General features: G+C 71.9%; 48 protein-coding genes. 18 read left to right on the top strand and 30 right to left on the bottom strand.

Annotated elements, in window-relative coordinates; genetic code table 11:
• Positions 1-136: 136 nt before the first annotated feature.
• Positions 137-577, bottom strand: a complete 441-nt coding sequence (locus AC07CM_RS00730) for a phage holin family protein (RefSeq protein WP_478874128.1) — start codon at positions 575-577, stop codon at positions 137-139.
• Between the two features lie 93 nt (positions 578-670).
• On the opposite strand from AC07CM_RS00730, the gene AC07CM_RS00735 reads away from it, so the two are divergent.
• A complete protein-coding gene (locus AC07CM_RS00735; protein WP_478874129.1) occupies positions 671-1,018 on the top strand; it encodes a VOC family protein in 348 nt (115 codons plus the stop codon).
• Positions 1,019-1,030: 12 nt separating this feature from the next.
• Here AC07CM_RS00735 and AC07CM_RS00740 read toward each other — a convergent pair whose 3' ends face one another.
• The 14 genes from AC07CM_RS00740 to AC07CM_RS00805 form a co-directional block, all read right to left on the bottom strand.
• On the bottom strand, positions 1,031-2,992 hold the full coding sequence (locus tag AC07CM_RS00740; protein ID WP_478874130.1) for a DUF5107 domain-containing protein: 1,962 nt from the start codon (positions 2,990-2,992) through the stop codon (positions 1,031-1,033).
• Positions 2,993-3,038: 46 nt separating this feature from the next.
• Entirely contained in the window at positions 3,039-3,932 is an 894-nt protein-coding gene (locus AC07CM_RS00745) for an arginase family protein (protein ID WP_478874131.1), read from the bottom strand.
• Between the two features lie 26 nt (positions 3,933-3,958).
• Positions 3,959-4,510: a GNAT family N-acetyltransferase gene (locus AC07CM_RS00750; protein WP_478874132.1), complete on the bottom strand. Its 552-nt coding sequence runs from the start codon at positions 4,508-4,510 to the stop codon at positions 3,959-3,961.
• Between the two features lie 22 nt (positions 4,511-4,532).
• Positions 4,533-5,456, bottom strand: coding sequence for a S66 peptidase family protein (locus AC07CM_RS00755; RefSeq protein WP_478874133.1), 924 nt, complete (start codon positions 5,454-5,456; stop codon positions 4,533-4,535).
• Complete coding sequence (locus AC07CM_RS00760) at positions 5,453-7,417, bottom strand: dipeptidyl-peptidase 5 (protein WP_478874134.1); 1,965 nt, start codon at positions 7,415-7,417, stop codon at positions 5,453-5,455. Before AC07CM_RS00760 ends, AC07CM_RS00755 begins: the two co-directional genes overlap by 4 nt.
• Before the next feature lie 3 nt (positions 7,418-7,420).
• Positions 7,421-8,725, bottom strand: coding sequence for a M20/M25/M40 family metallo-hydrolase (locus AC07CM_RS00765; protein ID WP_478874135.1), 1,305 nt, complete (start codon positions 8,723-8,725; stop codon positions 7,421-7,423).
• Entirely contained in the window at positions 8,718-9,551 is an 834-nt protein-coding gene (locus AC07CM_RS00770) for a M55 family metallopeptidase (protein WP_478874136.1), read from the bottom strand. Before AC07CM_RS00770 ends, AC07CM_RS00765 begins: the two co-directional genes overlap by 8 nt.
• Positions 9,552-9,612: 61 nt before the next feature.
• Positions 9,613-11,289 (bottom strand): ArnT family glycosyltransferase, encoded by a 1,677-nt coding sequence (locus AC07CM_RS00775; RefSeq protein WP_478874137.1) that lies wholly within the window; start codon positions 11,287-11,289, stop codon positions 9,613-9,615.
• Between the two features lie 18 nt (positions 11,290-11,307).
• Positions 11,308-12,345 (bottom strand): glycoside hydrolase family 26 protein, encoded by a 1,038-nt coding sequence (locus AC07CM_RS00780; protein ID WP_478874138.1) that lies wholly within the window; start codon positions 12,343-12,345, stop codon positions 11,308-11,310.
• Complete coding sequence (locus AC07CM_RS00785; protein WP_478874445.1) at positions 12,342-13,757, bottom strand: glycosyltransferase family 2 protein; 1,416 nt, start codon at positions 13,755-13,757, stop codon at positions 12,342-12,344. The genes AC07CM_RS00780 and AC07CM_RS00785 overlap by 4 nt, the downstream gene beginning before the upstream one ends.
• 395 nt (positions 13,758-14,152) lie before the next feature.
• Complete coding sequence (locus tag AC07CM_RS00790) at positions 14,153-14,872, bottom strand: class I SAM-dependent methyltransferase (protein WP_478874139.1); 720 nt, start codon at positions 14,870-14,872, stop codon at positions 14,153-14,155.
• Positions 14,873-15,016: 144 nt separating this feature from the next.
• Positions 15,017-17,494, bottom strand: a complete 2,478-nt coding sequence (locus tag AC07CM_RS00795; RefSeq protein WP_478874140.1) for an ATP-binding SpoIIE family protein phosphatase — start codon at positions 17,492-17,494, stop codon at positions 15,017-15,019.
• A 155-nt stretch (positions 17,495-17,649) separates the two neighbouring features.
• A complete protein-coding gene (locus tag AC07CM_RS00800; protein WP_478874141.1) occupies positions 17,650-20,034 on the bottom strand; it encodes an MFS transporter in 2,385 nt (794 codons plus the stop codon).
• A 151-nt stretch (positions 20,035-20,185) separates the two neighbouring features.
• On the bottom strand, positions 20,186-20,629 hold the full coding sequence (locus AC07CM_RS00805) for an SRPBCC family protein (protein ID WP_478874142.1): 444 nt from the start codon (positions 20,627-20,629) through the stop codon (positions 20,186-20,188).
• Positions 20,630-20,762: 133 nt separating this feature from the next.
• Here AC07CM_RS00805 and AC07CM_RS00810 point away from each other — a divergent pair, with 133 nt between their 5' ends.
• From AC07CM_RS00810 to AC07CM_RS00825, 4 genes are all read left to right on the top strand, one after another.
• On the top strand, positions 20,763-21,827 hold the full coding sequence (locus tag AC07CM_RS00810) for an Rv2578c family radical SAM protein (RefSeq protein ID WP_478874143.1): 1,065 nt from the start codon (positions 20,763-20,765) through the stop codon (positions 21,825-21,827).
• Between the two features lie 136 nt (positions 21,828-21,963).
• Positions 21,964-23,526 (top strand): alpha/beta hydrolase, encoded by a 1,563-nt coding sequence (locus AC07CM_RS00815; protein ID WP_478874144.1) that lies wholly within the window; start codon positions 21,964-21,966, stop codon positions 23,524-23,526.
• Between the two features lie 56 nt (positions 23,527-23,582).
• On the top strand, positions 23,583-23,981 hold the full coding sequence (locus AC07CM_RS00820) for a RidA family protein (protein WP_478874145.1): 399 nt from the start codon (positions 23,583-23,585) through the stop codon (positions 23,979-23,981).
• Positions 23,982-24,021: 40 nt separating this feature from the next.
• Positions 24,022-24,546 carry an N-acetyltransferase family protein gene (locus tag AC07CM_RS00825; protein ID WP_478874146.1) on the top strand — a complete coding sequence of 175 codons (525 nt, stop codon included), beginning with the start codon at positions 24,022-24,024 and terminating at the stop codon, positions 24,544-24,546.
• A gap of 7 nt (positions 24,547-24,553) precedes the next feature.
• On the opposite strand, the gene AC07CM_RS00830 is transcribed toward AC07CM_RS00825, so the two are convergent.
• On the bottom strand, positions 24,554-25,135 hold the full coding sequence (locus tag AC07CM_RS00830) for an adenylosuccinate lyase (RefSeq protein WP_478874147.1): 582 nt from the start codon (positions 25,133-25,135) through the stop codon (positions 24,554-24,556).
• 375 nt (positions 25,136-25,510) lie between these two features.
• Here AC07CM_RS00830 and AC07CM_RS00835 point away from each other — a divergent pair, with 375 nt between their 5' ends.
• The 10 genes from AC07CM_RS00835 (at position 25,511) to pssA (ending at position 38,295) form a co-directional block, all read left to right on the top strand.
• A complete protein-coding gene (locus AC07CM_RS00835; RefSeq protein ID WP_478874148.1) occupies positions 25,511-27,316 on the top strand; it encodes a 3-hydroxyacyl-CoA dehydrogenase family protein in 1,806 nt (601 codons plus the stop codon).
• Between the two features lie 184 nt (positions 27,317-27,500).
• Positions 27,501-28,325, top strand: coding sequence for a TetR family transcriptional regulator (locus tag AC07CM_RS00840; RefSeq protein WP_478874149.1), 825 nt, complete (start codon positions 27,501-27,503; stop codon positions 28,323-28,325).
• Between the two features lie 421 nt (positions 28,326-28,746).
• Entirely contained in the window at positions 28,747-30,165 is a 1,419-nt protein-coding gene (locus AC07CM_RS00845; protein ID WP_478874150.1) for a glycosyltransferase family 2 protein, read from the top strand.
• Positions 30,166-30,558: 393 nt separating this feature from the next.
• Positions 30,559-31,896, top strand: coding sequence for a crotonyl-CoA carboxylase/reductase (gene ccrA, locus AC07CM_RS00850; RefSeq protein ID WP_478874446.1), 1,338 nt, complete (start codon positions 30,559-30,561; stop codon positions 31,894-31,896).
• A 9-nt stretch (positions 31,897-31,905) separates the two neighbouring features.
• Complete coding sequence (locus tag AC07CM_RS00855; protein WP_478874151.1) at positions 31,906-33,933, top strand: protein meaA; 2,028 nt, start codon at positions 31,906-31,908, stop codon at positions 33,931-33,933.
• Entirely contained in the window at positions 33,930-34,889 is a 960-nt protein-coding gene (locus AC07CM_RS00860; RefSeq protein ID WP_478874152.1) for an HpcH/HpaI aldolase/citrate lyase family protein, read from the top strand. Before AC07CM_RS00855 ends, AC07CM_RS00860 begins: the two co-directional genes overlap by 4 nt.
• A gap of 5 nt (positions 34,890-34,894) precedes the next feature.
• Positions 34,895-35,422: a MaoC family dehydratase gene (locus AC07CM_RS00865; RefSeq protein WP_478874153.1), complete on the top strand. Its 528-nt coding sequence runs from the start codon at positions 34,895-34,897 to the stop codon at positions 35,420-35,422.
• A complete protein-coding gene (locus AC07CM_RS00870; RefSeq protein WP_123764036.1) occupies positions 35,422-36,627 on the top strand; it encodes an acyl-CoA dehydrogenase family protein in 1,206 nt (401 codons plus the stop codon). Before AC07CM_RS00865 ends, AC07CM_RS00870 begins: the two co-directional genes overlap by 1 nt.
• Before the next feature lie 170 nt (positions 36,628-36,797).
• Complete coding sequence (locus tag AC07CM_RS00875; protein WP_383026303.1) at positions 36,798-37,454, top strand: phosphatidylserine decarboxylase; 657 nt, start codon at positions 36,798-36,800, stop codon at positions 37,452-37,454.
• A 22-nt stretch (positions 37,455-37,476) separates the two neighbouring features.
• Complete coding sequence (gene pssA / locus AC07CM_RS00880) at positions 37,477-38,295, top strand: CDP-diacylglycerol--serine O-phosphatidyltransferase (RefSeq protein WP_478874447.1); 819 nt, start codon at positions 37,477-37,479, stop codon at positions 38,293-38,295.
• Between the two features lie 232 nt (positions 38,296-38,527).
• Here the strand turns inward: pssA and AC07CM_RS00885 are convergent, their stop codons facing one another.
• Positions 38,528-39,664, bottom strand: a complete 1,137-nt coding sequence (locus tag AC07CM_RS00885; protein WP_478874154.1) for a glycerate kinase — start codon at positions 39,662-39,664, stop codon at positions 38,528-38,530.
• A gap of 165 nt (positions 39,665-39,829) precedes the next feature.
• Here AC07CM_RS00885 and AC07CM_RS00890 point away from each other — a divergent pair, with 165 nt between their 5' ends.
• Together AC07CM_RS00890 and AC07CM_RS00895 are read left to right on the top strand one after the other, a co-directional pair.
• The gene (locus AC07CM_RS00890; RefSeq protein WP_478874155.1) at positions 39,830-40,903 is read left to right on the top strand and encodes an ADP-ribosylglycohydrolase family protein; all 1,074 of its coding nucleotides are present in this window, start codon (positions 39,830-39,832) and stop codon (positions 40,901-40,903) included.
• 28 nt (positions 40,904-40,931) lie between these two features.
• A complete protein-coding gene (locus AC07CM_RS00895) occupies positions 40,932-41,426 on the top strand; it encodes an NUDIX domain-containing protein (protein ID WP_478874156.1) in 495 nt (164 codons plus the stop codon).
• A gap of 46 nt (positions 41,427-41,472) precedes the next feature.
• Here AC07CM_RS00895 and fdxA read toward each other — a convergent pair whose 3' ends face one another.
• From fdxA to gap, 13 genes are all read right to left on the bottom strand, one after another.
• Entirely contained in the window at positions 41,473-41,775 is a 303-nt protein-coding gene (gene fdxA, locus AC07CM_RS00900) for a ferredoxin (protein ID WP_478874157.1), read from the bottom strand.
• A complete protein-coding gene (gene ispG / locus AC07CM_RS00905; protein WP_478874158.1) occupies positions 41,772-42,899 on the bottom strand; it encodes a flavodoxin-dependent (E)-4-hydroxy-3-methylbut-2-enyl-diphosphate synthase in 1,128 nt (375 codons plus the stop codon). Before ispG ends, fdxA begins: the two co-directional genes overlap by 4 nt.
• 12 nt (positions 42,900-42,911) lie before the next feature.
• On the bottom strand, positions 42,912-44,765 hold the full coding sequence (locus AC07CM_RS00910; RefSeq protein ID WP_478874159.1) for a 1-deoxy-D-xylulose-5-phosphate synthase: 1,854 nt from the start codon (positions 44,763-44,765) through the stop codon (positions 42,912-42,914).
• Entirely contained in the window at positions 44,762-45,751 is a 990-nt protein-coding gene (gene ispH, locus AC07CM_RS00915; protein ID WP_478874160.1) for a 4-hydroxy-3-methylbut-2-enyl diphosphate reductase, read from the bottom strand. The genes AC07CM_RS00910 and ispH overlap by 4 nt, the downstream gene beginning before the upstream one ends.
• Complete coding sequence (gene ptlI / locus AC07CM_RS00920) at positions 45,748-47,145, bottom strand: pentalenene oxygenase (RefSeq protein ID WP_478874161.1); 1,398 nt, start codon at positions 47,143-47,145, stop codon at positions 45,748-45,750. Before ptlI ends, ispH begins: the two co-directional genes overlap by 4 nt.
• Before the next feature lie 55 nt (positions 47,146-47,200).
• Positions 47,201-48,211 carry a pentalenene synthase gene (gene ptlA, locus AC07CM_RS00925; RefSeq protein ID WP_478874162.1) on the bottom strand — a complete coding sequence of 337 codons (1,011 nt, stop codon included), beginning with the start codon at positions 48,209-48,211 and terminating at the stop codon, positions 47,201-47,203.
• 294 nt (positions 48,212-48,505) lie between these two features.
• The gene (locus AC07CM_RS00930) at positions 48,506-49,519 is read right to left on the bottom strand and encodes a polyprenyl synthetase family protein (RefSeq protein WP_478874163.1); all 1,014 of its coding nucleotides are present in this window, start codon (positions 49,517-49,519) and stop codon (positions 48,506-48,508) included.
• The gene (gene ptlD / locus AC07CM_RS00935; protein ID WP_478874164.1) at positions 49,516-50,433 is read right to left on the bottom strand and encodes a neopentalenolactone/pentalenolactone F synthase; all 918 of its coding nucleotides are present in this window, start codon (positions 50,431-50,433) and stop codon (positions 49,516-49,518) included. Before ptlD ends, AC07CM_RS00930 begins: the two co-directional genes overlap by 4 nt.
• A 61-nt stretch (positions 50,434-50,494) precedes the next feature.
• Positions 50,495-52,318: a neopentalenolactone/pentalenolactone D synthase gene (gene ptlE / locus AC07CM_RS00940; protein ID WP_478874165.1), complete on the bottom strand. Its 1,824-nt coding sequence runs from the start codon at positions 52,316-52,318 to the stop codon at positions 50,495-50,497.
• On the bottom strand, positions 52,252-53,103 hold the full coding sequence (ptlF, locus tag AC07CM_RS00945; protein ID WP_478874166.1) for a 1-deoxy-11-beta-hydroxypentalenate dehydrogenase: 852 nt from the start codon (positions 53,101-53,103) through the stop codon (positions 52,252-52,254). The genes ptlE and ptlF overlap by 67 nt, the downstream gene beginning before the upstream one ends.
• A gap of 133 nt (positions 53,104-53,236) precedes the next feature.
• Positions 53,237-54,682 carry an MFS transporter gene (locus AC07CM_RS00950; protein ID WP_478874167.1) on the bottom strand — a complete coding sequence of 482 codons (1,446 nt, stop codon included), beginning with the start codon at positions 54,680-54,682 and terminating at the stop codon, positions 53,237-53,239.
• On the bottom strand, positions 54,683-55,537 hold the full coding sequence (ptlH, locus tag AC07CM_RS00955) for a 1-deoxypentalenic acid 11-beta-hydroxylase (protein WP_478874168.1): 855 nt from the start codon (positions 55,535-55,537) through the stop codon (positions 54,683-54,685).
• Positions 55,538-55,756: 219 nt separating this feature from the next.
• Complete coding sequence (gene gap, locus AC07CM_RS00960; protein ID WP_478874169.1) at positions 55,757-56,761, bottom strand: type I glyceraldehyde-3-phosphate dehydrogenase; 1,005 nt, start codon at positions 56,759-56,761, stop codon at positions 55,757-55,759.
• 136 nt (positions 56,762-56,897) lie between these two features.
• On the opposite strand from gap, the gene AC07CM_RS00965 reads away from it, so the two are divergent.
• Entirely contained in the window at positions 56,898-57,359 is a 462-nt protein-coding gene (locus AC07CM_RS00965; RefSeq protein WP_478874170.1) for a MarR family winged helix-turn-helix transcriptional regulator, read from the top strand.
• The last annotated feature ends 312 nt before the right edge of the window (positions 57,360-57,671 follow it).

The raw sequence follows: 57,671 nt of genomic DNA on the forward strand, positions 1-57,671 counted from the left end.
CCAAGGCGGGGGAAGGGGGTTCTCCGCCTCCCCCCATCGAAGGTGCCGCCCGTGTTGCGGGGGGTAGAGCGCCTCGTCGGGTGTCCGGGGGGCGCGGCCCCCCCCCCCCCCGCCCCTCGGGCGTCACGTCGGGCCGTCAGGCCCGGTGGTGGGGGCCCTCCGGGTCCATGTCCGGGCGGGGCGGGGTGTTGGTCGGCATCGGCGGGTACGGCATGCCCAGGCCGCCGGGCGGGGCGACCGGTGGGGTTCCGCCCATGGTGCCGCTCGCGGCCGCGCCGTGGGGGTGTTTCGGGCGGGCGGCGCCGCGCAGCAGGTAGGCGAGCACGCCCAGGATCGCCGCGGTGATCAGCGCGGCCGCCCAGCCGGGCAGGCCCGCCGCGAGGCCCAGGCCGAGGGCGAGCGCGACCGCGCCGCCCGCGTACAGGGCGACGGCGCCCGAGGCGGCGTAGAGCATGGCCGTGCGGCGCTGCTTGCGGCTCTGCTCGCGCAGTTCCTCGCGTACCGTCTCGCGCGCCACCTGTGCCAGCTCTTCGACGAGGTGCTTGTCCAGATGTTCCAGGTGATCAGAACGGTCCATGAACTGCGGGTACCCGCTGGGCACGGTGGGTAACAGAGTCGGCCGGGGGCCGTGGCCTGTGCGCGTCGGATCGCCCCAACTAGGCTCGTGCGCATGGAGATTCTGGGCGCCTCACTGCGCATCTGCGTCGACGACCTCGAAGCCGCGGTCCCCTTCTACGAGCGTCTCGCGGGCGGCAGAGCGCTCCGGTTCGAACGCGGTGGTGTCCAGGTCGCCGCGATCGGCTCCTTCCTGCTGATGAGCGGTCCCGAGTCCGAACTGGAGGTGCTGCGCAAGGTGGCGGCCACGATCGCCGTGAAGGACGTGGACGAGGCCCACCGGCTGCTGACCGACCTGGGCGCCCGGATCATCGCGGGACCCGTGCCGACGCCGGTGGGCCGGAACCTGCTCGCGATGCACCCGGACGGCGCGATCTTCGAGTACGTCGACCACGGGGGCTGACCGGCCCACGGCTCATGGCGTGTCCGGGCGCATCCGGAAGTCGTGGCGGGCGGGCAGCGGCTCGTCGGTGAGCCGGGCCCACAGCCGGCCGATCACGTCGTCGCCCTCCCGCAGGTCCGCCACCTCGATGTCCGTGTCGAAGACGGCCCGGGCCTCGGCGCGACGCCCCTCGGCGAGCAGCAGTTCCGCCTCCAGCAGCCGGAACCGGCCACGTCGGCGGACTGCGGGCAGCAGCCGTTCCCACACGGCGCGGGCGTCGGCCGTCCGCCGGACCCGCAGCAGCGCCTGCAGGGTCTCGCGGCCGAGGGCGGCCACGGCGGCCGTCCAGGTCTCGCCGTCGTCCCGCCGTTCGCGGCACAGGTCCTCGAAGGCCTCCGCGTACCGGTCGGCGGCTCGCTCGTGGTGGCCCGACTCCTGGTCGGCGACGCCCAGGCAGCGCAGCAGCGGCCACAGTGACGGGGCGAGCGGGAGGGCCCGTTCCCAGCTGCGGACGGCCTGGGCGCGGTCGCCGGCGTGCCACTGGGCGATGCCGAGGTGGTACTCGGTGTGCGGGGTGGCGGGCGCGGTCTCCAGCATGTCCCGCCAGTGCGGCGCTACGAGCGTCTCGTGGGGCGGGCGGACCCGGCGCGGCTCGGGCAGGGTGCCGGTGCGCAGCAGCTCGCGCCAGGGCGCCTGCGCATCCCCGAGGGTGGACTCGGGAAACGGCGTGCCGGCCAGCTTCCAGTCGGCGCGCAGCACTTCGAGCGCGCCCCAGCCGGAGCCGGTGGCGAGGATCTCGCCGGGTTCGGTGTCGGCGTGCGGCTTCCAGGCCGCGTGGGCCTCGTCGACGCGGGCGCGGGGCAGCGCCTCCGCGAGCCGCTCCTCGGCCTCCCGGACGACCGCCGTCCACTCCCCCTCGCGGGGTGCGTCGAGCGGGCCGTACGCCTCCAGCCAGGACACCTCGCTCTCCGGCTCCAGCCGGACGTGTTCCAGCTGGGTGCGGGCGAGTCCGGCCTGGATCTCGCAGTAGCCGCCGGTGCCGGGCCCGGTCAGCCACTCCTGCCAGCGCCGGCCGCCGGGCCCGCTGCCCCACACGAAGAGCTTGCGGCCGCGCAGCACGTCGGTGGAGGTCTGCGCCAGACCGTGCCCGGCCGCGTCCAGCGCTGCGATCCAACGGCGCCTGCCGTCCGGCACCTCGTAGAAGTAGTCGGCGGCGTAGGGGCTGTTGCGGGGGTGGGTGCGGTCGACGCCGTCGTACGACGGGACGGGCACCCGGCGCAGGCGGCGTTCGTAGCCGAAGTGCCAGGCATCCTCGGCGGGGGCGAGTACCCGTACGTCCTCGGGCACGGCGATGTTGGACCACCAGTACGTGGGCACCGGGCGCTCGTGCGGATTGCGGACGCGGACGCCGGCGAGGAGGAAGTCGGAGCCCTCGGGGAGCCACAGGTCGACCTGGAAGGGCAGGTCGCGCAGCCGTTCCCACTCCCACAGGCGCAGCATCTCGCCGCCGTCCGGGGCGGGGACACGGGCCGCGTGCAGGGGTGCGCAGGAGAGGGTGGTGTGGCCGGTGGCGCCGATGTTCCATTCGATGCCGCCGGAGTACCAGGCGCCGTTGAGGGCGAAGTCGGCCGGCTGGAACACCGGGTTGCGGTAGAGGAGTTCGCGCTCGGTGGGCAGGTGGACGAGGGAGGCGACGCGACCGCCGAGGCCGGGCAGGACGGTGGCGCGCAGCCGGTCGTTCTCGATCACGAGCGCGTCGACGGCCCGGGGTTCGCGGGTTCTGCCGTACCCGTCACGGACGCGGACCGGCAGCAGGCTGTGCAGCGGCTCCAGGCCGAGCTGCCGGGCCATGTCGCGGGGGAAGTCGTCGCGGTCCCGGTCGTCGAGGCGGTGGAGTTCGTCGAGCGGGCGGAGCGGGGGCAGGGGGTTGTCGGGGCCCAACCGCGCGGCGGGCAGGGTCAGTACCTCACGTCGGATCCTCGTCACGACGACCATGGAACCCGGCGCTCGTCCGGTCGGCCAGGGTGGCTGCCGGTCAGGATTACGCAAAGGCGTCCACGACCACGTCCGCGAGCAGCGCGCCCGCCGTGCCGTCCGGGTCGAGGTCGGGGTCGTAGATGGTGACGTTGAGGCCGGCGCACCGCGGGGAGGCGAGCAGGGGCCGCAGCAGCGCGACCAGTTCCCCGGGCTGAAGGCCGTCCGGGTCGGGGCTGTCGACGGCGGGCATGACGGACGGGTCGAGGACGTCCGCGTCCAGGTGCACCCAGAAGCCGTCGAGCTGTGGCACCTCGAAGGCCTGCGCGGTGGCCCGGGCGAGGGCGTCGGCGCCCCACTCGCGGATGTCCCCGACGGTGACCACGGGGATCTTCAGCGCGGCGAGTTCGGCCCGGTCCTCCTCGAAGCAGTCCCGGATGCCGAAGAACCGCACGTCCTCGTCGCGGAGGTAGGGCCTGCGCCCTTCCAGGTCCGTCAGGTCCCGCTGCCCGCGGCCGGTGGCCAGCGCGGCCTCCTCCCCGCCGGCCGCACCGACCCGCTCGGAGTTGCCGGGGTGCCGGAAGTCGGGAGAGGCGTCGACCGCGGCCAGCCCGTAGCGGCCGAGGCGGCGCAGCGCGAGGGAGGCGCCGAGCTGGATGGAGCAGTCGCCGCCGAGGACGACGGGGAAGTCACCGGCGCGGACGTGGCGTTCGAGGCGGTCGGCGAGCTTGACGGTGTACGCGGCGAGCGCGGCCGCGTTGAAGACGCCGTCGCCCTCGCGCCAGTCGCCCCGGTCGTAGCGCGGGGGTACCACCACTCCGCCCTCCCGCGCGCCCAGCCGCTCGACGACGCGCTGTTCCCGCAGCGCCCCGGCGAGCTTGTAGCAGCCGGGCACGGTGCCGGGGACGGGTGGGCGCAGGCCGAGGTTGGAGGGGGCGTCGATCACCACGAGAGTCCGCATGCGGTCCATCCTCGCCGAGCGCACGATCAGCCGGTAGCCCTCATCTCGGCGGTCAGCGCCCAGCGTTCGTGGTCCCGCCAGGCCCCGTCGATGTAGATCATGTCCGGCGAGAAGCCCTCCAGCCGGAAGCCGGCGCCACGCGCCAGCGCGACGGAGGCCGCGTTGTCCGGCTGCGCGTTGATCTCCAGCCGGTGCAGTCCGAACGGCCCGAAGGCGTATCCGATCACCAGGTCGAGGCCCTCGCGCATCAGCCCCCGGCCGGCCGCGTGCGCGAAGACGCCGTAGCCGAGGGCGCCGCACTGGAAGCCGCCCCGGACGATGTTGTTGATGTTGATGAATCCGGCGATCTCCCCCGTGTCCCTCTCGCACACCAGGAACCCGGCCTTGGTCGGGTCCTCGATGAGAGATCCGGCGTAGGCGGCGTAACCCTCGTCGGTGTCCGGCGGGAACAGCCAGGGCCGGTGCAGGTCCTTGCTCTCCCGGGCCCGGGCGGTGAACTCGGGGCCGTCCTCGAGGGTGAAGGAGCGGATGGCCACGCGCGGGCCTTCGGCGAGGTAGCGGGGTGAGGTGTTCGGCATCCGGCCAGCCTACGCGCCGGACTCAGCGCAGCGCGGGCTCCTCCATCGTCAAGGTGGCCGCGTCCGCGTCGAGTTCGGCGGCGACTCCGAAGGGAACGGTCAACGCCCCCGCGCAGTGCCCGAATCCGAAGTCCTCGACGACGGGGACGCCGAGCGGGCCGAGCCGGTCGGTGAGCAGGGCCCGCACCCGTTCGTAGGGGTCGCACTGCTCCCAGGAGCCGAGCAGCACCCCGCTCACCCCGTCGAGCCAGCCCGCGCGCAGCAGTTGGGTGAGGTAGCGGTCCAGCCGGTAGGTCTCCTCGCCGACGTCCTCCAGGCACAGCAGCCCGCCGCGCGCCGAGGGACGGGCGTGCGGGGTGCCCAGTTCCGCGGCGAGCAGGGACAGGCAGCCGCCGAGGGTGACGCCGCGGGCCCGGCCGGGGACCAGGGCGGTGCCGCCGGAGGCGATGGTGCGGACGGTCTCCGGAGCGAACAGAGTGGCCCTCAGGTGCTCCTTGGCCCGCTCGTTCTTGACGAAGTCGATGCCCGCCGCCATCGGCCCGTGCAGGGTGACGAGCCCGAGGCGGGTGGCGAAGGCCTCGTGCAGGGCGGTGACGTCGCTGAAGCCGACGAACACCTTGGGACCGGCCGCGCGCATGGTCTCCCAGTCGAGCAGATCGATCATCCGCTGCGCGCCGTAACCGCCGCGGGCGCACAGGACCGCGTCCACGGCAGGGTCGCACCAGGCGTTCTGGAGGTCGGCGGCGCGGTCCGCGTCAGTGCCCGCCAGGTAGGCGAACTCGTCGTGCCGGTCGAGCACATGGGGGGCGACCACCGGGTCGAGGTCCCACCCGCGCAGCACGTCCAGGCCCGCCTGCAGCCGTTCCTCGGGCACCGGCCCGCTGGTGGCCACCACGGCCACGCGTGCGCCGGGGGCCAGCCGGGCGGGGCGCAGCAGTTCTCTCACGTGTTCAGCTCCAGCTTCGGGACACCGGGGACGTCCAGTGCGAACACCTGGGTGTACAGGGACAGTTCGGCCTCCAGGGCGCGCACCATCGTGTCGGCCCGCCGGAACCCGTGTCCCTCCCCCTCGAAGGTGAGGTAGGCGTGCGGCACGCCCCGGCCCTCGACCTCGGCGAGGAAGCGCTCGCACTGGGCGGGCGGGCAGATCACGTCGTCCAGGCCCTGCAGCACCAGGAAGGGCACGGTGAGCCGGTCGGCGTGCGCGGTGGGCGAGCGTTCGGCGTACCGGGCGGGCACCTCGGCGCGCGGGCCGATCAGCGACTCCAGGTACCGCGACTCGAAGTCGTGGGTCTCCCCCGGGCCCCAGGTGCCGAGGTCGAGGACGGGATAGCTGATGGTGCCGCAGGCGTAGACGTCCGTGGTGGTCAGGGAGGCCGCGGTGGTCCAGCCGCCCGCGCTGCCGCCCCGGATGGCGAGCCGGTCGGGGTCGGCGGTGCCCTCCTCGGCCAGGGCGAGGGCGACGGCCGCGCAGTCCTCGACGTCGACCACGCCCCACTGCTCGCGCAGTCGCTCGCGGTAGGCGCGGCCGTACCCGGTGGAGCCGCCGTAGTTGACCTCGGCGACCCCGATGCCGCGCGAGGTGAAGTAGGCGATCTCCAGGTCGAGGACGAGCGGAACCCGGCTGGTGGGTCCGCCGTGCGCCCAGATGACGTACGGCGGCAGCTCGCCGTCGGGGGCGGTGCGGCCGGGGTGGTGCGGCGGGTAGACGTACGCGTGCACCTCGCGTCCGTCGGGTCCGGTGAAGGTGCGGATCTGCGGCTCGGGGTAGTACGCCGGGTCGACGGGGTCCCGGTGCCGGGCGCCGACGGCCCGGGCGCGCCCGCCGCGGGTGTCCAGCTCGACCACTTCGGGGGCGGTGCGCGGGCTGGCGCCGACCGCGACGACCCGTTCGCCGTGGGCCGCGAGGGTGGACCCGAACTCGGTCCAGGGTCCGGCGGCGTCGACGACCTCACCGGATTCCGGGTCCAGGATCCCGAGCACGGTCGAGCCGCGGCCGTGCACGACCGCGACGAGCCCGTTGGCCAGCGGCGCGAACCAGCGCAGGCCGAGCTTCCACAGCGGCCCGGCGAACTCCTCCTCGCGCGGGCACAGCGGCGTGCCGTCCCGGTACAGGTTCCACCAGCCGCTGCGGTCGCTCGCGTACAGCAGACGGCCGTCGGCGGACCACTCCGCCTGGGCGACGGCCTCCTCCGGCCCGCCGGCGACCGTGCGGACCGCGTGCAGTGTGCCGTCGTCACCGACCTCGCCGACCAGCAGTTCGGTGCCGTCCCACGGCATCCGGGGGTGGTCCCAGGCGAGCCAGGCGGCCCGTCGCCCGTCGGGCGAGAGCCGGGGACCGGTGACGAACCGGTGCCCGTCGTCGGAGAGTTCGCGTACGGCGGCCCGGTCCTCGGCGGCCGAACCGTCCAGCGGAACGGCGGCGAGGACACGCCGTACGTCGCCCGGGTCCTCGCCGGTGAACTCCTCCAGGACGCACCACACCTCGCCGCGGGCGAGATCCACCTGGGGCTCCGCCCAGCGCAGGCCGTCGCCCACCGGGGAGACGGGCGTCAGCGGGCGCGGCTCGCCGCCGGGCTCGTACCGGTAGAGCCGCTGGTCGGCGAAGTGCGTGAACACGACCAGCGGCGTGCCGTCCCGGACCACCCCGGTCCAGGGCCGGCCGCCGTACTCGATGACCCGGCTGCGCACGTTCCACGGCGCGGGCAGCACCGACTCCTCCGTGCCGTCGGCCAGGCGGCGCACCAGCGCGCGGCGGCCGCCCTCGGCGGGCCGGGGCTCGGTCCACCAGATCTCGTCGCCGACGAAACCCACCCACTCCGGCTGTCCGTCGTGCGCGGCGGCCAGCGCCGCGTCGATGGGCGAGGGCCAGGAACCGTAGGCCGCCTTCAGCATCTCGTCCCCCATCGCCTAGGCCGTCCGCAGGAAGCGGTCCAGCACCCGGACGCCGAAGTGCAGGGCCTCGACGGGCACCCGCTCGTCGACGCCGTGGAACAGCGCCTGGTAGTCCAGGTCCTCGGGCAGCTTCAGCGGCGCGAAGCCGTAGCCCGTGATGCCGAGCCGGGAGAACTGCTTGGCGTCGGTGCCGCCGGACATGCAGTACGGCACCACGTGGCCCTCGGGGGCGAACTCCTCGACGGCCGCCCGCATCCTCGCGTAGGTCGGCGAGTCCAGGGGAGCCTGCAGGGCCACCTCCCGGTGGGCGAACTCCCAGTCCACGTCCGGCCCGGTGAGCCGGTCCAGGGTGGTGCGGAACTCCTCCTCGCCGCCCGGCAGATAGCGCCCGTCGACGAAGGCGACCGCCTCACCGGGGATGACGTTCAGCTTGTAGCCGGCGTCCAGCATGGTCGGGTTGCTGCTGTTGCGGATGGTCGCCTCCACCAGCTTGGCGGCCGGGCCGAGCTTGTCCAGCAGCCGGTCCACATCGGTGAAGTCCGGGTCGATGCCGTAGAGGGCGGAGATTTCGGTGAGGGCGGCCCGTACGGTCGGGGTGAGCCTGAGCGGCCACTCGTGCTCGCCGATGCGGGTGACGGCGGCGGCCAGCCGGGTCACCGCGTTCTCCTTGTTGACCTTGGAGCCGTGTCCGGCCCGGCCGCGGGCGGTGAGCTTCAGCCAGCCGGTGCCGCGCTCTCCCGCGGCGATCGGGTAGAACTGCCGTCCGGCGCCGTCGTGGAAGGTGAAGGCACCGGACTCGCTGATGCCCTCCGTACAGCCCTCGAACAGCTCCGGATGCCGGTCGGCGAGGAACCCGGAGCCGTCCTCGGCGCTGGCCTCCTCGTCGGCGGTGAACGCGATGACGAGATCGCGGCGGGGCCGTACGCCCTGCCGGGCCCAGGAGCGGACGACGGCGAGGATCATCGCGTCCATGTTCTTCATGTCGACGGCGCCGCGTCCCCACACCACGCCGTCGCGGATCTCGCCCGAGAACGGGTGCACGCTCCAGTCGGCGGTCTCGGCCGGCACCACGTCCAGGTGGCCGTGGACGAGCAGGGCGTCGGCGGACGGGTCGGTGCCCTCGATCCGGGCGACCACGTTGGTCCGCCCCGGTGTCCGCTCCAGCAGCAGGGGTTCCAGGCCCGCGGCGGCCAGCCGCTCGGCCGCGTACTCGGCGGCGGGCCGCTCCCGGCAGTCGCCGCCGCCCCGGTTGGTGGTGTCGATCCGGATCAGCCCGGAGGTGAACTCGACGACCTCGTCCAGTGCCTGCTCGTCAGCCATACTGCTCCTCCACCGCGGCCGAGACGATCGTGGTGACCGCCTTGAAGGTCCGGATTCCCTCGTACATGGTGTCGCTGGTGTACGCCACCTTGCGCTCGCCGACGCGGGCGACGCCCGGGACGACGGTCGCCGCCATCGCCAGGTGCTCGGCGTCGAACTCGACGGCGACGGTGAACGGCCCGCCCTGCACGGGCTCGTGACGGACCGCGAGCGAAACGGCCTCCTTGGCAGCCGCGCGGATGTCGGCGGCGGTCCGGGCCGGGGTACGGCAGACCGCCGCATACCGGGACACATGGTCCTTGACCGCGACCTTCAGCGCCTCGGGCGCGTATCCCAGCGCGTCCTCGCAGGCCAGGTCGTCACCGGTGACGAGCACGACCGGTACGCCGTACTCGGCGACGACGTGCGCGTTCAGCAGACCCTCGCTCGCCCGGACGTCGTTCACCCACACCCCGGTGATCTGGTTCGCGAGGTAGGTGTGGGCGAGGACCCCCTCCATGCCGGCGCCCGCGTGGTAGCCGATGAACGCGATGCCGTCCACGTCACCGTGCTGCACACCCTCCACCATCGACAGCGCCTTGTGCCGCCCGGTGAGCATCTCGACCCGCTCGTCGAGCTGCTCCAGCAGCAGGTTGCGCATGGTCCAGTGGGCCTCGTTGACGAGCACCTGGTCGGCGCCGCCGTCGAGGAAGCCGAGCACGGCCGCGTTCACGTCCGAGGTGAACATCGAGCGGCACCGCTCCCACTGCGGCGTCCCGGGGAGCACGTCGGCCGGCCAGGTGACGCCGGTGGCCCCCTCCATGTCGGCGCTGATCAGGATCTTCATGATGCGTCACGTTACGCGCCGCGGCGCGGACAGGCTACGACGGGGCGGCCCTCTCGCGTCCTCAGTGCCTGCCGGCGCCCTGCCTGACCCAGATCTCGAAGTGCCCGGCGCCGGTGGACGTCCGGTACGGCAGCGAGCTGGTCAGCCGGTAGCGGCCGGAGGCGCGCATCTCCTGGCGCACGGCCTCCTCGGCCGGGGGCAGGCCGCCGGAGTAGTCCAGCACCACCCCGTCGAACCATCCCTCGCGGACGGCCGCGCGGTAGCCCGGGATGCCCGACAGGTGACGGCCGTCGTGCGTCTTGTAGTCGATGAAGAAGAACGACAGCCAGTCCTGGTAGGAGGTGCGGCGCTCGCGGCTGAGGTAGTACACCGGGCCCTCCTTCGGATCGCCCAGCCAGTGCTGCCCCGGACGCACCGTGTAGGCCAGCTGCGGCACCAGATAGCGGGTGTCCGGCCAGCTGCCGAAGTAGGCGGCGGACTGGCTCAGGCCGAGGGTGAGGGCGACGGCACCGATGGCGATGGCCCACTGCGGGAACTTGAAGTGGGCGCCCATCAGCCGGGTCACCCCGACGCCTGCCATCGGCGCGGCGAAGAACAGCCCGAAGCCGATGTGCTTCTGCAGGGACGTCTCGGTCTGCAGATGGATCTGGTACGCGGGTGCGAGCAGGGCCGTTCCGGTGAGCAGCACGCCCAGGCAGGTGCGCCAGCGTCGCCCCGGGACGGCGCGCCGCCAGCCGGGGATCTCGCTCAGCCGGGCGGTGCGGGCGTAGGTGACCGTGCCGAGCACGGCGACGGCGACCAGCAGGCCCGCCCAGCGGCCGGTGTCGTGGAGGATCTGCCAGGCGGGCGTGTCCCCGTGGGCGCGGGCCGTGGTGGTGCTCTGGATCGCCGTCAGGTAACCGCTGGCCACCAGCCCGCCGCCGAACGCGCCGATGGTGGCCACGCCGAACAGTGCGCCGCGCAGCAGTGCGCGGCGCACATGGTGGTGGCGGTAGGCGGCCAGCACGTAGAGCAGCACCAGCGTCGGCAGGAACAGCGCGGAGGCGTACTTCACGGCGACCGCGAGCGCGGCGACCAGCCCGACGGGCACGGCCAGGGCCCAGTGCCGAGGTGCGATCACCACCAGGAGCCATGCGGTGAGGGCCAGCAGGCAGACGGCCATCGCGTCGTAGGTCGCGAAGTGGCCGAGGAAGAGCGTCGGCATGGAGACGGCGAACAGCGCGCCGGCGCACAGCCCGGCGCGCTCGTTGAACAACCGCCGGGTCAGCCCGTACAGGCAGGCGGTGGCCGTCAGCATGAACAGCAGGCTGAGCGCGCGGACCCCGGCGAGGCCGAACACGGAGTCCACGGCGGCCGCCAGCACGGGGTACAGGACGGGCGCGCCGGAGAAGTAGGAGTCGAAACCGCCGTAGTCGGGCGCCCCGAAGAAGAGATGGCCGATCTCCACGTGCCCGGCGTAGACGTACAGCGCCTCGTCCTCGAAGGCGGAGTTGCTCAGCCGCAGCGACAGCGCGGCCTGGACGAGCAGGACCACGGCGAGCAGCGCGAGGCCGACCATGCGGCGCCGGCGACCGGTGTCGGCGGCCCAGCCCATGTGAACGGGCGGCGGCAGCGTCCAGCCGGGCAGCGGCTGCTCGACGAAGGAGAAGCCGGGGTCGGCCTCCGCCGGTGGCGGCGGCAGGACCCTCAGTTGCAGGGTCTCCTCGTGCACCGGCAGGCCGGGCTCCGTATAGGTCATCGTGGTTTTCTGTCTCGTCTACTTCAGGGCGGCGAAGTCGAGGTCGTACCGGTGGTTTCGGGCCGCCGCACGGAAGGCCGCCAGCGTCTCGGGACTGCTCTCGACCCGCCAGTCCGTCTCCTTGTCCAGGTCGAACCAGATGAAGCCCACGACGTCACTGCGGGTGGCGACGGTCTTGAGCAGTTCCGTGATCTGCGCGCTCTTGCGCAGGGTGGGCTGGGCACCCGTCTCGGCGAGCAGGAAGGGCCGCTGTGTGAAGGTCCGGATCTGCCGGAAGGTCGGTCCGAAGAGGGCCGGGAAGTCCTGGGCGCCGGTGCGGGCGTAGTAGCCGACCACGCCGACCCAGTCGACGTACCCGTCGCCGGGGTAGTACGGCTTCAGGGCCACCTGGGGCACCGGGTTGACGACGTTCGGGCTCCAGACCCAGATGACCGTGGACACGCCCTCGTCCTGGAAGACGTCGTGCACATGGCGCCAGGCCTTGACGAACTGCGCCGGGGTCGCGTTCTTGGTGCCCCAGGGGTACCAGGCACCGTTCATCTCGTGGGCCAGGCTGATCGCCACGGGGACGTTCACGGCGCGCAGCGTACGGGCGGTGCTGACGATGTAGGCGTCCTGGCTGCCGTCGGCGATCTGCGCGAGCGTGGCCTTGTGCGGCTCCCAGGCGATGTACGGCAGCTGGCCGTTCTCCCAGACGGTGCGGGTCTGGTCCGCCTGCAGTTCGTCGCCCCAGCCGAGGTAGTACTCCAGCATCGTGGGCGTCCGCCCGACCTTGGAGGCGTAGCGGCCCACGGGGCTCAGGTCCTTGGGCACGCCGTCGAAGGTGGCACCGAAGTACTTGGCCTTCGGGTGCAGCAGCGGGGTGACGTCGTAGGGCTGTGCGGGCGCGTACGTCGCGCCGCCGCCGGCCAGGGACGCGGCCGGCTGGGCTCCGTCGCCGCCGGCGCCGATGGGGGCGGGGCCGGAGCTCACGCAGCCCGTCAGGCAGACGATCCCGGTCAGCAGGGCAGCCAGTGCGCGGGCGAGGGCCGTGACCCGTGTGCGGCCGGTCTTCACGCGGCCACCTCCTTCGGCTGGATCAGCACCCGGCCGACGGCCACCGCGTAGAACAGGCCGGAGGCCAGCATCAGCGCGAAGTTCTCCGGGTGGGCGCCGGTCATGCGCCACACGGCGAAGACGGGCCACAGCACGGCCGTGGGGGCGCTCCACAGCCACATTCCGCCCCAGAAGCGGCGGGTCTTGTTCTTCTTGGCGCCGCTGGATCCGGTGGGCTGCCAGCCCATCGGGCGGCGCCGCACGACGTCCCAGATGGCGAAGACGTGCGCCCATCCGTACATCACCCGGGTCGCCCAGGCCTCCAGCCGGTAGGGGTTTCGGTGCCACAGGGGGTAGACCACGGTCAGGTAGAGCACGCTGGGCAGCACCATCCAGTAGTTGGTGGCCTGCAGCTGGTCCGGGTAGTGGATCAGCAGGGTCAGCGCGATGAGCGGGGTGGTGAAGGTGAGCAGGGCCGTCTCGATGTAGTAGACGAAGCCGGAGATGTAGCACAGGCGACTGGCGAAGCGCATGCGCACCTGCCAGAAGTCGCGCAGGCTGCCGAGCATGCTCATCGAGGCCATGCACCAGCGGTACTGCTGGTTGTAGTAGGCGCCGATGGTGTCCGGGCACATCCCGGTGGACAGCGCGAGCGGCACGTAGTGCAGGTCCCAGCCGCGGGCCCGCAGGTCGAAGCCGGTGTGCATGTCCTCGGAGTGCTCGATGAGGCTGGTGCCGCCGATCTCGTCCAGGGCGGCGCGCCGGTAGACGGCGCAGGAGCCGACACAGATCGAGCCGTCGCTGCGCTGCCGGGAGACCTGCACCGAGCGGTAGAACAGCTCCTGTACGGCGCCGGCGCCGCGCTCGATCCAGTTCTGCTGGTCCAGCACCCGGAAGTACTGCGGGGACTGGACGATGGCGCAGCGCGGGTCGGCGTCCAGGTACGGCAACAGCTCGTGCAGGAGGTCGGCGCGCGGGACGAAGTCGGCGTCGAGGATGAGGATGGCCTCGCCGGAGGAGTTCTCGAAGCCGTGGCGGAGGTTGCCCGCCTTCTTCATCCAGCCCCGGTTGGGGCGCACCAGGTGGCGGAAGCCGAAGTCGGCTGCCATGGCGGCGGCTTCCGCGCTGTCGCCGTCGTCGAGCACGAGGACGTCGACGTGGCCGGGGTAGGTGTCGGCGAGGATCTGCACATACCGCCAGGTGTTGTGCAGCACCTCGAGCGGCTCGCCGCACACCGGCAGGAACACGTCGACGCTCGGGTAGTGCCGCGGCTGCCAGCGGCGGACGAGGCGCCGGTGGGCCTTGAGGCCGAAGCCGGGCGCGAACGCCTCCAGGCGCATGGATATCAGGAAGCCGACGACGGCCAGCAGCAGGGTGGGCGCGAACACCCAGATCCACGCGCTGTGCCGGGCGGTGTCGGCCTGGCTGAGCATCACGCACACGAAGCCGAGGAAGGAGCTGGAGGTCAGCACCCAGGTGTGGCGCTTGACGTAGCTGTACTTCTCCCGTTCGTCGGGGGGCGTGGGCAGCAACCCTTCGGGGGCCGGCGGGCGCCCGGAGCGCGGAGCACGCCGCCGCCCTCGGCTGCGTACTTCGGCCGTACGAACGGTCACGGCTGAGGGCCCCCCTCTACACCTTCGGGTGATTTCGCGAGGAGAATGCTATAGGACGGATCTTCACTGAAGGGACACGGCTTCGTCACGGCCGGACCGTTTCGCTCCGGCCTCCCTCCCCGGGTCCGGTCCGGGGCGGCGCGGGCCACGCGGGACGGCGGCCGCGCCGGCTGTCCGTCCCGCGCTCCACGGGTCAGTCCGGGGTCCGGGGGCCCTCACTTTCCGGCCAGTACGAACCAGCGCGCCGGCAGGTCGATACGGGTGCCGTCGGCGAGGTTCTCGGTCTGCGGCAGGGTCGTATCGCCCTCGGCGAGCACCTTCAGGCCGGCCTCGGCGAGCAGGCGCGGGATCTCCTCGTCGTCCGCGTCGGCGGGCTTGAGGTTGTGGTGGAAGACCCGGCGCAGCTTGGGACCCGGTCCGTCCGGTCCGGCGGCGGCGTGCTTGAGGACGTCCCGCGAGCCCGAGGTGAGTTCGACCACGAAGGCGCGTCCCTCGCTGCCGATGATCGCGGCGACGGCGGCGGCCACCGCGGCGCGGGCGGCCGGCTCGCTCTGGTGGATGACGGCCCGCATGTACACGTTGCTGTCGCCGAGCCGGTCGTGCAGGGCCTGAACGGCGCCGGCGTCGGTCAGGTCGAGCTGCTGGAACTCGGCGGGGGCGCCGTCGGCGGCGCGGCGGGCGTGCTCGACGGCGGCGTGCGAGAGGTCGACGCCGACGGCCCGTGCGAACCGGGTGGCCAGGTAGCGGGTCTGGGTGCCGTTGCCACAGCCGAGGTCCACGATGGTCCGCGCGGTGTCCGCGTACGGCAGGAGCAGTTCGCTGTGCGGCTCGGCGGTGAGGGAGGGATCGGAGTCCCAGATCGCCTCACCCGTGGCGTCGGAGGTCTCGCGCCAGTAACTCTCCCAGTTCTCGCGATAGTTGTCCGAGACGTTCATTGCGATCTCCCCACGGTCGGTTCCGTGATCGGGATATCGCGGCGACCGCGGGTTGGGCAAGAGGCCGGAGGCCACCTTCATCGTATGTACGGGCCCCGGCCACTCCCCGGGGGGCGCACGCGGGCAGGCCGCACGCCCTCTGGTTCACGGCCGCGCGGTGACGGCCTGTTCGAACCAGACGGTCTTGCGGTGCCCGGTCGCGGTGGCGCCCCACTCGCGGGCCAGCCGGGTCACCACGCGCAGACCGCGCCCCGACTCGTCGTACGGTCCGGGGCCGAGCATCTCGGGCAGGCCCGGTTCGTCGTCCGTGACCTCGAACAGCAGCGCGTCGGTGCGGACCACGCGCAGTCCGACCCGGCCGCCTCCGCCGAACCGCACGGCGTTGGTGACGACCTCGCTGACCAGCAGCCGCGCCGTCTCCACCGCCTGCGGCAGGCCCCACTGCAGCAGCCGGTCCCCGACCAGGCGCCGGGCCCGGGACACCTCGCGCGGGTCGGCGTCGAAGTGCCACTCGGCGACATGGTCGTCGGGGATGCCGTTGAGCCGGGCCATGAGCAGGGCGACGTCGTCCTTGCGGCCGCCGCGGGTGTTGAAGGCGCGGATGATGGTGTCGCAGGCGTCGTCCATCGAGGCCGCGGGGTGGGCGGCGGACTCGCAGAGCGCGGCGAGCCCCTCACCGATGTCGGAGCCGCGCACCTCGACCAGCCCGTCGGTGCACAGCACCAGCCGGTCACCGGGCGCGACGCGGACGACGGTGGACTCGAACGGGACACCGCCGACGCCTATGGGCGCGCCCGTCGGCAGGTCGAGCAGTTCGCTGCGGCCGTCCTCGGCCCGCACCAGGACCGGCGGGATGTGGCCGGCGTTGGCGAGGTGCAGTTCGCCACGGATCGGGTCGTAGACCGCGTACAGACAGGTGGCGAGGTAGTTCTCGCCGAGCCGCCGGGCCAGGTCGTCCAGATTGCGCAGCAGTTGGGCCGGCGGGGTCTCCAGGGCGGCCATGGTCTGCACGGCCGTACGCAACTGGCCCATCATGGCGGCCGAGTTCAGGCCGTGGCCCATGACGTCGCCGACCACGAGAGCGGTGCGCGAGCCGGGCAGTTTGATGGTGTCGAACCAGTCGCCGCCGATCCGGCCGAGCCGGGTGCCGGGCAGATAGCGGGTCGCCACGTCACAGCCCGCCATCCGCGGGGTGACCTGCGGGAGCATGCTGTCCTGGAGAGTGTCGGCGACGTTCTCCTGGTAGGTGTACATGCGGGCGTTGTCGAGCACGAGCCCGGCGCGGGCGGCGAGTTCGGCGCCGGTGGTGCGGTCCATGTCGTCGAACGCCGGCCGGTCGGGGCGGCGCATCAGCACCATGAAGCCGAGGACGACGTTGCGGGCCTTGAGCGGGACGATGAGCAGGGAGCGCCCGCCGATCAGCGGCCTGAGGTCGCGCTTCTCGAACTCGCCCGAGATGCGGTTGGACAGCTCCTCGGTGACCCTCGGGATGAGGACCGGTTCGCCGGTGACCATGCACTTGTAGAACGGGGTGTGCTCGGGGAAGGCGAACGTCTCGCCGACCGGCACGGTGTCGTCCCAGCGGCCGGGTTCGTCGTTGTGCTCGACCCAGACGCGGTGCATCACGGTGGTCGCGTCGGGCGGGCCGTCCGGGAAGCCCTCGCCCGCCAGGACCGCCGAGCGCAGATGGGTACCGGCGAAGTCGGCGAAGCGGGGCACGGCGGCGCTGGTGACCTCGCGGATGGTCTCACCGAGGTCGAGCGAGGTGCCGATGCCGGAGCTGACCTCGTTGAGGAACTCCAGGCGCTCGCGCACGGCGGCGTACTCGAGGTCCTGCTCGGCGCCGACGGGGACCACGGGCCCGGTGCGCTGCTGCGGTACGACGGCTTCGGTACGGCGGCGGCCCGGGCGGCGCGGCACGCCCCAGTACGGGGTGACGGGCACCCGGTCGAACTGGCTGAACTCCAGTACGGGATAGCCGAGTTCGAGGATCTGGGAGACGATGCGGCCGCTGAGTCCGGGGCCCATGTTGGGCAGGATCTCGGGGAGCCTGCGCTCCAGTTCCTCCGAGGCGGGCAGCTCGGTGTGGCGGGCGAAGCCGGGCGAGATGCGCTCGGCGGTCTCGTCGTCGTAGCCCCGCTCCTCGCGCAGCCGGGTGGCGTCGGCGGCGAGCACCAGCAGCCGCGAGGGGCCCGGGCCGACCAGCGGGTAGGCCCACCACAGCGCGTCGATCCGGGTCTCGTCGGCCGGTTCGGCCCCGGCCCGCTCGGCCTTGGGCGGGAAGAGACGGGCACGGCCCGCCGTCGGGTAAGCGGTACGGCCGCCCAGGGAGGCCTCCAGGTCGGGGCCGAGCCCGTCCTCGGACTCGTAGGGGCCGTAGGCGTCCGGCATCGCCTCGCCGTGCAGGTCGTCGGAGAGCGCGCCGGAGACCGGCAGCAGGTCCGCGGCGGGATGTCCGACCGCGTCCTCCCGGTCCACGCCGAACAGACGGCGGGCGCCGCTGCTCCAGTGGGACACCAGTCCGTCGCGGTCGACGACCACCACGGCCAGCGGGATCCGGCCCGCCGCGGCGTCCCCGGCGCCGCGGCCGGGAGGTGTGTCCCGCTCGCTGCCATGGTCCATGGCCCAGGCCCTCTCTCCCCACAGGCTGTTCGCAAACGATCTGTGCCGCCCCGCCACTACCGTACGGCGGTGACCGGTCGCGATGTGTGGCAATCCTGGAATTGGTTTCACCGCGTCGCACCGGCGCGCAGCTCAGCGCCCTGCGGGCGCCCTCCTCAATCCTCGTGGCCGAGTTGGAGATCGCGTTCGGTGCGGCCGCCGCCCGCGACCTGGAGGACCGTGGCGACCGGTGGGTAACCTGCGGCGATCACCGTGTACTCGCCGGAGGACAGGTCCACGAACCGGAAGGTTCCGTCGGCTCCGGTGGTGAGAGTGTCCACGACGTTGCCCGCGGCGTCGAGGAGCGTGACGCGCGCGTCCTCCACGGGCCGGCCGCCGCCCGCCCGGACGGTTCCCTTCAGGACGGCGCCGCCCGCGAGTTCGACGTCCTGCCGGGTCTCCCGGGCGGCCTGGACGCTGACCGGGAGCGCGGCGGGGCGGAAGGCGGGCGCACTGGCGGCCAGGGTGTACTCGCCGGCGACCAGCTCGGTGATGACGTAGCCGCCCTCGCGTCCGCTGCGAGTGGTGGCGACGACCTCGCCGTGCACGTTGGTGAGGGTGACGGTGGCCTCGCGGACGGGGCTGCCGTCGGCGGTGAGCACGCTGCCGGCCAGGCGTCCGGCGCCGCCGAGGACGACGTCGAGTTCGACGGGCCGCTCGCCGACGGTGACGGAGACGGCCTGCGGCTGGTGGCCGCCCGCGGCGGCGATCAGCACGTACGAGCCGGAGCCGGGCGTGGCGAGCGCGTACCGTCCGTCCTCGCCGCTCGCGCCGCGCCCGATCTGGCGGCCGGAGACGTCGATGAGGGTGAGCGCCGCGCGGGGCACCGCGGTCCCGTCGGGGTGCTGCACCGTGCCGCACACCGGGATTCCGGCGGCGTGCGGCGAACGTGCTTGCGGGATGGGGGCGTTCACGGTGACGGGCTCCGTCTCGGTGGCGTTGTGGGACACCAGCGGTTTCTCCTTGAGGAAGAAGGCGATGAGCAGGCCGAGCACGAGCACCGGGACGAGGTAGAGGAAGATCCGGGGCATCGCGTCGGCGTAGGCGCGGATGTAGGCGTCGCGCAGGGCCGGGGGCAGCGCGTGCACGAGCTGGGGGGTGAGGGACTCGGGATCGGGCAGCCGGGCGCCCGCGCGCGAGGGCAGTTCCCTGCGCAGGGCGTCGGTGAGCCGGTCCGCGAAGAGGGTGCCGAAGACGGCGGCGCCGACGCTGCCGCCGATCTGCCGGAAGTAGTTGTTGGCGCTGGTGGCGGTGCCCAGGTCGGCGGGGCGCACGGAGTTCTGCACGGCGAGGACCAGGACGGGCATCACCAGGCCGATGCCGGCGCCGAGGACGGCCATCCAGAGGCTGTAGTGCAGCCGCGGCGTGTCGGCCTCCAGCCGGGACAGCAGCCACATGCCGACGGCGGAGAGGGCGCCGCCGAGCACGGGGAAGATCTTGTAGCGGCCGGTGTGGCTGATCAGCTGCCCGCCGATGATCGAGGCGCCGACGATCCCGGCCATCATGGGCAGCATCAGCAGCCCGGACTCGGTGGCGCTGGCCCCGTCCACCATCTGCAGGAAGGTCGGCAGATAGCTGGCGGCGCCGAACAGGGCGACGCCGATCACCAGGCCGACCAGGCCGGTGACGTTGAAGACGGAGTCCCTGAACAGCCTGAGCGGGATGAGGGGTTCGGCGGCGAAGTGCTCGGCGACGAGGAAGAGCGCGGTGGCGGCGAGGGCGCCCGCGCCGAGGCCGAGGATCTCCCGTGAGTCCCAGGCGTACTCGGTGCCGCCCCAGCTGGTCAGCAGCACCAGGCAGGTGGAGGCCGCCGCGAGCAGCAGCGCGCCGAGCACGTCGAGGCGGGCGCGGACCCGCGGCCTGGGCAGCTTGAGGACGGCGGTGACGACGGCCAGGGTGAGCAGGCCGAAGGGGACGTTGATGTAGAAGCACCAGCGCCAGGAGAGGTGGTCGGTGAAGTAGCCGCCGAGCAGGGGGCCGGCGACGGAGGCGAGACCGAAGGCGGCGCCGATCAGGCCCATGTAGCGGCCGCGCTGCCGGGGCGGCACGATGTCGGCGATGATCGCCTGCACGCCGATCATGAGCCCGCCCGCGCCGACGCCCTGGACGGCGCGGAAGGCGATCAGCTGGTCCATGCTCTGCGCCCGCCCCGCGAGCCCGGAGCCGACGACGAAGACCAGGATGGCGAACTGGAAGACGCCCTTGCGGCCGAGGAGGTCGCCGAGCTTGCCGTACAGGGGCAGGCCGATGGTGGAGGTGAGCAGATAGGCGGTGATCGCCCAGGACATCCTGTCCAGGCCGTGCAACTCGCCGACGACCTTCGGCAGCGCGGTGGCGACGATCATCTGGTCCAGCGCGGCGAGCAGCAGCGCCAGCATCAGCCCGAGGAAGACCAACCGCACCCGGCGCGGGGCGAGTTCGGAGACCTCCGCCGGTACGGGCACGGGCGCCTCGGGAGGGGCCGTGACCGGCTCGTGCTGCACCAGAGTCGTCCCGCCCACGTACCGCTCCCCTCGTCGCACCTGTCACATTTCCCGCGTTAGGCGACAACTGCGAACAAGTACGGCGAGTTACGGCACCATCCCGATCCGAACCGGGATCCACCCGAACCGGTGAGGGGAGCAACGTCCCCTCACCGCCGGTCCCTTGGGGTCAGCTCTCGACCTCGCGCGCGAGGTTGGCGAGCACCGCGTCGTAGATCCGGCCGAGGCCCTTGGGGGCGAAGGTCTTCTCGAAGAAGCCGCCGATGCCGCCGGCGCCCTTCCAGGTGGTGGTGACGACGACCCGGGACTTGCCCTCGCCCGCGGGGGTGACGAGCCAGGTGGTGACCATGGAGGAGTTGCGGTCCTTCTCGACCAGCTCGCCGTCGGTGGGCTCGCTGACCTCCAGGAGGCAGTCGCGCACACGCTTGCTGGTGGCCTGGAGCTTCCAGTGGACGAGGGTGCCCTCGCCGTCGCCGCCCTCGCGCACCTCGTACTCGCTGAAGTGCTCGGGCAGCAGCTTCTGCCGTGTGCCGCGGTAGTCGGCGAGGGCGTCGAACACCTTCTCCGCGTCCGCCGCGACGACCCGCTCGGTAGTGGCCTCGACCTGCGCCATTGCGTTCCTCCAGGACCTGGTTTCTCGGGGTTGGGGCAAGCCAACCACCCCGGCGCCCGGCCACCCAAATCGAGGCCGCACGATCATGGGAACGTATGTTCTATTCTATGGCGAGCGCTACCGAGGAGGCGTCATGCGCTGGGAGAACCTCACCGTGGAATCCGCAGACTCCGACGGTCACGGCCGGGCCGCCGATCCCGCGCTGTTCGGCGCGGACGCCGTCGTGACCCGCACCTTCGACACGCCCGAGTTCCGCGGGATCACCTTCCACGAGGTGCGGGCCCGCTCGATCCTGAACCGGGTGCCGGGCGCCTCGCGCATGCCGTTCGAGTGGACGGTGAACCCCTACCGGGGTTGCACGCACGCGTGCGTGTACTGCTTTGCCAGGAAGACGCACAGCTATCTGGACCTCGACACGGGCCTCGGCTTCGACACCCAGATCGTGGTGAAGGTGAACGCGCCCGAGGTGCTGCGCCGCCAGCTGGCCTCGCGCCGGTGGCAGGGCGACCACGTGGCGATGGGCACCAACGTCGACTGCTACCAGCGCGCGGAGGGCCGCTACCGGCTGATGCCGGGCATCATCTCGGCCCTCACCGAGCACGCGAACCCGTTCTCGATCCTGACCAAGGGCACGCTGATCCTGCGCGACCTGGACCTGCTGACCCGGGCGGCGAGCGTCACGGACGTCGGCATCTCGGTCTCGGTCGGCTTCACCGACACCGAGCTGTGGCGCACGGTGGAGCCGGGCACCCCGGCACCCGAGCGGCGCCTGGACGTCGTACGCGCCCTCGGCGAGCACGGCATCGGCTGCGGGGTGCTGATGGCGCCCGTCATCCCCTTCCTGAGCGACCATCCGGCCCAGCTGCGGGAGACCGTACGGGCGATCGCGGCGGCCGGGGCCACCTCGGTCACGCCCCTGGTGCTGCACCTGCGGCCGGGCGCCCGGGAATGGTTCATGGCCTGGCTCGGCCGGCACCACCCGCACCTGGTGCGCCGCTACGAGCGGCTGTACGCGGAGGGTGCCTACGCGCCCAAGTGGTACCAGCGCCGGATCACCCGCCAGGTGCACGAGCTGGCCCAGGAGTACGGCATCGGTCCCGCGCACGCGGGCACGGCCCGGCGCGTCCGGCCGGCACAGCCCCCGGAGGCCGCCGAACACCCGGCCGTGTCCGAACCGACCCAACTCACCCTCATCTGACGGCGTTGGGCGGCATCCCTCGACCCGATCGGGTCAAGTACTGACGGAAAACGTTCATCAGGGCGCCGTTGCCGGGACGATCCGGCGAGAGCCGTGAGCCTCGCGGTTCGCACCACCCTCCGTCCCGGGAGGACCCATGAGAAAACGCGCAGCAGTGCTGTGCGCAGCCGCCGCCGTGCTGGCGGGCTCGGTCACGGCCCTGCCCGCGCGGGCGACCGCCTCCGCTCCGGCGCCGAAGCTCGCCTGGACCAGGTGCGGCACCAGCGACTACCCGGCTCTCCAGTGCGCGTCCCTGCGGGTGCCGCTGGACCACGCGCACCCCTCCGGCAGGCAGATCACCCTCGCCCTGTCCCGTGTCCCGCACACCGCGAAGACCTCCCAGGGCCCCCTGCTCGTGAACCCCGGCGGGCCCGGTGGCAGCGGTCTGACGCTCGCCGGATACGTCGCCTCGACGCTGCCCAGGAGTGTCGCGGCGCAGTACGACGTCATCGGCTTCGACCCGCGCGGGGTGGGCAAGAGCACGCCGGCCCTGGACTGCTCGCCCCACCACTTCAAGTCGGTACGCCCCGACACCGTGCCCTCGACGGGCGCGCTGGAGCAGACGAACGTCGAGCGCGCGCGGAGCTTCGCCGCCGCCTGCGGCCGGCGCCACGCGGACGTGCTGCCGTACATGACCACCGTGGCCGCGGTCCGGGACCTGGACGCCGTCCGGCAGGCCCTGGGCGCGCGGCAGATCAACTACTTCGGCTACTCCTACGGCACCTACCTCGGCGCGGTCTACGCGAAGCTCTTCCCGGACCGCGTCCGCCGCCTGGTGCTGGACTCGATCGTGAACCCGACGGGTGTCTGGTACGAGGACAACCTCGGCCAGGACTACGCCTTCGACGACCGCCACCGCGCGCTGATGGCCTGGATCGCCAAGTACGACCCGGTGTACCGGCTGGGCAAGGACCCGGCGCGGGTCGAGGCCAAGTGGTACGCGATGCGGACGGCCCTGGCGAAGAAGCCGGCGGGCGGCAGGGTCGGCGCGGCCGAGCTGGAGGACACCTTCATCCCGGGCGGCTACTACGACGGCTACTGGCCCCGGCTGGCCGAGGCGTTCGCGGCCTACGTCAACGGCAAGGACCCCGAGCCGCTGGTGAAGGTGTACGACCGGCTCGCCGCCGTGGACGCCTCGGGCGACAACGGCTACAGCGTCTACACGGCCGTGCAGTGCCGCGACGCCGTCTGGCCGCGCACCTGGAACCGGTGGCGGGCGGACACCTGGGCGGTCTACGCGAAGGCGCCCTTCATGGCCTGGAACAACGCCTGGTACAACGCGCCCTGCGCGTTCTGGCCGACCGGCACCGCCGAGCCGGTGGACATCGCGAACGGCAAGCTGCCGCCGACACTGCTGTTCCAGGCGACCGGCGACGCGGCGACCCCGTACCCCGGCGGCGTCACGGCCCACCGGCTGCTGGCCCGCTCCGGCCTGGTGGTCGAGGAGGGCGGCGGCAACCACGGCATCAGCCTCAGTGGCAACGCGTGCCTGGACAAGTACCTGGCGGCATACCTGACCGACGGCACGGTGCCGCACGGCAGCGGCGCGGCCGACGCGGTGTGCCCCAAGTCCCCGGAACCGAAGCCGCTGACGGCCAAGGCGGCCTCGGCCCCGGCCCGCGGCTCGGAACTGCACGACCTGCTGGGCTTCCGCGGGTAGCCGAACCGCCCGGCCCGTCGGGGGCGTTGTCACACCCGTGGTCCACCAGGGGAGCCATGAGCGAACCGATCCGGATCACCGCCCCCGACGGGGTCGCCCCCGCGACCCGGTACAGCCACGTGGTCACCGCCGCGGGCCGCTTCGTCGCCGTCTCCGGCCGGCTCGCCCTGGACGAGGACGGCAAGCCGGTCGGCGCGGGCGATCCGGCCGCGCAGGCCCGGCAGGTGTTCGAGAACCTGCGCCGCTGTCTGGCCGCCGCCGGGGCCGGGTTCGGGGACGTCGTCAAACTGACCTGCTTCGTCACGGACATGGCGTACATGCCGGCGATCCGCGCGGCCCGCGCCGCGCACATACCCGACGACCGGCTTCCGGCGGCCTCAGCCGTGCAGGTGGCCGCCCTGGTCGCGCCGGAGTTCCTGATGGAGGTCGAGGCGATCGCGGTGGTCGGCGAATAATCACGGGCACTCGGGAAGGGCGACTGCCTAGGGTGCCGCCATGAACGCCCCGCTCACCCGCATCCGCCCGATGACCCTCGCCGACTGCGACCGCGTCGCGGAGATCCGCATCCGCGGCTGGCAGCACGCCTACCGGGGGCTCATGCCGCAGACCTACCTCGACGCGCTCAGCGTGGCGCGGGACGCCGAGCGGCGGCGGACCTGGTTCGAGCAGGGCAACGGCGACGTGGTGAACCTGGTCGCCGAACGGGGTGGCGAGGTGGTCGGCTGGGCCGCGATCGGACCGTACCGGGACGAGGAGGTGCGCACGGCGGACGCCGAGCTGTACGCGATCTACGTCGACCCCGCCCGTCTCGGCGACGGCATAGGGCGGGCGTTGCTGGCCGAGTCGGTCGAGCGGTGCTCCGGACACCCGCGCATGTTCCTGTGGGTCCTGAAGGAGAACACGGGCGCCCGCCGCTTCTACGAGCGGGCCGGTTTTCATGCGGACGGCGCCGAGGAGCCCTTCGACGTGGACGGCGTGCCCGTGCCCGAGGTGCGCTACGCCAGGACCCTCGGGGACTGACCCGCCGTCACCCCTGCTTCTGCCGCGGGAGGCGCGCCAGGGCGTGCACCGCCGCCTCCGCGAGCGCCGGATGTGCCAGCGCCTCGTTCAGCACCCGGCGGGCGCGGCTGTCGCCGAGCGTGCCCAGACCCTCCACACAGGCGAGGGCCACCCGGCGATACGGGTCGTGCGGACGCAGCCGTCGCTCCAGGGTGGTGATCAGCGCCGGTACGGACTCGGGAGCGCGCAGCTCGACCAGCAGCCGTACCGGGTGCAGGGCGTAGGCGACGCGCAGTTCGTTGGTGGCGAGGGCGGCGGCCGCGCGGGCCGTGCGCGGGTCGCCGAGGCGGGCGAGGGCGTGCGCGGCGGAGGCGCAGCGCGGCGGGTCGCGGTGGTTGAGCAGCAGGACCAGGGACTCGAAGGCCCGCCGGTCGCCGGTCAGCCCCAGCCGGAAGGCGGCCAGTTCCCTGGCCCACAGCGGCTGACCGGGCGCGGTGAGCACCTCCGCCAGCACGTCGTGGTCCTCGGTCGCCAGCAGCAGTTCGTACGCCGTCGAGCCGCCCGACTCCTGCCGTACGCGTTCCGTGAGCGATCGCAACTCTTCGTCCACGGCGACCAGCGTAGGCGGGGCGCGACCGCGGAGGGAGCTACATCACAAACTCGGTCCGGCTCAGGGCTGGCGCGCTCGTTACCCGCCGGTTAAGCTCATACGAGCGAGGTCACCCCCTCGCGCTCCGCTGACGACGGTTTGGTGACGCAGCCGTCGTGAGCTGGTCGGTTCGGTACATCGGTACCGCAGTACGACCCGGCTCCGGGACAGGGCCGGTCGGATACAGCCGTTGCTGGGCGTGTGCACGCCCGCGGCGACGGCACCGGGCGTGTGCGTTCGTAGCCCGGCAACACCCGCACTCCTTTCCGCCCCGGCGTGCGCCTTCGGCGCACCCGGCGCGTTCCTAGTCGTCACCCTCATTCCTGGAGTCCCGCGATGGCCACTCCCCTGTCCGACACCCCTCTGTCCCCGCTCAAGACGATCGCCGTCGTCGGCCTCGGCACCATGGGCACCGGCATCACCGAGGTCCTCGCGAAGGCCGGCCGCGAAGTGATCGGCATCGACATCAGCGAGGCCCAGGCCGCGCGTTCCGTCGCCGCCCTGGAGTCCGCCACCGCCCGCGCGGTGGAACGCGGCCGGCTGACCGAGCAGGAGCGCGCCGACGTGCTGGCCCGGGTCCGCACCTCGACCGACCTCGCCGCGGCGGCCGACGCCGACCTGGTCATCGAGGTGGCCCCGGAGTCGTACGAGACCAAGCAGCAGATCTTCCGCGCACTGGACGGCATCGTCCGCCCGGAGACGATCCTCGCGACCGGCACCAATGCCCTGTCCGTGACCCGCCTCGCCGCCGACTCGGCCCGCCCCGAGCGGGTGCTCGGCCTGCACTTCTTCAACCCCGCCCAGGCGATGAAGCTGGTCGAGGTCGTCTCCTCGGTGCTGACCTCGCCGCAGGCCGTCGCCGCGGTCACCGACCTCGCGATCGAGCTGGGCAAGGAGCCGGTCGCGGTCGGCGACCGCCCCGGGTTCGTCGCGGACGGGCTGCTGTTCGGCTACCTCAACCAGGCCGCCGCGATGTACGAGGCCAGGTACGCCTCCCGCGAGGACATCGACGCGGCGATGCGGCTCGGCTGCGGCCTGCCCATGGGCCCCCTCGCCCTGCTGGACCTCGTCGGCGTCGACACCGCGCGCACCGTCCTGGAGGCCATGTACGCCGAGTCCCGCGACCGGCTGCACGCCCCCGCCCCGATCCTGAAGCAGCTCAGCGAGGCGGGCCTCACCGGCCGCAAGTCGGGGCGCGGCTTCTACACGTACGAGGCGCCCGGCAGCGCCACGATCGTGCCGGACGCGCTGACGCCGGCGGAGGGGAACGCCCAGGTCGCGGGCCGTCCCGTCCACTCGGTCGGGGTCGCCGGCTCCGGCACCATGGCCTCCGGCATCGCCGAGGTGTTCGCCAAGGCCGGGTACGAGGTCGTCCTCGCCGCCCGCAGCGAGGAGAAGGCCCAGGTCGCCAAGGCCCGGATCGGCAAGTCGCTCGCCCGCTCCGTGGACAAGGGCCGGCTGACCGCCGAGGCCGCCGCCCAGACCCTGGACCGGATCACCCCGGCGGGCTCCTACGAGGCCTTCGCCGACGTCGACCTGGCCGTCGAGGCGGTCGCCGAGGACCTCGAGGTCAAGCAGCAGCTGTTCGCCGCGCTGGACAAGGTCTGCAAGCCGGGCGCGGTCCTCGCCACCACCACCTCCTCGCTGCCCGTGGTCGCCTGCGCCCGCGCCACCTCGCGCCCGCAGGACGTGATCGGCATGCACTTCTTCAACCCGGCTCCCGCGATGAAGCTGGTCGAGGTCGTGCGCACCGTCCTGACGGCCGACGACGTCCACGCGACCGTCCGCGAGGTCTGTGCGAAGGTCAGGAAGCACGCGGTGGACTGCGGCGACCGCGCCGGTTTCATCGTGAACGCGCTGCTGTTCCCGTACCTCAACAACGCGGTGAAGATGGTCCAGGAGCACTACGCCTCCCTGGACGACATCGACGCGGCGATGAAGCTCGGCGGCGGCTACCCGATGGGCCCCTTCGAGCTGCTGGACGTCGTCGGTCTGGACGTCTCGCTGGCCATCGAGAAGGTGCTGCACCGCGAGTTCCGCGACCCGGGCCTGGCCCCGGCCCCGCTGCTGGAGCACCTGGTGGCCGCGGGCTGCCTCGGCCGCAAGACCGGCCGCGGCTTCCGCGAGTATGCCCGCCGCTGACGGCGTCGGCGACTGGTCCCGCACGGAGACGGACTGGGGCGGGCTGCTGGATCCCCACGGGTATCCGCCGCCCGCCCGGCGCGACGGTCCCCCGCCCGCCGGGCCCGGCGGTCCCCCGCCCCCCGCGGGTGGGGGAAACCCCGGACCTGCGCATCCAGCTGCGCACATGCAGTACGTTCGGGTCATGTCCCAGCCCGCCAAGTCCTCACGTACACCAGCCACGCCCGACGCGCCGGAAAGTGCCGCAGGCAGTCGCGCCGCCGCCCAGCGGCTGAAAATGCGCCGAGAACTGGCGGCCGCAGCGATGGAGTTGTTCGCGACCAAGGGGTACGAGGCGACCACCGTCGACGAGATCGCGGCCGCGGCCGGGGTCGCGCGCCGTACCTTCTTCCGTCACTTCCGCTCCAAGGAAGAGGCGATCTTCCCGGACCACGACGACACACTGATCCGCGCCGAGGCGGTCCTCAACGCCGCACCCGCGCACGAGCACCCCCTCGACACGGTGTGCCGCGGCATCAAGGAAGTCATGAAGATGTACGCGGCCCGGCCGGAGATCTCGGTCGCCCGCTACAAGCTGACGCGCGAGGTGCCCACCCTGCGCGAGGCCGAGATCGCCTCGGTGGCCCGCTACGAGCGTCTGTTCACCCGCTATCTGCTCGGCCACTTCGACGAGCACGCACACGCCGACGACGCCAACGACGACCCGCTGCTCGCCGAGGTCGCCGCCTCCGCCGTCGTCACCGCCCACAACCACGTCCTCAGACGCTGGCTGCGCGCCGGCGGCCAGGGCGACGTGGAGGCCCAGCTCGACCACGCCTTCGCGATCGTGCGCAAGACCTTCGGCACCGGCATCGGCGCCGGACGCGGCTCGGCCCCCGGACCGGCCGCCGCCGCGGCCCCGGCGACCGTGTCCGCGCACGGCGAGGTGCTGGTGACGGTCGCCCGCACGGACGCCCCGCTGGACGAGGTCATGCGGACCATCGAGGAGGCGCTCAAGGAGCGCGCCTGACCGCACGGCTCACGGACCGGTACCGAGAAAACCTCGGTACCGGTCCGTTTTTATGTTCGAAGAACGACCGCTTTTCGAACCTTCGCCAAAGGATGCCCCAGCGCTCTTACGATCTTCACGGAAACTCCCTCTTCCGATCCGTGGGCATGGCACCGGTGCGTAGGCCACGCTCACGTCCTCGGGCACCCGCAGCCCGCGCTCGGCGAGCGGGCCGAGCTTTGCGACGGCGCGCACCGAGCCTCATCCCCCTGTTTCCCCGAGGCCGCTTTCGGTGTCCACGCCAATTCCGCCGACCTCCCCTTGGTCGGCGGAATTGTCCGATGGTCGGAGAGCATGCGCTGCTGATCCTGGCCCGCGAGGCACCCTGGCTGGTCCAGGCCCCGCTCGTGCTCGGGTACGGGTCCTGGTCCTGGTCCTGACGGTGCCGATCTCGATGCTGTTCATCGCCTACAGCCGCTACGACGACCCGTCCCAGCGGACGCTGCGCAGGCGCCCGCGCCGGCTGCACCGCTTCCCGGAGCTGCCCGCGCACCCACGGGTGAGTTTCCTGGTGGCGGTCAAGGACGAGGAGGACGGCATCGAGGCCTGTGTGCGCTCGATGGCCGCGAGCGACTACCCGGACCTGCAGATCGTGGTGGTCGACGACGCCTCCACCGACGGCACGCCCGCGGTGCTGCGGCGCCTGGCCCGCGAGCTGCCCGTGCGGGTGCTCTACCTGGACCGCAACGTCGGCAAGAAGCACGCGCCGGTCCGCGCCGCCGAGCTGGCGGACGGGGACGTGATCGCCTTCACCGACTCGGACTGCGTGCTCGCCCCCGACGCGCTGCCGCGGTGTGTCACCGCGCTGGTGCGGCACCGGGAGCTGGGCGCGGTCAGCGGGCACGCACGGGCGCTGACCGCCGACGAGTCCGTGCTCTCCAGGGCCCAGGACGTCTGCTACCCCCGCCTCCGGCGGCACCGGCGGTATCGGGCTCGGCGTCTACCGGGAGTCGCCCGCCCAGCCCTGGCCGGGATTCGAGAACTGTGCGCTGGAGGGAGGACGTACGGCATGATCCGCCGGCTCGTACGGCGCTGCCGCGCACGGCTCCTGACCGGAGTCCTGCTCGCGTCGGCGGCGCTCGCGGGCGGACTGTCCCTGCAGGCCCACGGCAGGGCCGGTACCCCGTCGGACTTCCGGCCCGCCTTCCCGGAGCGGGGACTCGTGACCAACGAGTTCGCCTACTGGCACCCCGACGCCCCCGGCGCCCGACACTCCCCCGACTGGACGATGACCAGCGGCTCGCTGTTCGGGCTCGACGGCGCGGGGTGGTCAGGACACCCCGACGGCGAGCGACCCGGCGCCGACTCCGCGCACGCCACGGACTCGGCGGTCTTCCGGCTGGCCTCCCGGCGCCGGGACTTCGCCGACACCCGGCTCTCCCTGCGGCTGCGGCTGACCGACCTGGTGACGACACCGCGCACCCCGGCACAGCCGTACGACGGCGTGCATCTGTGGCTGCGGTTCCACAGCGAGCAGGAGTGCTACGCGGTGAGCGTGACCCGGCGCGACGGGCAGGTGACGGTGAAGCGCAAGACGCCCGGCGGCCCGTCCAACGGGGGCACCTATGTGACCCTCGCCACGGCTCCGGCCGGGCTGTCCCCGGACGTGTGGACCGACGTCGTGGCCACCGTGACCGATCTTCCGGGCCACAAGGTGCGCATCACGCTGGATCTGGCGGGGCACCGGGTGCTGGACGTGACCGACGCCTCACCGGGGGACCTCTACCGGCCGGGAGGCGTCGGCATCCGGGGCGACAACACGGAGTTCACCTTCCGTGAATTCGCCGCCCACTCGGAGTGAGCGAGCGCCGGGAACCGGTGACGCAAGCGGACGAAAGACTTACTCACGGGTAGCTCTGATCGATCATCGCTCATTTGTTACGTAAAGATTTCATCTGAGAGCAACTTCTGGCACTCAGTGCCTTGTCACCTGACACGCGGTGTCATACGTTGAAGGGGTCCGGGCGGCCGGCGCGCAGAGACCATTCGCGCGTCGGCTGTCCCCGCAAGCCGACGGCCTGCGCGCCCGGACGCCTGCGTCACAGGCAACCTCCCGCGCCACAAAGCGCTGCCGAAGCACCACCCGCCGAACCGACGGCATCACTCAAAAAAACCCTCAGCAGCACTCGCAGCACCGACGATCCCCCAGCGCCCCTCCCTCAGGGCGCTCACCGCCGGAGGCAACACCGTGACCGTGAAGGACATCCTGGACGCGATCCAGTCGAAGGACGCCACGTCCGCCGACTACGCCGCCCTGCCCCTCCCCGAGTCGTACCGCGCGATCACCGTGCACAAGGACGAGACGGAGATGTTCGCGGGCCTGCAGACCCGTGACAAGGACCCGCGCAAGTCGATCCACCTGGACGAGGTCCCCGTGCCCGAGCTGGGCCCGGGCGAGGCCCTGGTGGCCGTCATGGCCTCCTCGGTCAACTACAACTCGGTGTGGACCTCGATCTTCGAGCCGCTGTCCACGTTCGGGTTCCTGGAGCGCTACGGCCGGGTCAGCGAGCTGACCAAGCGACACGACCTGCCGTACCACATCATCGGCTCCGACCTCGCGGGCGTCGTCCTGCGCACCGGCCCGGGCGTCAACGCCTGGAAGCCGGGCGACGAGGTCGTCGCCCACTGCCTGTCCGTCGAACTGGAGTCCTCCGACGGGCACAACGACACGATGCTCGACCCGGAGCAGCGCATCTGGGGCTTCGAGACCAACTTCGGCGGCCTCGCCGAGATCGCGCTCGTCAAGTCCAACCAGCTGATGCCGAAGCCGGACCACCTGAGCTGGGAGGAGGCCGCCGCCCCCGGCCTGGTCAACTCCACCGCGTACCGGCAGCTGGTGTCCCGCAACGGCGCCGGCATGAAGCAGGGCGACAACGTCCTCATCTGGGGCGCGAGCGGCGGACTCGGCTCCTACGCCACGCAGTTCGCGCTGGCCGGCGGCGCCAACCCGATCTGTGTCGTCTCCAGCGACCAGAAGGCCGACATCTGCCGGTCCATGGGCGCCGAGGCGATCATCGACCGCAACGCCGAGGGCTACAAGTTCTGGAAGGACGAGCACACCCAGGACCCGAAGGAGTGGAAGCGCTTCGGCAAGCGCATCCGCGAGCTCACCGGCGGCGAGGACATCGACATCGTCTTCGAGCACCCGGGCCGCGAGACCTTCGGCGCCTCGGTCTTCGTCACCCGCAAGGGCGGCACCATCACCACCTGCGCCTCGACCTCGGGCTACATGCACGAGTACGACAACCGCTACCTGTGGATGTCGCTGAAGCGGATCATCGGCTCGCACTTCGCCAACTACCGCGAGGCCTGGGAGGCCAACCGCCTCATCGCCAAGGGCAAGATCCACCCGACCCTGTCGAAGGTCTACTCCCTCGAGGACACCGGCCAGGCGGCCTACGACGTCCACCGCAACCTGCACCAGGGCAAGGTCGGCGTGCTGTGCCTGGCCCCCGAGGAAGGCCTGGGCGTGCGCGACGAGGAGATGCGCGCCAAGCACATCGACGCCATCAACCGCTTCCGGAACATCTGAGGGCCTTAGATGACAGAGCGTCAGAAGGACCGTCCGTGGCTGATGCGGACGTACGCCGGCCACTCCACGGCCGAGGCGTCCAACGAGCTGTACCGGCGCAACCTCGCCAAGGGCCAGACCGGTCTGTCGGTGGCGTTCGACCTGCCGACGCAGACCGGCTACGACTCCGACCACATCCTCGCCCGCGGCGAGGTCGGCCGGGTCGGCGTGCCCGTCGCGCACCTCGGTGACATGCGCCGGCTGTTCCAGGACATCCCCCTGGAGCAGATGAACACCTCGATGACGATCAACGCCACCGCCATGTGGCTGCTGGCGCTCTACCAGGTCGTCGCCGAGGAGCAGGGCGCTGACATCACCAAGCTCCAGGGCACGACCCAGAACGACATCGTCAAGGAGTACCTGTCCCGGGGCACCCATGTGTTCCCGCCGGGGCCGTCGCTCCGGCTGACGACGGACATGATCGCGTACACGGTCTCCCACATCCCGAAGTGGAACCCGATCAACATCTGCAGCTACCACCTGCAGGAGGCCGGGGCCACGCCGGTGCAGGAGATCGCGTACGCGATGTCCACCGCGATCGCCGTCCTCGACGCCGTCCGGGACAGCGGCCAGGTGCCGCAGGAGCGGATGGGTGACGTGGTCGCCCGCATCTCCTTCTTCGTCAACGCGGGCGTCCGCTTCGTCGAGGAGATGTGCAAGATGCGGGCGTTCGGCCGCATCTGGGACAAGGTCACCCGCGAGCGGTACGGCATCGAGAACCCCAAGCAGCGCCGGTTCCGGTACGGCGTCCAGGTCAACTCCCTGGGCCTGACCGAGGCGCAGCCGGAGAACAACGTCCAGCGGATCGTGCTGGAGATGCTGGCCGTGACCCTCTCCAAGGACGCACGCGCGCGTGCCGTGCAGCTCCCGGCCTGGAACGAGGCCCTCGGCCTCCCCCGCCCCTGGGACCAGCAGTGGTCGCTGCGCATCCAGCAGGTTCTCGCGCACGAGAGCGACCTGCTGGAGTACGAGGACATCTTCGAGGGCTCGCACGTCATCGAGGCGAAGGTCAACTCGCTGGTCGAGGAGTGCCTCGCCGAGATCGACCGGATCCAGGAGATGGGCGGCGCGATGGCCGCCGTCGAGTCCGGCTACCTCAAGGCGCAGCTGGTCTCCTCGCACGCCGAGCGGCGGGCCCGGATCGAGTCCGGCCAGGAGAAGATCGTCGGCGTCAACATCTTCGAGACGACCGAGCCGAACCCGCTGACGGCCGACCTCGACACGGCGATCCAGACGGTCGACCCGGCGGTCGAGGCCCGTGTCATCGAGTCGCTCCAGCGCTGGCGGGACACCCGCTACCAGCCGCCCTTCAACCACCCGCGCCCCTGCAAGGCGCTGGACCGGCTGAAGGAGGCCGCCAAGGGCACCGACAACCTGATGGAGGCGACCCTGGAGTGCGCCCGCGCCGGGGTCACGACCGGCGAGTGGGCCGGGGCCCTGCGCGAGGTGTTCGGCGAGTTCCGGGCGCCGACCGGGGTCTCCTCCGCTCCCGTGGCCGTCACCGCCGAGGCCGGCTCGGCGCTCGGCGAGGTCCGCGCCAAGGTGGACGCCACCGCCCGCGAGCTGGGCGTCGGCAAGCTGCGCTTCCTGGTCGGCAAGCCCGGCCTCGACGGTCACTCCAACGGCGCCGAGCAGATCGCGGTGCGTGCCCGTGACGCCGGCTTCGAGGTGGTCTACCAGGGCATCCGGCTGACGCCGGAGCAGATCGTGGACGCGGCCCTCGCCGAGGACGTGCACGCGGTCGGCCTGTCCATCCTCTCCGGTTCGCACGCCCAGCTGGTGCCGGACGTACTCCAGCGGCTGCGTGTGGCCGGTGCCACAGATATACCCGTGATCGCAGGTGGCATCATCCCGAACGGTGACGCCGAACAGCTCAGGGCCGCCGGTGTGGCCGCGGTGTTCACCCCGAAGGACTTCGACATCACCGGAATCATCGGCCGCATCGTCGACGAGATCCGGAAAGCGAACAAGCTCGACCCCCTGGAGGTCCCCGCATGACCGTCAACCGCCTTCGCCCGCGCCGCTCCTGCCTGGCGGTCCCGGGAAGCAACCCCCGCTTCCTGGAGAAGGCCCAGGGCCTCCCCGCCGACCAGGTCTTCCTGGACCTGGAGGACGCGTGCGCGCCGCTCGCCAAGCCCGAGGCGCGCCACACCATCGTCAAGTTCCTGAACGAGGGCGACTGGACGGGCAAGACGCGGGTCGTGCGCGTCAACGACTGGACGACCGAGTGGACGTACCGGGACGTCGTCACGGTGGTCGAGGGTGCCGGCCAGAACCTCGACTGCATCATGCTGCCCAAGGTGCAGACCGCCCAGCAGGTCGTCGCCCTCGACCTCCTGCTGACCCAGATCGAGAAGACCATGGGCTTCGAGGTCGGCAAGATCGGCATCGAGGCGCAGATCGAGAACGCCCAGGGCCTGAACAACGTCAACGAGATCGCGCAGGCCTCCCCGCGCGTCGAGACGATCATCTTCGGCCCGGCCGACTTCATGGCCTCCATCAACATGAAGTCGCTGGTGGTGGGTGAGCAGCCGCCCGGGTACCCGGCGGACGCCTACCACTACATCCTGATGAAGATCCTGATGGCCGCCCGCGCCAACAACCTCCAGGCGATCGACGGCCCCTACCTGCAGATCCGCAACGTCGAGGGCTACCGCGAGGTCGCCCAGCGCGCCGCCGCGCTCGGCTTCGACGGCAAGTGGGTGCTGCACCCGGGCCAGGTCGAGGCGGCCAACGAGATCTTCTCGCCCTCCCAGGAGGACTACGACCACGCCGAGCTGATCCTGGACGCGTACGACTACTACACGTCCGAGGCGGGCGGCAAGAAGGGCTCCGCGATGCTCGGCGACGAGATGATCGACGAGGCCAGCCGCAAGATGGCCCTGGTCATCTCCGGCAAGGGCCGCGCCGCCGGCATGCAGCGCACGTCGAAGTTCGAGATCCCGGAGGCCTGAGCGCGATGCAGTTCGGACGCACCTACGAGGAGTTCGAGGTCGGGGCGACGTACAAGCACTGGCCGGGCAAGACGGTCACGGAGTACGACGACCACCTGTTCTGTCTCCTCACCATGAACCACCACCCGCTCCACATGGACGTCAACTACGCCGAGAAGACGACCGACTTCGGCAAGAACGTCGTGGTGGGCAACTACATCTACTCGCTCCTGCTCGGCATGTCCGTGCCGGACGTCTCCGGCAAGGCGATCGCCAACCTGGAGATCGAGTCGCTCAAGCACGTGGCGCCGACCTTCCACGGCGACACGATCTACGGCCAGACGACCGTGCTCGACAAGTGGCCGTCGAAGTCGAAGAACGACCGCGGGATCGTCTACGTCGAGACCAAGGGCTACAAGCAGGACGGCACCCTGGTGTGCGTCTTCCGCCGCAAGGTCATGGTGCCCACCGAGACGTACATCAAGGAGCGCGGCGGCGAGCAGCCGGGCCGCCCGGAGCTGACCGCACCTGCGGAAAAGAAGACGGAGAAGTAATGGCGCGCCTCGCCCAGACCGCCGGTCTGACCGACATCCAGCAGGAGATCCTCTCCACGGTTCGGGACTTTGTCGACAAGGAGATCATTCCGGTCGCCACCGAGCTGGAGCACCGCGACGAGTATCCGCAGCAGATCGTGGACGGCCTGAAGGAGCTCGGCCTGTTCGGTCTGATGATCCCCGAGGAGTACGGAGGCCTGGGCGAGTCGCTCCTCACCTACGCGCTGTGCGTCGAGGAGATCGCCCGTGGCTGGATGTCGGTGTCCGGCATCATCAACACGCACTTCATCGTCGCGTACATGCTCAAGCAGCACGGCACGCAGGAACAGAAGGACCACTTCCTGCCGAGGATGGCGGCCGGCGACATCCGGGGCGCCTTCTCGATGTCGGAGCCGGGCCTCGGCTCCGATGTGTCGGCGATCACGTCCAAGGCGGTGAAGGACGGCGACGAGTACGTCCTGAACGGCCAGAAGATGTGGCTGACGAACGGCGGTACGTCGTCCCTGGTGGCCGTTCTCGTCCGAAGTGACGAAGGACACCCCGAGGGCACGGCGCCGCACAAGTCGATGACGACCTTCCTGATCGAGAAGGAGCCCGGCTTCGGCGAGGTCCGCCCCGGCCTCACGATCCCGGGCAAGATCGACAAGATGGGCTACAAGGGCGTCGACACCACCGAGCTGATCATGGACGGCCTGCGCCTTCCGGCCGATCGGGTGCTCGGCGGCGTCACCGGCCGAGGTTTTTACCAAATGATGGACGGAGTCGAGGTCGGCCGCGTCAACGTGGCGGCGCGTGGCTGCGGCGTCGCTCAGCGTGCGTTCGAACTGGGTGTCCAGTACGCCCAGCAGCGGCACACTTTCGGCAAGCCGATCGCCCAGCACCAGGCCATCCAGTTCAAGCTGGCCGAGATGGCCACCAAGGTCGAGGCCGCGCATGCCATGATGGTCAACGCGGCACGCAAAAAGGACTCCGGCGAACGAAACGACCTCGAAGCAGGGATGGCGAAGTACCTCGCCTCCGAGTACTGCAAGGAGGTCGTGGAGGATGCCTTCCGGATCCACGGCGGCTACGGCTTCTCCAAGGAGTACGAGATCGAGCGCCTCTACCGGGAGGCCCCGATGCTGCTGATCGGTGAAGGTACCGCCGAGATCCAGAAAATGATCATCGGCCGCAGGCTGCTCGAAGAGTATCGGTTCCAGGGCTGATTGTCCGGTTACGGGGTGTTTTCTTCGAGAAGAAGATCACACCCCGTAGGCGGTGTTCGGCCGCCGACTCGGCTGACTGGCTTGCCCAGTTGTGGCCTGCGACCGGTACGATCCCGGGAAAGCCGCCGTCCCCCGTCAGAGCGCGGCATCATCCGCTACGAAGGTCATCCATGCCCCACAGCCAAACCTCTGCACACCGCGACAGCCTGGTAGGCGCACGCCTCGCGCGCGGAGCATCGCCGTGGCTTCTCCCGACCGTCGCCACCGCAGCCCTCAGCCTGGCCCGCGCCCGCCGCTCGGGCGTCGCCAAGGCCGTCGCCGTGCCCGCCACCGCGCTCGCGGCGGGCATGCTGTGGTTCTTCCGCGACCCCGAGCGCGAGATCGCCCCGGGCCGGGTCATCTCGCCCGCCGACGGTGTGGTGCAGAGCATCATGCCCTGGAAGGACGGCCGCACCCGCGTCGCGATCTTCATGAGCCCGCTCAACGTCCACGTCAACCGGGCGCCCCTCGCGGGCACGGTGACGTCCGTCGAGCACATCCCCGGCGGCTTCGTCCCCGCTTTCAACAAGGAGAGCGAGAACAACGAGCGCGTAGTCTGGCATTTCGACACCGAACTCGGCGACATCGAGATGATCCAGATCGCCGGCGCGGTGGCCCGCCGCATCGTGCCCTACATCCCCGAGGGCACGAAGGTCGAGCAGGGCGACCGTATCGGTCTGATCCGCTTCGGCTCGCGTGTCGACCTCTACCTCCCCGAGGGCGTGGAGGTCGCGGTCGAGGTCGGCCAGAAGACCGTGGCTGGGGTGACTCGCATTGACCGTGATTGATCCGGAGACCCAGGCGGGCTGGGTGCCCGAGGCCGACGAGGTGGACGAAGAGGAGGAGATGCCCCTCTCTCTCCGCCTGTCGATAGCGGACACCCTCACGCTCGGCAACGCCACGTGCGGCTTCATGGCGGTGTACTTCACCACCACCGGCATCCTGATCCCGCACCTCACCGGCAGCCAGGAGTCCGGCATGGCCCGCCACAGCGCGGCCACGGCGGTCATCCTGATGCTCTGCGCGGCGGTCTTCGACCTGTTCGACGGCCTGGTGGCCCGCAAGCTGCGCTCCTCCCCGATGGGCGCGGAGCTGGACAACCTGTCCGACCTGATCAGCTTCGGCCTCGCCCCCGCGTACTTCGTCCTCGTCTACGGCATGGTCGCGGACGACGCGCACCAGAGGGTGGCGGCGCTCGGGGCAATCGTGGTGCTCCTGGCCGTCGTGCTCCGCCTGGCGCGCTTCTCCTGCGTGACCATGAAGGACGGCATGTTCCAGGGCATGCCCTCGCCGTTCGGCGCGCTGACGGTCGTCTCGATCGTGCTGCTGGAGCTGCCCTTCGTGGCGACCCTGCTGGCGATTCTGGGCACCGCGTGGCTGATGGTGAGCCGTGTGGAGTACCCGAAGCCGCGGGGCCGGCTCGCCGGCGCGATGCTCACCTGGATCGTCCTGTCCATGGGGCTGCTGGCGGCCTGGGCGTTCGACGCGCCGAGCGGTCAGCTGCTGCTCCAGACGGGCTGCGCCCTGCAGCTGGTCATGGGCGCGGTGATCCCGCTGTTCGCGACGGCTCGGCGGGTGAACAACTTCCGCGACAATCGCCGTGAGGCGAGGGCGACGCAGTTGCCGTAGCAGCACGGTTGCCGTAGCGGCGCTTGTGCGAGGGCCCCGGACCGGATGTCGGTTCGGGGCCCTTCGCTGTCGTGCCGTCCCGGGGCTCCGCCCCCAGACCCCCGGCCTATGCCCACCCACCACCCGACTCGGTGAGCCGATGGGGCACCCATTCAGCCGACCGAGACGGGTGGGTGGGCCAGGGGGGTCTGGGGGCGGAGCCCCCGGGGGCCCTCCCGGGACCCCCCGGGGCTCAGGTCAAGGCGTCCTTCGCGAGCTGGGTGGCGACTCGTTCCAGGATCGGGCCCGCTTCCGCGATGCACTTGGTGACGTCGGGGTCGACGGACGTCAGCGGGTAGGCACGGGAGATGCCCGCCCGCCGCAGCGCGTCCTCGGACAGGGCCAGCCGCCCGCACACCGCGACGACCTCCTTGCCCGCGGCCCGAGCGGCGGCGGCAACACCCGCCGGCGCCTTCCCGTGCAACGTCTGCTCGTCCAGCGACCCCTCGCCGGTGATCACCAGCGAGGCCCGCTCCAGCGCCGGCCCGAAGCCCAGCACGTCCAGCATGACCTCGATACCGGCCCGGAAGCGGGCGCCCAGCAGGAGCGCGCCGTACCCGATACCGCCGGCGGCCCCCGCGCCCGGCGCCGCCGCGTACTCGGCGGCACGCGGCCCCACGGCCGTCTCCAGGACCTTCGCGAAGTGGGCGAGGGCCGCGTCCAGGATCGCCACGTCGTCCGGGGAGGCCCCCTTCTGCGGGCCGTAGACCGCGGGCGCGCCCTTCGGTCCGGTCAGCGGGTTGTCGACGTCGCTCGCGAGCACCAGCTCCACCGAGGACAGACGCGGATCGAGGCCGGACAGGTCCGCCCGCGCCAGGTCGGCGAGACCGCCGCCGCCCGGCGGCACCGGCTCCCCGTCCGCATCCAGGAACCGGGCACCCAGCGCGGACAGCATGCCGGCGCCCCCGTCCGTCGTGGCGCTGCCGCCGACACCGAACACGATGGTCCGCGCGCCCGCGTCCAGCGCGGCGCGCAGCAGCTCCCCGGAACCGTACGTCGAGGCGGTCAGGGGCGCGAAGACGCCGGCCGGCAGCCGCTGCAGGCCGCTCGCCTCGGCCATCTCCACGACCGCGGTGTCACCGCGCAGCGCGAACGCGGCCGTCACCTCCTGGCCCAGCGGCCCGGCGACGCGGATCTCCCGCCGCTCGAAACCGGCCGCGACCGCCGCGTCCACGGTGCCGTCGCCTCCGTCGGCCACGGGCAGCGCCTCGACCTCGAGGCCCGGCACGACCCGGCGCAGTCCGGCCGTCACCCGTTCGGCGACCTGTACGGCCGTCAACGAGCCCTTGAACTTGTCCGCGGCGATGAGCACCCGACGGGTCTCGTTCACTGCAGCGTCCGCCACCTTGTCTTCCCCTTGCTCTCCGGGCCCCGCACAGGTCAGGGCCAGTCGCGCCGCTGCGACCTTAACCGGAGGACGCCCCCGCCGTCATGCGCCGACCGAACCCTGGGAATCCGCTGGGAGGCGGCTGGGGAAAACGGGTAGACCCCAGCCATGACCGACCAGGGCACCGAGCCGGATCTCGCCGACCGCATCCACGGGGGCTGGCTCGGCCGGATCGCGGGCAACATGCTCGGCAAACCGGTCGAGCAGGGCGAGGTGTGGACCCGCGAGCGCATCGACCGCTATCTGCGGCGGGCCGCGGCCCTGCCGCTCACCGACTACCTGCCCGAGCCCGCCGACGCGGCCGACGGCGCCGTACTGCGCCCGGAGTGGCGCCAGTGCGTGCGCGGCCGCATCCACGGCAGCTGCCGGGACGACGACGTGGACTACGCGATCCTCGGCCTGCACCTGCTGGAGACCCACGGCTTCGAGTTCAGCACCGAGCAGGTCGGCGACCTGTGGCTGCTCAGACTGCCGTACCTGCAGACCTTCACCGCGGAACGGGCGGCGTACCGCAACCTCGCGAACGGTCTGAAGCCGCCGCTGACGGCGACGTACGACAACCCGTACCAGGAGTGGATCGGCGCGCTGATCCGCGCCGACGTCCACGGCTGGAGCTGCCCGGGCGACCCGCGGCGCGCCGCCGCCCTGGCACGCCGGGACGCGGTGCTCTCGCACACCGGCAACGGCGTCTACGGCGCCATGTTCGCCGCCGCGCTGGTCTCCGCCGCCTTCACCGCACGGGGCGTGCGGGAGGCGCTGGAGACGGCGCTCGCGGTGATCCCGGCGAGCAGCCGGCTGGCCCGCACCGTGCGCCGGGTGGCGTCCCTGCACGAGACCCGTCTGCCCTGGGAGGAGACGCTGGCCACGGTGTCCGAGGAGACCGCCGGGCTCGGCTGGATCCACACCGTCCCGAACGTGGCGGTCCTCACCGCCGGGCTGCTGTACGGCGACGGCGACTTCACGCGCACCATCGCCCTCACCGTGCGCGGCGGCCTGGACACCGACTCCAACGGGGCGACGGCCGGCTCGGTGGCCGGCGTGCTCACCGGCGCGGCGGCCATCCCCGCCCAGTGGAAGGACCCGCTGGAGGACACGGTCCGGAGCGCGGTGTTCGGCTTCGACGGGGTGCGGATCAGTGCGCTGGCCGAGCGCACCCTGCGCCTGGCGGCGGCCGGCCCGTAACCCGGTGGCGCCTGGTTACCCTTCCTGGATGACCACGACAGACGCCTTCGCCGCGTACATCGCGAGCCTGCCCCGTGTCCTCTCCGGTGCCGCCGCGCTCTTCCGGGACGCCGAGGGGCGCGTGCTGCTCGTCGAGCCCAACTACCGTGAGGGCTGGGCCCTTCCCGGTGGCACCATCGAGTCGGACGACGGCGAGACGCCCCGTCAGGGCGCGCGGCGCGAGACGCTCGAGGAGATCGGCCTGGACCGGACCCTGGGCCGGCTGCTCGCGGTGGACTGGGTGCACGGTCCGGGCCGTCCGCCGCTGGTGGCGTACCTGTACGACGGCGGTGTGCTCGGCGAGAGCGAGTTCAAGGCGATCCGGCTGCAGGAGGAGGAGCTGCTGTCCTGGCGTCTGGTGTCCCGCGAGGAGATCCCCGGCCACCTGCCCGGCGCCCTCGGCCGCCGGGTGCTGGCCGCGCTGGACGTCCTGGCGGAGGGCGCGGGCACGGTGGAGCTGGAGAACGGCGAGCGGGTGGCCTGACCGCCCGCGCGGACGGTCGGGCCACCGTTCACGCCGTGCGGACCGGCTACCCGGCGACGACCCGGTGGTCGCGGTCGATCAGCCCGTGGGCGGCGGCGCCCCCGGGCGACCCGAGGTCGTCGAAGAACTCGGCGTTGACCGCCCGGTACCCGGCCCACTCCTGCGGGGTGTCGTCCTCGTAGAAGATCGCCTCGACCGGGCAGACCGGCTCGCAGGCCCCGCAGTCGACGCATTCGTCGGGGTGGATGTACAGGGCGCGTCGCCCCTCGTAGATGCAGTCGACGGGGCACTCCTCGATGCACGCCTTGTCCTTGACGTCGACACAGGGCTCGGCGATCACGTAGGTCATGACGGCTCGCTCTCCTTCTCCATCCGCTCGGCCAGCTTGAGTGCCTCGTCGATGAGCGTCTCCACGATCTTCGACTCGGGTACGGTCCTGACGACCTCGCCCTTGACGAAGATCTGCCCCTTGCCGTTGCCGGAGGCGACGCCGAGGTCGGCCTCCCGGGCCTCCCCCGGTCCGTTGACCACGCACCCCATGACGGCGACGCGCAGCGGGACCTCCATGCCCTGCAGGCCGGCGGTCACCTCGTCGGCGAGCCTGTACACGTCGACCTGGGCCCGCCCGCAGGACGGGCACGAGACGATCTCCAGCCGGCGCTGCCTCAGGTTCAGCGACTCCAGGATCTGGATGCCGACCTTGGCCTCCTCGGCGGGCGGGGCCGACAGCGACACCCGGATGGTGTCGCCGATGCCCTCGCTCAGCAGGGCGCCGAAGGCGACCGCCGACTTGATCGTTCCCTGGAAGGCGGGGCCGGCCTCGGTGACACCCAGGTGGAGGGGGTAGTCGCACTGCTGGGCGAGCAGCCGGTAGGCGCTGACCATCACCACCGGGTCGTTGTGCTTGACGGAGATCTTCAGGTCCCGGAAGCCGTGCTCCTCGAACAGGGAGCACTCCCACAGAGCGGACTCCACCAGTGCCTGCGGAGTGGCCTTGCCGTACTTGGCCAGCAGGCGCTTGTCGAGGGAGCCGGCGTTCACCCCGATGCGGATGGGGACCCCGGCGTCCCCGGCCGCCCGGGCGATCTCCTTGACCTTGTCGTCGAACTGGCGGATGTTGCCCGGGTTGACGCGGACGCCCGCGCAGCCGGCGTCGATGGCGGCGAAGACGTAGCGGGGCTGGAAGTGGATGTCGGCGACGACCGGGATCGGGGACTTGCGGGCGATGGCCGGCAGCGCGTCCGCGTCGTCCTGCGAGGGGCAGGCCACCCGGACGATCTGGCAGCCGGCCGCGGTCAGTTCCGCGATCTGCTGCAGTGTGGCCCCGACGTCGGCGGTCGGGGTCGTGGTCATGGACTGGACCGAGACGGGCGCGTCACCGCCGACGGCCACGGACCCTACCTGGATCCGCCGGCTCCGGCGGCGTGGAGCGAGGCGCGCCGGCACGGTGGGCACCCCGAGCGGGACGGACATGGCTCGTTCTCCTCAGTGTGGGGGTACGGCGGTGTGCGGAACCGCCGTGTGCGGTACGGCCAGTTGCGCGGGGCTCACGGCCGCGCGGCTGTACATGAGCGCGGCCGCCAGGGTGTCGGCGATCCGGGGGGCGGTGAGCCCGGCGGACTCCAGGACGTGGGACCGGGAGCCGTGGGTGAGGAAGCGCTGGGGCAGGCCGAAGGTGCGGACGGGAGCGGGCGCCCCGGCGTCGCCGAGCGCCTGGGCCACCGCGGCCCCGGCGCCGCCCGAGCGGCCGCTGTCCTCGACGGTCGCGACCAGGCGGTGGCCGAGGCTCAGTTCGACCAGGGCCGGCGGCACCGGCTTGATCCAGCGCGGGTCGACGACGGTGACGCCGATCCCCTCCAGGGCGAGCAGGGACGCGGTCTCCAGGCAGAGGCCGGCCATGGCCCCGACGGAGACGAGGAGCAGGTCCGCGCGCTCCCCCCGCCGGAGCACGTCGACGCAGCCGACGGAGTCGACGGCCTGGATGTCCTGTCCCGTGGTGCCCTTGGGGAAGCGCAGGGCGGTGGGGCCGTCGTGGACGGCGACGGCCTCGCGCAGCGCGCGGCGCAGGGTGGCGGCGTCGCGGGGCGCGGCCAGCCGCAGTCCGGGGACCATGTTGAGCAGGGACAGGTCCCACATTCCGTTGTGCGAGGGGCCGTCGTCCCCGGTGACCCCGGCCCGGTCCAGGACGAGGGTGACGGGGGCGCGGTGCAGGGCGGCGTCCATGAGCAGTTGGTCGAAGGCACGGTTGAGGAAGGTGGCGTAGATCGCCACCACGGGGTGCATCCCGCCCAGTGCGAGTCCCGCCGCGGCGGTCACCGCGTGCTGTTCGGCGATGCCCACGTCGAGGGTGCGCTCCGGGTGGCGGGCGGCGAACTCGGTCAGGCCGGTCGGGTGGAGCATGGCCGCGGTGAGGGCCACCAGGTCGGGCCGCTCGCTGCCGAGTTCGGCGAGCTCCCTGCCGAAGACGGAGGTCCAGGAGGGTGAACCGTCACCGCGCGGCCTGCCGGGGCGCAGGGGTCGTACGGCGTGCTGGCGGTCCTTCTCGTCCTGTTCGGCGGGCTCGTGGCCGCGGCCCTTCTCGGTGACGCAGTGCACGACGACGGACCGGCCGAGGTCGCGTGCACGGCGCAGGGCCTCCTCGACGGCCGTGATGTCGTGTCCGTCCACGGGGCCCAGATAGGCCAGTCCGAGGGTCTCGAACAGGCAGTCCGGTGTGGTCTCCACGCGCAGGGCGGCCAGGTGCTCGGCGATGCCGCCGGTGGTGGGGCCGTAGGAGCGGGTGTTGTCGTTGAGCACGACGATCACCGGGTGGCCGGGGGCGGTCGCGATGTTGTTCAGCGCCTCCCAGGCCATGCCTCCGGTGAGCGCGCCGTCCCCGAGGACGGCCACCACGGAGCGGTCCGTGCGGGCGCGCATCCCGTGGGCGCGGGCGAGGCCGGCCGCCCACGACAGCACGGTGGAGGCGTGCGAGTTCTCGATGACGTCGTGCGGGGACTCGGACCGGGAGGGGTAGCCGGACAGTCCGCCGCGCTGCCGGAGCGAGGCGAGGGCACCGGCCCGGCCGGTGAGGATCTTGTGGACGTAGGACTGGTGGCCGGTGTCCCACAGGATGCGGTCCCGGGGGGACTCGAAGACGCGGTGCAGGGCGATGGACAGTTCGACGACCCCGAGGTTGGGGCCGAGGTGTCCACCGGTGCGGGTGACGGTGTCCACCAGCAGCCGCCTGATCCGCGGTACGAGCCGCCGTACCTCGTCGGGTGACATGGCCCGCAGGTCCTCGGGCCCCTGGATCTCCTCCACGCGCGTCTCCTTCACGCGTGTCTCCTCCGTCGCGTTCATCGCACCCGCGCCTCGTCCGCCAGCGGTGTGCGCGGGATCCGGCCGGTGACCGGGTCGGCCAGCCGGGCCGGCATCGAGAAGACCACGTCCTCGGGCATCGCCTGCTGCAACTCGACCTCCCCGTGACCGAGTTCGGCGAGCCGGTCGAGGAGCCCGCAGACCAGGATCTCGGGCGCGCTGGCCCCGGCGCTGACGCCGATGCTCGACACACCGTCCAGCCAGTCCTCCCGCAGGTGGTCCCGGTCGGGGACGAGGTGGGCCCGGCAGCCGTGCTCGCGCGCGACCTCGACCATGCGCAGCGAGTTGCTGGAGTTCGTGGATCCCACGACGAGGACCAGGTCGTGACGGTGTGCCAGGTCCTTGACGGCGTTCTGCCGGTTCTGGCTCGCGTAGCAGATGTCGTCGCCGCCGGGGGCGACGATGTCGCTGAACCGCGCGCGCAGCGCCTCGACCACCTTCGCGGTCTCGTCGAAGGACAGGGTGGTCTGGGTGAGGAAGGCGACCGGTGTGTCCCCGGGCAGGTCGAGCCGGGCCACGTCCGCCACGGTCTCGACCACGACGGTCCGCTCGGGTGCCTCGCCGAGGACGCCGTCGACCTCCTCGTGGCCGGCGTGGCCGACCAGCAGGATGGTGCGGCCGTCGCGGGCGAAGCGCAGGGCCTCCTGGTGCACCTTGGCCACCAGCGGGCAGGTGGCGTCGATGACCTCCAGGTGCCGGCGGTCCGCGCCGGCCCGGACCGCCGGGGAGACGCCGTGGGCGGAGAAGACGCACACCGCGCCGTGCGGGACGTCCTCCTCGCTGTCCACGAACACCGCGCCGCGCTTCTCCAGTTCGGAGACGATGTAGTGGTTGTGCACGATCTCCTTGCGCACGTACACCGGTGCGCCGTGCAGGTCCAGGGCCCGCTCCACGATGCCGATGGCCCGGCGTACGCCCGCGCAGAAGCCGCGCGGCTGGGCCAGGACGACCTTTCCGGTTCCGCTCATGCGGCGTCACCTCCGCCGAAGCCGGGGAAGGCGACCGCCGCGGTGGCGGCGCGTTCGGTGCGGGCGTTGATCCGCAGCCGCAGCCGGCGGGGGTGGTAGACGGTGGCCAGTGGCACGGGCCGGACGTCGGCGTCCGGCTCGCAGGTGACGCGCCACTTGCCGAGGATGGTGGCGAGTCCGAGGGTGGCCTCGGTGCGGGCGTACAGGTCGCCGATGCATTTGCGGGCGCCGGTGCCGAACGGCATGAACGCCTGACGGGCGAGCGGGGAGACGCGGTCGGGGAGCCAGCGGTCGGGGTCGAAGCGCTGCTCGTCGGGGTAGGCCTCCTCGTTCAGTGCCACCGCGGCGGGGCTGAAGACGATGGTGGTCCCCTTGGGCAGGTGCTGTCCGGCGAGTTCGGTGTCGGACGCGGTGAGCCGGGTGAACAGCCAGGCCGGCGGGTGCAGCCGTAGGGTCTCGCTGATGATCCGGTCGGTGAGCGACAGCTGGGGCAGGTCGTCCCACTGGGGTGCCCGGCCGCCGAGGACGCTGTCGATCTCCTCGTACAGCGCGGCCTCGATGTCCGGGTGCTGGGAGAGCAGGTGGAAGATCCACGTGAGGGTGCCGGCGACGGTCTCGGTGCCGGCCGCCATCACGGTGATGACCTGGTCGTGGATCTCGGTGTCGTCGAGCCGGCCGCCGTCCTCGTCGCGCGAGGCGAGCAGGGCGGACAGCAGGTCGTCGTGTTCGGCGTCGTCCCGGCGGTAGTCGTCGATGAGCTGCTGGGTGGTGGCGTGCAGGTAGCCGAGGTTGCGCCGGTAGCGGCGGTTGGCCGGGGTGGGCAGGCGGCGCAGGGAGCGGGGCAGGAACATCTGCCGGAACAGTCCGTTGAGCACGGTGTCGAAGGCGCGCTCGACGCCGTCGGCGAGTTCCTTGCTGACGGGCGTGGAGTACAGGGTGCGGGCCACCGTGCGCAGGGCCATGCCGTACAGCTCCTGGAAGGCGTCGACGACCATGCCGTCGTGCCAGCGCTCGGAGGTGGCCTCGATCTCGGCGTGCATGGCGGTGGCATAGCGCTTGAGCTGGGAGCGCTGGAAGGCGGACTGCATCAGCCGCCGCTGCCGGCGGTGGTCCTTGAACGGGCAGGTGACCAGGCCGTTTCCGGCGATGTCACGGGCCCGGTCGTAGAAGACGCCGCCCTTGTCGTAGGTGCGGTCGTTGGTCAGCACGTCGCGCAGCAGCCCCGGGTGGCAGGGCACGTAGGCGGAGGTCGGGCCGATCTTGATCTTCACCAGGTCGCCGTGCGCGGACAGCGACGACATGAACCGCACGGGCTGACGCATCATCTGCAGGGCGTGGCCGACGACCGGGACCGCCCCGGGGGCCGTCCCGGCGGCATAGGTCTGCTGGGGCATCGCAACCTCACAAAAGGTGGGTGGTGCTCGGGTGGTGGGGGCCGGGTGCCGGGGGCTAGCGGGTGCTGCCGAGTTCCTCGAGGTAGCCCTGGACGCCGGCGGCGGCCGCGAACTCGGCGTCGTAGCGGCCCGAGGAGCGGTGCCAGTCGTGGGAGCCGCGGATCACCGTGCGTACGGCGTCGTTGCGGTACCGCTCCACGGCCTCGCGTTCGGCGGCGTCGAGTTCGTAGATGTCGCACACCTTGGGCAGGCAGGTCTCCAGCAGGAGGTACTGGGACAGGCGTGCGTGGACCTCGTCCTGCAGGTGGCCGATGCTGCGGCTCTTCGGCCAGCCGTGTTCCCGCTGCAGGATGAAGACCAGGTTGTTCAGCTCGCCCCGGGCCTCCTCCTTCTCCAGGGAGGCGATGTCGTTGAACATCAGGTTGACGTCGATGGCGATCTGCAGCATCGCGGAGAGCACGGCGCTGTCGAAGACGCGCTGGGGCACCTCGAAGTGGCCGGTGCTCTCGGCCATGTCCACGGTGGGCTGGACGCCGATGGTCTGCCGGCGTACGGCGAGGTACTGGGCGGCGGAGTCGTAGGGGGTGTCGTGGAAGCGGCTGGCGGCCTCGTCGACGTATCCGGCGAAGTAGTTGCGCCAGTGCCGGGCGCTGCGCGCGCACCAGGAGGGCGACATGCCCTCGCGGGTGCGGCGCCAGATGTCGGCGAAGCCGTGCGCGATGGGCGGCGCGGTCTCGGGCAGCGGGCCGTCGAGGGCGGCCGCCACCGCGTCCGTGAGCCTGCGGGTCTCCTCCGGGTCCTCGCCGCGCGGTCCGTCGAAGAGGTCGTCGAAGAGGAAGAACCACGACATGAGGTCGACGCCGAGGTCGAGGTCGGCGCCGGTGGTGTGCGGGTAGAAGCGCGAGGCGAGGTCGGCGTAGGCGCCGCGCAGATGGCGTTCGGCCGCGGCCTCGGTGGTGATGAGGCCGCGCGAGCGCGGCCACTGGAGCTGCTGGGCCTCGGCGCGCCGGTGGTCGGGACTCTGGCGGCCGGGCAGCGGTATTCGGAAGTCGACGTCCTGCGGCATGCTGATCTCCCTGGTGGGGGCGCTGGGGTATCGGTGGTGCCGTGGGGCGGCGAGGGGCACGTCCCTCGGTGGGACGCGGCCGGGCGGCGCTGCCCTGCGGCGGGGGCGGACGGGGAACGGGCCGGGGGCGACGCTGCCCACGGCCGGGGTCGGGCTCCGGGGCGACGCTGCCCGCGGAGCCGGGGCCTGTCCGGTGGCGCCGTCGCCCGCGGGGGCCGGCGACGGGCCCCGGCCCTGGTTCCTCACGGTCCTCGACCGTGCTGAAAGATCACTGACAAGGGCCGGGCGGACCGCTCACACCTCGCGATGCACGATGAACCGCCCGACGGCGAGCAACTCGTCGCGCACGCCGGCGTCCAGACCGGCTCCGCGCAGCGCCGCCTCGCCCAGGGCCATCCGGCGGACCGCCTCGGCCAGGGCCCAGTCGCGGCCGCCCGCGGCCTCGATCAGGTCGGCAGCGCGGCGCAGTTCGGTCTCGTCCGGCTCGCCGGGCGCGGCCAGCCAGGTGGCGAGCTCGACGCCGAGCGTGCCGCCCTGGTTGAGCGCGTGGGCGACCGGGAGGGACTTCTTGCGGGCGCGCAGGTCGGAGTGGACGGACTTGCCGGTGGTGGCCGGGTCGCCCCAGATGCCGAGGACGTCGTCGGTGAGCTGGAAGGCGAGCCCGACCTGGTCGCCGTAGAGCGCGAGGGCGTCCACGGCGGACCCGGGAGCCCCGGCCAGCAGTGCGCCGATCGCGGCGCTCGCCGACAGCAGGGCGCCGGTCTTGCCCGCGGCCATCTCCAGGCACTCCTCGACCGTCACGTGCTGGCGCTGTTCGAAGGCCATGTCCTGGACCTGACCGTGGATCAGGCGGCGGGTGGTGCGGGCGAGCAGGCCGGCCGCGGCCGCCGCGGTGGGCAGCCCGCAGTCGAGCAGCACCTCCTGGGCGAGGGCCAGCAGCGCGTCGCCGGTGAGGATCGCGCTGGAGGCACCCCACAGCGCCCAGACGGTACGGCGGTGACGGCGCTCCTCGTCACCGTCCATGAGGTCGTCGTGCAGCAGGGAGAAGTTGTGCACCAGCTCGACGGCGACCGCTCCGGGCAGCGCGGTCTCGGGCGGCGCGCCGACCGCCTGGGCCGACAGCAGGGCCAGCGCGGGGCGTACGGCCTTGCCGCCGTCGGCAGCGGTCGGCGCGCCCGCGGCGGTGATCCAGCCGAGGTGGTAGGCGGCCTGGTGGCGGGTCTTGCGGTCGAGCAGGTCCAGGGCGGTGCGCAGCGCGGGTGCGGTGGCGTCCCGGCCGCGGTGCAGGCTCGCGGGGGTGACGGTCACGCCGCGGCCTCCGCTCGCCAGGGCTCCGTCGGATCGTCGAAGATGGCCACCACCTTGCGCAGGATGCGCCGGTCGTCCGGGTGGAAGGGCGTCTTCGCGTGGATGGTGCCGAGCTGGTCCCACATGACGATGTCGCCGGGTTCCCAGGTGTGGGCGTAGGTCAGACCGGGCGCGCCGGCGAAGCCCCTCAGTTCCTGGAGGAGTTCCTTGCTGGCGGTGGGATCCAGTTCGAGGACCCGCTTGGTGTTGAGCGAGTTGACGTAGACGGCGTGGCGGCCGGTGCGCGGGTTGCGGGCGATCAGCGGGTGGACGGTGGAGGTGCCGTCCTCGGGCAGGATCGTCGTGACGGCCGGCCCGCCGCCGTCGGGGCTCCCGATGGAGACCTCGCCCTGGTAGCTCTCCTCGATGGTCTCCTCGTAGCCGGAGCGCAGGGCGTGCCGGGCCCGGTAGGCGTGCAGCCGGTGGCGCAGTTGCTCGGGCAGGGAGTCGTAGGCGCCGTACATGTCGGTGAACAGGGTCTGTCCGCCGCCCGAGACGGGCAGTTCCACGGCCGCCAGGAAGCCGATCCGGGACACCCGCGGCCGGAAGGAGTAGTCGGTGTGCCAGTCCATCCAGCCGGCGTCGCCGACGCCGATCTTCCGTCCGTTCTCCACGATGTTGGAGATGATCAGGATCTCGTTGTGGTCGGGGCTGGCGCCGGTCGTGAGGCCGGTCTTGGGGATGTACCCGAAGCGGCGTCCGAAGCCCAGCAGTTCGTCGTTCGAGGGGTCCCGGTGGCCGCGGAAGACCAGCACCAGATGCCGGTCGAGCGCGGCCCAGATCTGCTCGACGGCGGTGTCGTCGAGGTCCGGGGTGATGTCGGCGCCGTGCACGACGGCCCCGACCGAGGAGCCTGGTATCGGCGAGACGTCCATGGCCTTGCGTCCCCCTTCGTCGTTGCTTCGCGGTTGCTGCGTGATCGCGTGGACGGGTGTGTCAGTCGCTCAGTTCGAGATGGGCGAGGTCACCGGCCTCGCGCCAGGTGCGCAGGACGTTCACGAACTCCACCGAGCCGCCGCCGTAGCTGCCGTTGAGGACGTGCAGCTCGCTCGGGCGGCCCTCGTTGTTGAACAGGCCCGGGGTGCAGGACTCGGCGTAGTCGAGGTTGCGGTTCGCGAGCCGGAGGATCTCCTCGACCCACTCCTTCTCGCCGGTGGCGGAGACCTCCACGACCTGCCGGCCCTGTTCCTGGACGGCCTTGAGGACATGGGCCACGTGCCTGCTCTGCTCGCCCAGCATGTACGGCACGTTGACGTGCAGGCCCGACTGGACCTTGGACAGGACGAAGAGATTGGGGAAACGATTCACCATCAGGCCGTGAAACGTTCGCGCCCCGTCCGCCCACTTGTCCGACAGCCGCACCCCGTCCCGGCCGACGACCTCGTAGCCGGCCCGCGTGGTGTACGGCACCGCGTACTCCGACTCGTAGCCGGAGGCGAAGACCAGGCAGTCCACCGGGTACTCCCGGCCGGCCGCGACCACCGCGTGCTCGGTGAGCCGCTCGATGCCGCGCCCTTCGGTGTCCACCAGGGTGACGTCGGGCCGGTTGAAGGCCTCCAGGTAGTCGTCGTGGAAACAGGGCCGCTTGCAGAACAGCCGGTAGTACGGCTTCAGGGCGGCCGCGGTGTCCGGGTCGTGGACCACGGCGTCGACACGCGCGCGCAACTCCTCCATCTTGAGGAAGTCGGCGCGCTCCACGGCGCCGGCCGCGTCCCCGGGACTGCTCCCGGCGGACTTCGGCAGGATCGCCGCGAGCCCGGCCGTGATCTCCGTCCAGCCGTCCGCGACCAGGTCCTCCTCCTGCGGTACCCCGGCGGTCAGCGCGTGGAAGTTGTCCATGCGCCGCTGTTGCCAGCCCGGCCGGAGTCCCCGCGCCCACTGCGCGTCGGTCCGCCGGTTGGCCCGTACGCCCACCGCGGGCGGGGTGCGCTGGAAGACGTACAGATGCCCGGCCGCCTCGGCCAGGTGCGGGACGACCTGGACCGCCGTCGCGCCGGTCCCGACGATCCCGACCCGCTTGTCCCGCAGCGCCGCCAGGCTGCCCGGGACTCCGTCGCCGGTGTACCCGTAGTCCCAGCGGGCGGCGTGGAAGGAGTGCCCCCGGAAGGTCTCGAGCCCCTCGACGGCGGGCAGTTTGGGCCGGTGCAGGGAGCCGATCGCCATGCACACGTACCGGGCCCGGAAGTGGTCGCCCCGGTCGGTGCGCACCACCCAGTGCGAGGACTCCTCGTCCCAGCGCAGTCCGGTGACCGAGGTCTGCAGGAGGGCGTCCCGGTAGAGGTCGTAGTGCCGGGCGACTGCCCGGCAGTGCGCGAGGATCTCGGCGCCGGTCGCGTACTTCTCCGTCGGGACGGTGCCCAGTTCCTCGAGCAGCGGCATGTAGACGTAGCTCTCGACGTCGCACCTGAGGCCGGGGAACCGGTTCCAGTACCAGGTGCCGCCGACGTCACCGGCCGCGTCGATCAGGCGGATCCGCTCGAAGCCGCACGTCTCGCGCAGCCGCGCGCCCACCACCAGGCCGCCGATGCCGGCACCGACGACGGCCACGTCGACCGCGTCGGTGACGGGGTCCCGGTCGGTCCGTTCGGTGCAGGGGTCGGCCGCGTAGCGGGACAGCCCCCCGCGTGCGGGCCGGTAGACCCGGCCGCCGCCCGCCCACAGGCGCTTGTCGCGTTCCTCGCGGTACTTCGTCCTCACCGTCTCGATGTCGACGGGGCCGGGCCCGTCGCCTGCGGGGGCGTCTGTTCGGAAGCGTTCCACAACGTCTCCTGCGTGGGGTGGACAGGTGAGGTCAGGTGGCGCCGTACGTCGTCGAACTGGTCGCGCAACCGTGCGGGCGCGTCGGCGTTCGTGAAGAGGTAGAAGCGGTCGGTGCCCAGCGCGTCCCACACGGTCTCGGCGACCAGGCCGGCGGTGACCGTCGTGTCGCCGGTCGCGTCGCGCGGCGCGGCGAGTCCGCGGACCATCGGTGTGTCGACGCGGCCGGGGCACAGCACCGAGACCCGTACGGGAGTCCCGGCGAGGTCGGCCCGCAGACTGCGGGCGACGGCCAGGTCGGCGTGCTTGGAGGCGGCGTAGGCGGCGCTGCCGCTGCCCACGACGAACGCCGACATGGAGGCGGTGTGCACCAGGTGCGACGGCCGCCCGGCGGCCAGCAGCCGCGGCACGAAGGCGCGGGCGACGTGGACGTGCGCCCAGTGGTTGACCTCGAAGACCTCGCGCATCCGCGGCAGGGGCACGGCCCACAGCGGCTCTCCGACGGGGCCGACGACACCGGCGTTGTTGCAGACCACGTCGACCTCGCCGAGGGCGGCGTACGCCGTCTCGGCGAGGGCCGCCACCGCGTCGGGGTCGGTGAGGTCCACGGTCTCGGCGCGCACGTCCGCGCCGCGCGCGGCGAGTTCACCGGCCCGGCGGCGCAGGGCGTCGCCCGCGATGTCCGCCATGACCACCTTGACTCCGGACCGGGCGAGCCGGGCGGTGAGGGCGAGACCGATGCCGCTCGCCGCGCCGGTGACCACGGCCGTCCTGGGGTGTAAGTGCACGGGAGTAGTCCGTTCCTCGCTTCCTGGGACGGGCAGTGCACGGGCCGCGTCCTTGCGGCCCGGAAGGGGGGTGTGCGGTGTGGGATCCGGCGGCCTCCGCCCGGGGGAGGGCTGGGCGGAGGCCGCCGGTGGCTCAGACGGGGTCGGGCAGCTTCAGGCTGATGGCGAAGATCGTCACCGAGAAGAGCGTCAGCAGGGCGAGGACGATCACCGCTGCCGAGGAGTGGCCCAGCGAGTCGCCGAGGGCGAGGTAGATCGTGCCGCCCACGGTCGCGCCCAGGGCGGTGGCGGTCTGCTGGCTGGTGACCAGCACACCGCTGCCCATGCCGGCCTGCGCCGGCGGGACATCGGCGAGGATCATCCGGAACAGGGTGGGTCCGATCAGCGCCTGCCCGACGCCGGTGAACGCCAGCACGGCCAGGACCAGGACGACCGGGACGTCGGGCCAGGTGACCCCGATCAGCAGCGCCATCAGCAGCAGACCTGCGCCCTGGACGGCGGCCCCGAGGGTCACGATGCGCCGGCCGAGGGCCGCCGCGATCTTCGGGGTGAACAGCGCCACCACGAAGAAGGCGGAGGCGAACGGGGACAGCACCGCTCCCGAACCCAGGCCGCCGAGACCGAAGTCGTCCTGGGCGACCAGGGCGTAGACGAACATGAAACTGCCGAACCCGATCGAGAACGGAACCATCGCGAGCAATCCCCGGCGCATCCCGGACCGGGACAGCACAGACGGAGGCAGCAGCGGCGAGCCGCCCTCGGCCTCCAGCCGCCGCTCGACCCGGACCAGTGCCACCACCGCGGCGGCGGCGACCACGGGCAGCGCCCACAGCCACAGCGGCCAGCCCAGCGCCTGCCCCTCGACGATCACCAGCAGGACACACACCAGGGCCACCCCGAACAGCAGGGTGCCGGTCAGGTCGAAGCCCGGCCTGCGCCCGGCCTTGGTGTCCGGCATGTTCCGCACGGCCAGCAGCGCGGCCGCCCCGACCGGCACGTTGATCAGGAACACCGAACGCCAGCCGACCCCGGCGATGTCCAGCGAGACCAGCAGTCCGCCGAGGATCTGGCCCGCCACCGCGGCGAGTCCCGCGGTCGCGCCGTAGAGGCTGATGGCGCGGGCGCGGGCCTGGCCCTCGGTGGCCGCCTGGATCGTCGCGAGCACCTGCGGTACGAGCATGGCCGCGGCCGCGCCCTGCAGAAGCCGGGCCGCGATGAGGAAGGCGACGCTCGGGGCCACCCCGCACAGTGCCGAGCTGAGGGTGAAGGCGATCAGGCCCCACACGAAGAGCCGGCGTCTGCCGTAGGCGTCGCCCAGGCGCCCGCCGAGCACCAGGCCGAGCGCGTAGGCGATGCCGTAGCCGGACACCACCAGCTCAAGTGCGGTCTCGCTGCCGTTCAGGTCATGGCCGATCGTGGTGAGCGCCACGTTGACGATGAAGAAGTCGACGATGGACAGGGCAAACCCGGTGAGCACCACGACCAGACCGGTCGTGGAGAGGCCCGCCGTCCTCGGGACTTCCGGTGGCGGCTCCTGGGTTCCGGGGGCGCCGGTGGGGGGTGCTTCGCGATGAGTCATCTATTCAACCGAGCTGGGGGTTCCGGTGATCTTGGACATGATTCCCTTGGCGGGGTCCTTCGCCGATTCCGTCCACGGCGTCAGCGCGTTGAAGCCGCGCTCCGACGCGGCCGGCTGGACGCGGGTGTCCATCGACATCCGCATCAGGGGCGGAGAAGACAGGTTGGGGACCGACTTGTGGCAGGTGTAGGCGTGCATGAACAGGACGTCGCCCGGATCCATGGCGGAGTGCAGCAGGGTCTCGTCCTCGTCCATCAGCTCGGCGGGTATGCCGCGCACCGGGTGGCCGAACCTGCGGAAGGACTCGTGGACGACGTGCTCGCGCGGGCCGCGCCGGTGGCTGCCGTCCGCCAGCGCGACCCCGCCGGACTCCCCGGTGGTCGCGACGAGCGGTATCCACACGGGGCGGAAGTCCTTGTTGGGGCCTATGTAGAAGCCGTCCTGGTGGAACGGCGTCAGGTGGGCGAACGACGGGTTCTCGGTGCCCGTGGCCGACGGGTAGTAGCGGATGGTCGTGGAACGGAACACGAAGACCGGCTCACCGAAGACCCGCTCGAACACCTCGAGCGTCGAGGGGTGGTTCCAGAAGTCGTCGTACTTGACGTACTTGTGCATCGCCACCTCGTCGACCTCCTCGAAGGAGTCGATGGCGACGTCGTCGAGCGTCGCCTTCGGATCCGCCGCGCCCAGCGCGATCAGGCCCTCCAGCATCTGCTCCGCTGCGGTCCGTACGAGGTCGCGGTCGAGGACGCCGCGCAGATACAGGTAGCCGTGCTCCTCGAAGAAGCCGTCGAGGGCCTCCCGGTCGTCGAGCAGCGGCGTGCAGTCCGTGTATTCCCCGTTCACGTACGTCATGGGTTCCCGTCCTTGTGACGTGGTCCGAGTGACATGGTCCGAAGGGCGTGCGACCTCTCCCGCCCGGCAGGAGGGCAGGCCCACGGCCGCGGTGGCGTCGTGTGACGGCCCCGGTGCGCTCGGGGGCTCGGCCACCGGCGCTCGGAGCGCCGGCCGCGCCCTCGGGCGGACGGCCGACGAACTCGGAGGTGGGCGAAGGGAGTCGGGCGGGACGGCGCGTCAGAGAGTGGCGCCGACCAGCAGGGCGAGGTCGATGAGACGGTTGGAGTAGCCCCATTCGTTGTCGTACCAGCCGACGACCTTGACCTGAGCGTCGGTCACGCGGGTGAGCCCGGCGTCGAAGACGCAGGAGGCGGGGTCGCCCACGATGTCGGTGCTGACGAGGGGCGCCTCGCTGTACGACAGCAGGCCCTTGTGGGCACCGGCCGCGGCCGCCGCGTACGCCTCCCTCACCTCCTCGACGGAGGTGCGCCGGCTCGGGGTCACCGTCAGGTCGGTGACCGAGCCCGTGGGCACCGGCACGCGCAGGGCGAACGCGTCGAGCCGGCCGGCCAGTTCCGGCAGTACCAGGCCGATGGCCTTGGCGGCCCCGCTGGAGGTCGGCACGATGTTCAGACCCGCCGCACGCGCCCGGCGCAGGTCCTTGTGGGGGGCGTCCTGGAGGTTCTGGTCCTGGGTGTAGGCGTGGACGGTGGTCATCATGCCCGCCTCGATGCCCACGCTGTCGTGCAGGACCTTGGCGAGCACCGCGAGACAGTTCGTGGTGCAGGAGGCGTTGGAGATGATCGTGTGGCGCTCCGGGTCGTAGGCGTCCTCGTTGACACCGAGCACGACCGTGATGTCCTCACCGCTGGCCGGGGCCGCGATGACGACCTTCTTCGCACCGCCCTCGACATGGGCGCGTGCCCGGGCCGCGTCGGTGAAGATACCGGTGGACTCGATGACGATGTCCACGCCGAGATCGCCCCAGGGCAGGGCGCCCGGGTCGCGCTCGGCGAGCACCTTGATCGTCCGGCTGCCCACGCGGATCGCACCCGGCTCAGCGGCGATCTCCTCGGGGAAGCGGCCGAGGATCGAGTCGTAGGCCAGCAGGTGGGCCATCGTGTCGACGTCACCGAGGTCGTTGACGGCGACGATCTCCAGCTCAGAGCCACGCGCGGCCACGGCGCGGAAGACGTTGCGGCCGATGCGCCCAAAACCGTTGATGCCGATGCGCACTGTCATGGATGTGTCCCTCGCCTTGCGCTTCTGGGGTGGTTGACGCGCCGTTGCGCCGAGGTGCGATGCCGGACCACACATCACCGCGGGGCGGGGACGTGGTGCATCACGACCTTATATAAGCATGCGATACATTTCCAGGGTGACCTCTCCTCAGAACCTCAGCCAGGAAGCCGACTTGGACGTCGATGACCTCACCCGGGCGATCGAGAACTTCAACCGCTTCTACATCCGGCTCGCCTCCGTGCAGAAGCTGTCGTTCACGACGCTGTCGGTGCTGGACACCCTGGCCTTCCGCGGCCCCACGCGACTGACCGACCTGGTCCGGACGGAGCAGATGAGCCAGCCGGGCATCACCCAGCTGGTGACCAGGCTCGAACGGGACGGACTCGTCGAACGCCGCCCCGATCCGACCGACGGCCGCGCCGTCCTCGTGCACATCACCGAGGCCGGCCAGAAGATCGGGCAGGCTCGGCACGAGGACCGGTCGCGCCATCTCGCGCCGCTTATGGGTGAGTTGACGGCAGAGGAACGGCAGACCATCGCCTCGGCCCTGCCCGTCCTCGCCCGACTGGCCGAACTCGGCATGCGGGCACGCCAGTAGACGCGTACACGTACCGAATCCCCTGAGCGCAGCGACACTTGGACGACTCCGCCACGTCGGGCACTCGCCCCTGGCGGCAGACCCCGTCGCACGCCGGACCACCGTCCGGACGTGGCGGCTCACCTCGGCCGTGGCCGGACGCCGGCATCCGGGTCCCCCACCCCGACACCGTTCCGCTCCACTGTTCGCAAGAATCGCGCCACACCCCGACGCCCCGTCCCGTTCTCCTGATGAACAGTGCGAGAAATCCGAAGCGGGACGGTCCCCGCGGCGGTGCGGGCGCGCGCGGGATATCGGCTCGCCCCGAGCGGG

Source organism: Streptomyces sp. NPDC044061, assembly GCF_056434305.1.

What these genes read in the sequence shown, in the direction of transcription:
- AC07CM_RS00730 (WP_478874128.1), bottom strand. Translation starts at nt 577, where the DNA reads ATGGACCGTTCTGATCACCTGGAACATCTGGACAAGCACCTCGTCGAA.
- AC07CM_RS00735 (WP_478874129.1), top strand. Translation starts at nt 671, where the DNA reads ATGGAGATTCTGGGCGCCTCACTGCGCATCTGCGTCGACGACCTCGAA.
- AC07CM_RS00740 (WP_478874130.1), bottom strand. Translation starts at nt 2,992, where the DNA reads ATGGTCGTCGTGACGAGGATCCGACGTGAGGTACTGACCCTGCCCGCC.
- AC07CM_RS00745 (WP_478874131.1), bottom strand. Translation starts at nt 3,932, where the DNA reads ATGCGGACTCTCGTGGTGATCGACGCCCCCTCCAACCTCGGCCTGCGC.
- AC07CM_RS00750 (WP_478874132.1), bottom strand. Translation starts at nt 4,510, where the DNA reads ATGCCGAACACCTCACCCCGCTACCTCGCCGAAGGCCCGCGCGTGGCC.
- AC07CM_RS00760 (WP_478874134.1), bottom strand. Translation starts at nt 7,417, where the DNA reads ATGGGGGACGAGATGCTGAAGGCGGCCTACGGTTCCTGGCCCTCGCCC.
- AC07CM_RS00765 (WP_478874135.1), bottom strand. Translation starts at nt 8,725, where the DNA reads ATGGCTGACGAGCAGGCACTGGACGAGGTCGTCGAGTTCACCTCCGGG.
- AC07CM_RS00770 (WP_478874136.1), bottom strand. Translation starts at nt 9,551, where the DNA reads ATGAAGATCCTGATCAGCGCCGACATGGAGGGGGCCACCGGCGTCACC.
- AC07CM_RS00775 (WP_478874137.1), bottom strand. Translation starts at nt 11,289, where the DNA reads ATGACCTATACGGAGCCCGGCCTGCCGGTGCACGAGGAGACCCTGCAA.
- AC07CM_RS00785 (WP_478874445.1), bottom strand. Translation starts at nt 13,757, where the DNA reads ATGCTCAGCCAGGCCGACACCGCCCGGCACAGCGCGTGGATCTGGGTG.
- AC07CM_RS00790 (WP_478874139.1), bottom strand. Translation starts at nt 14,872, where the DNA reads ATGAACGTCTCGGACAACTATCGCGAGAACTGGGAGAGTTACTGGCGC.
- AC07CM_RS00795 (WP_478874140.1), bottom strand. Translation starts at nt 17,494, where the DNA reads ATGGACCATGGCAGCGAGCGGGACACACCTCCCGGCCGCGGCGCCGGG.
- AC07CM_RS00805 (WP_478874142.1), bottom strand. Translation starts at nt 20,629, where the DNA reads ATGGCGCAGGTCGAGGCCACTACCGAGCGGGTCGTCGCGGCGGACGCG.
- AC07CM_RS00810 (WP_478874143.1), top strand. Translation starts at nt 20,763, where the DNA reads ATGCGCTGGGAGAACCTCACCGTGGAATCCGCAGACTCCGACGGTCAC.
- AC07CM_RS00815 (WP_478874144.1), top strand. Translation starts at nt 21,964, where the DNA reads ATGAGAAAACGCGCAGCAGTGCTGTGCGCAGCCGCCGCCGTGCTGGCG.
- AC07CM_RS00820 (WP_478874145.1), top strand. Translation starts at nt 23,583, where the DNA reads ATGAGCGAACCGATCCGGATCACCGCCCCCGACGGGGTCGCCCCCGCG.
- AC07CM_RS00825 (WP_478874146.1), top strand. Translation starts at nt 24,022, where the DNA reads ATGAACGCCCCGCTCACCCGCATCCGCCCGATGACCCTCGCCGACTGC.
- AC07CM_RS00835 (WP_478874148.1), top strand. Translation starts at nt 25,511, where the DNA reads ATGGCCACTCCCCTGTCCGACACCCCTCTGTCCCCGCTCAAGACGATC.
- AC07CM_RS00840 (WP_478874149.1), top strand. Translation starts at nt 27,501, where the DNA reads ATGTCCCAGCCCGCCAAGTCCTCACGTACACCAGCCACGCCCGACGCG.
- AC07CM_RS00855 (WP_478874151.1), top strand. Translation starts at nt 31,906, where the DNA reads ATGACAGAGCGTCAGAAGGACCGTCCGTGGCTGATGCGGACGTACGCC.
- AC07CM_RS00860 (WP_478874152.1), top strand. Translation starts at nt 33,930, where the DNA reads ATGACCGTCAACCGCCTTCGCCCGCGCCGCTCCTGCCTGGCGGTCCCG.
- AC07CM_RS00865 (WP_478874153.1), top strand. Translation starts at nt 34,895, where the DNA reads ATGCAGTTCGGACGCACCTACGAGGAGTTCGAGGTCGGGGCGACGTAC.
- AC07CM_RS00870 (WP_123764036.1), top strand. Translation starts at nt 35,422, where the DNA reads ATGGCGCGCCTCGCCCAGACCGCCGGTCTGACCGACATCCAGCAGGAG.
- AC07CM_RS00875 (WP_383026303.1), top strand. Translation starts at nt 36,798, where the DNA reads ATGCCCCACAGCCAAACCTCTGCACACCGCGACAGCCTGGTAGGCGCA.
- AC07CM_RS00890 (WP_478874155.1), top strand. Translation starts at nt 39,830, where the DNA reads ATGACCGACCAGGGCACCGAGCCGGATCTCGCCGACCGCATCCACGGG.
- AC07CM_RS00895 (WP_478874156.1), top strand. Translation starts at nt 40,932, where the DNA reads ATGACCACGACAGACGCCTTCGCCGCGTACATCGCGAGCCTGCCCCGT.
- fdxA (WP_478874157.1), bottom strand. Translation starts at nt 41,775, where the DNA reads ATGACCTACGTGATCGCCGAGCCCTGTGTCGACGTCAAGGACAAGGCG.
- ispG (WP_478874158.1), bottom strand. Translation starts at nt 42,899, where the DNA reads ATGTCCGTCCCGCTCGGGGTGCCCACCGTGCCGGCGCGCCTCGCTCCA.
- AC07CM_RS00910 (WP_478874159.1), bottom strand. Translation starts at nt 44,765, where the DNA reads ATGAACGCGACGGAGGAGACACGCGTGAAGGAGACGCGCGTGGAGGAG.
- ispH (WP_478874160.1), bottom strand. Translation starts at nt 45,751, where the DNA reads ATGAGCGGAACCGGAAAGGTCGTCCTGGCCCAGCCGCGCGGCTTCTGC.
- ptlI (WP_478874161.1), bottom strand. Translation starts at nt 47,145, where the DNA reads ATGCCCCAGCAGACCTATGCCGCCGGGACGGCCCCCGGGGCGGTCCCG.
- ptlA (WP_478874162.1), bottom strand. Translation starts at nt 48,211, where the DNA reads ATGCCGCAGGACGTCGACTTCCGAATACCGCTGCCCGGCCGCCAGAGT.
- ptlD (WP_478874164.1), bottom strand. Translation starts at nt 50,433, where the DNA reads ATGGACGTCTCGCCGATACCAGGCTCCTCGGTCGGGGCCGTCGTGCAC.
- AC07CM_RS00950 (WP_478874167.1), bottom strand. Translation starts at nt 54,682, where the DNA reads ATGACTCATCGCGAAGCACCCCCCACCGGCGCCCCCGGAACCCAGGAG.
- ptlH (WP_478874168.1), bottom strand. Translation starts at nt 55,537, where the DNA reads ATGACGTACGTGAACGGGGAATACACGGACTGCACGCCGCTGCTCGAC.
- gap (WP_478874169.1), bottom strand. Translation starts at nt 56,761, where the DNA reads ATGACAGTGCGCATCGGCATCAACGGTTTTGGGCGCATCGGCCGCAAC.